The organism is Ruegeria sp. AM7, from assembly GCF_056535965.1.
In genome coordinates this window covers 3,539,586-3,581,279 of the sequence record NZ_JBQFJE010000003.1, presented here as the reverse complement: position 1 = coordinate 3,581,279, position 41,694 = coordinate 3,539,586, and the positions used below count along the sequence as shown (strand labels likewise).

Annotated in this window: 44 protein-coding genes and 7 pseudogenes (1 of these 51 cut by a window edge); 26 read left to right on the top strand and 25 right to left on the bottom strand. The window is 59.3% G+C overall.

Translation table 11 applies throughout. The features are described from left to right. On the top strand, positions 1-200 hold a 200-nt coding region (locus tag ACR3EG_RS21800), incomplete at its 5' end, for a Sua5 family C-terminal domain-containing protein (protein WP_480947615.1). Here the strand turns inward: ACR3EG_RS21800 and ACR3EG_RS21795 are convergent. Further along, positions 201-679: pseudogene (locus ACR3EG_RS21795) on the bottom strand (YqgE/AlgH family protein). 313 nt (positions 680-992) lie between these two features. On the opposite strand from ACR3EG_RS21795, the gene ACR3EG_RS21790 reads away from it, so the two are divergent. The 3 genes from ACR3EG_RS21790 to ACR3EG_RS21780 are packed head-to-tail and all read left to right on the top strand — an operon-like array spanning position 993 to position 2,133. Continuing rightward, entirely contained in the window at positions 993-1,274 is a 282-nt protein-coding gene (locus tag ACR3EG_RS21790; RefSeq protein ID WP_480947614.1) for a protein-disulfide reductase DsbD domain-containing protein, read from the top strand. Continuing rightward, positions 1,193-1,708: a protein-disulfide reductase DsbD domain-containing protein gene (locus tag ACR3EG_RS21785; RefSeq protein ID WP_480947644.1), complete on the top strand. Its 516-nt coding sequence runs from the start codon at positions 1,193-1,195 to the stop codon at positions 1,706-1,708. Before ACR3EG_RS21790 ends, ACR3EG_RS21785 begins: the two co-directional genes overlap by 82 nt. Before the next feature lie 5 nt (positions 1,709-1,713). Beyond that, positions 1,714-2,133 carry an NUDIX hydrolase gene (locus ACR3EG_RS21780; RefSeq protein WP_480496666.1) on the top strand — a complete coding sequence of 140 codons (420 nt, stop codon included), beginning with the start codon at positions 1,714-1,716 and terminating at the stop codon, positions 2,131-2,133. Here ACR3EG_RS21780 and ACR3EG_RS21775 read toward each other — a convergent pair. From ACR3EG_RS21775 to ACR3EG_RS21750, 6 genes and pseudogenes are all read right to left on the bottom strand, one after another. Beyond that, positions 2,130-5,528 (bottom strand): efflux RND transporter permease subunit, encoded by a 3,399-nt coding sequence (locus ACR3EG_RS21775; RefSeq protein WP_480496665.1) that lies wholly within the window; start codon positions 5,526-5,528, stop codon positions 2,130-2,132. The genes ACR3EG_RS21780 and ACR3EG_RS21775 overlap by 4 nt on opposite strands. A gap of 5 nt (positions 5,529-5,533) precedes the next feature. After that, entirely contained in the window at positions 5,534-6,988 is a 1,455-nt protein-coding gene (locus ACR3EG_RS21770) for an efflux RND transporter periplasmic adaptor subunit (protein ID WP_480496663.1), read from the bottom strand. Between the two features lie 105 nt (positions 6,989-7,093). Next, positions 7,094-7,636 (bottom strand): molybdenum cofactor biosynthesis protein B, encoded by a 543-nt coding sequence (moaB, locus tag ACR3EG_RS21765; RefSeq protein ID WP_209195381.1) that lies wholly within the window; start codon positions 7,634-7,636, stop codon positions 7,094-7,096. A gap of 6 nt (positions 7,637-7,642) precedes the next feature. Next, the gene (locus ACR3EG_RS21760) at positions 7,643-8,263 is read right to left on the bottom strand and encodes a LysE family translocator (protein ID WP_209195382.1); all 621 of its coding nucleotides are present in this window, start codon (positions 8,261-8,263) and stop codon (positions 7,643-7,645) included. Further along, positions 8,260-8,858, bottom strand: a pseudogene (locus ACR3EG_RS21755) (metallophosphoesterase family protein). Before ACR3EG_RS21755 ends, ACR3EG_RS21760 begins: the two are co-directional and overlap by 4 nt. Then, positions 8,858-9,615: pseudogene (locus tag ACR3EG_RS21750) on the bottom strand (uracil-DNA glycosylase). The pseudogenes ACR3EG_RS21755 and ACR3EG_RS21750 overlap by 1 nt, the downstream one beginning before the upstream one ends. A 46-nt stretch (positions 9,616-9,661) precedes the next feature. Here ACR3EG_RS21750 and ACR3EG_RS21745 point away from each other — a divergent pair. The 11 genes and pseudogenes from ACR3EG_RS21745 to ACR3EG_RS21695 all read left to right on the top strand — a co-directional run bounded on the left by ACR3EG_RS21745 (position 9,662) and on the right by ACR3EG_RS21695 (position 16,299). After that, a complete protein-coding gene (locus ACR3EG_RS21745) occupies positions 9,662-10,366 on the top strand; it encodes a scavenger receptor class F, member 2 (protein WP_480947611.1) in 705 nt (234 codons plus the stop codon). Between the two features lie 59 nt (positions 10,367-10,425). Further along, positions 10,426-11,357: pseudogene (locus tag ACR3EG_RS21740) on the top strand (aspartate carbamoyltransferase catalytic subunit). Further along, positions 11,354-11,872 carry a hypothetical protein gene (locus tag ACR3EG_RS21735; protein WP_480483016.1) on the top strand — a complete coding sequence of 173 codons (519 nt, stop codon included), beginning with the start codon at positions 11,354-11,356 and terminating at the stop codon, positions 11,870-11,872. Before ACR3EG_RS21740 ends, ACR3EG_RS21735 begins: the two are co-directional and overlap by 4 nt. Further along, positions 11,857-12,243: a hypothetical protein gene (locus ACR3EG_RS21730; protein ID WP_480496657.1), complete on the top strand. Its 387-nt coding sequence runs from the start codon at positions 11,857-11,859 to the stop codon at positions 12,241-12,243. Before ACR3EG_RS21735 ends, ACR3EG_RS21730 begins: the two co-directional genes overlap by 16 nt. Next, entirely contained in the window at positions 12,240-12,692 is a 453-nt protein-coding gene (locus tag ACR3EG_RS21725) for a hypothetical protein (protein ID WP_480483014.1), read from the top strand. The genes ACR3EG_RS21730 and ACR3EG_RS21725 overlap by 4 nt, the downstream gene beginning before the upstream one ends. After that, positions 12,689-13,967: pseudogene (gene pyrC / locus ACR3EG_RS21720) on the top strand (dihydroorotase). The gene ACR3EG_RS21725 and the pseudogene pyrC overlap by 4 nt, the downstream one beginning before the upstream one ends. Further along, positions 13,967-14,572: a glycerol-3-phosphate 1-O-acyltransferase PlsY gene (gene plsY, locus ACR3EG_RS21715; protein ID WP_480947609.1), complete on the top strand. Its 606-nt coding sequence runs from the start codon at positions 13,967-13,969 to the stop codon at positions 14,570-14,572. Before pyrC ends, plsY begins: the two are co-directional and overlap by 1 nt. Beyond that, positions 14,569-14,838: a hypothetical protein gene (locus ACR3EG_RS21710; protein ID WP_480483010.1), complete on the top strand. Its 270-nt coding sequence runs from the start codon at positions 14,569-14,571 to the stop codon at positions 14,836-14,838. The genes plsY and ACR3EG_RS21710 overlap by 4 nt, the downstream gene beginning before the upstream one ends. Positions 14,839-15,033: 195 nt before the next feature. Beyond that, a complete protein-coding gene (locus ACR3EG_RS21705) occupies positions 15,034-15,510 on the top strand; it encodes a YHS domain-containing (seleno)protein (protein WP_480483008.1) in 477 nt (158 codons plus the stop codon). A 256-nt stretch (positions 15,511-15,766) separates the two neighbouring features. Further along, positions 15,767-15,976 carry an outer membrane beta-barrel protein gene (locus tag ACR3EG_RS21700; protein ID WP_480947607.1) on the top strand — a complete coding sequence of 70 codons (210 nt, stop codon included), beginning with the start codon at positions 15,767-15,769 and terminating at the stop codon, positions 15,974-15,976. 35 nt (positions 15,977-16,011) lie between these two features. After that, positions 16,012-16,299, top strand: coding sequence for an outer membrane protein (locus tag ACR3EG_RS21695; RefSeq protein ID WP_480947642.1), 288 nt, complete (start codon positions 16,012-16,014; stop codon positions 16,297-16,299). 51 nt (positions 16,300-16,350) lie between these two features. Here the strand turns inward: ACR3EG_RS21695 and ACR3EG_RS21690 are convergent, their stop codons facing one another. Beyond that, complete coding sequence (locus ACR3EG_RS21690) at positions 16,351-17,334, bottom strand: quinone oxidoreductase family protein (protein ID WP_480947605.1); 984 nt, start codon at positions 17,332-17,334, stop codon at positions 16,351-16,353. A 193-nt stretch (positions 17,335-17,527) separates the two neighbouring features. On the opposite strand from ACR3EG_RS21690, the gene ACR3EG_RS21685 reads away from it, so the two are divergent. Next, positions 17,528-18,385 (top strand): DUF2189 domain-containing protein, encoded by an 858-nt coding sequence (locus ACR3EG_RS21685; RefSeq protein ID WP_480496653.1) that lies wholly within the window; start codon positions 17,528-17,530, stop codon positions 18,383-18,385. A gap of 15 nt (positions 18,386-18,400) precedes the next feature. On the opposite strand, the pseudogene ACR3EG_RS21680 reads toward ACR3EG_RS21685, so the two are convergent. Both ACR3EG_RS21680 and ACR3EG_RS21675 read right to left on the bottom strand, forming a co-directional pair. After that, positions 18,401-19,385: pseudogene (locus tag ACR3EG_RS21680) on the bottom strand (NAD(P)H-quinone oxidoreductase). Positions 19,386-19,440: 55 nt separating this feature from the next. Beyond that, complete coding sequence (locus ACR3EG_RS21675; protein ID WP_480483004.1) at positions 19,441-20,133, bottom strand: COQ9 family protein; 693 nt, start codon at positions 20,131-20,133, stop codon at positions 19,441-19,443. Between the two features lie 111 nt (positions 20,134-20,244). On the opposite strand from ACR3EG_RS21675, the gene rpsU reads away from it, so the two are divergent. From rpsU to ACR3EG_RS21660, 3 genes and pseudogenes are all read left to right on the top strand, one after another. Then, complete coding sequence (gene rpsU, locus ACR3EG_RS21670; protein ID WP_005614280.1) at positions 20,245-20,451, top strand: 30S ribosomal protein S21; 207 nt, start codon at positions 20,245-20,247, stop codon at positions 20,449-20,451. 291 nt (positions 20,452-20,742) lie between these two features. Continuing rightward, positions 20,743-20,886 (top strand): annotated as a pseudogene (locus tag ACR3EG_RS21665) (CAP domain-containing protein); the annotation flags it as partial. A 44-nt stretch (positions 20,887-20,930) separates the two neighbouring features. Next, a complete protein-coding gene (locus ACR3EG_RS21660) occupies positions 20,931-21,713 on the top strand; it encodes a CAP domain-containing protein (protein ID WP_480483001.1) in 783 nt (260 codons plus the stop codon). A 51-nt stretch (positions 21,714-21,764) separates the two neighbouring features. On the opposite strand, the gene ppk2 is transcribed toward ACR3EG_RS21660, so the two are convergent. Next, positions 21,765-22,682: a polyphosphate kinase 2 gene (ppk2, locus tag ACR3EG_RS21655; RefSeq protein ID WP_480483000.1), complete on the bottom strand. Its 918-nt coding sequence runs from the start codon at positions 22,680-22,682 to the stop codon at positions 21,765-21,767. A 122-nt stretch (positions 22,683-22,804) separates the two neighbouring features. Between ppk2 and ACR3EG_RS21650 the strand changes: the two genes are divergently transcribed. Next, positions 22,805-23,740 carry a CPBP family intramembrane glutamic endopeptidase gene (locus ACR3EG_RS21650; RefSeq protein WP_480482998.1) on the top strand — a complete coding sequence of 312 codons (936 nt, stop codon included), beginning with the start codon at positions 22,805-22,807 and terminating at the stop codon, positions 23,738-23,740. Here ACR3EG_RS21650 and ACR3EG_RS21645 read toward each other — a convergent pair whose 3' ends face one another. Beyond that, positions 23,741-24,199, bottom strand: coding sequence for an Lrp/AsnC family transcriptional regulator (locus tag ACR3EG_RS21645; protein WP_170353602.1), 459 nt, complete (start codon positions 24,197-24,199; stop codon positions 23,741-23,743). 136 nt (positions 24,200-24,335) lie between these two features. Between ACR3EG_RS21645 and ald the strand changes: the two genes are divergently transcribed. Beyond that, positions 24,336-25,454, top strand: a complete 1,119-nt coding sequence (gene ald, locus ACR3EG_RS21640; protein ID WP_480482996.1) for an alanine dehydrogenase — start codon at positions 24,336-24,338, stop codon at positions 25,452-25,454. Between the two features lie 190 nt (positions 25,455-25,644). Here the strand turns inward: ald and ACR3EG_RS21635 are convergent, their stop codons facing one another. Further along, positions 25,645-26,406, bottom strand: a complete 762-nt coding sequence (locus ACR3EG_RS21635; protein WP_480482994.1) for a mechanosensitive ion channel family protein — start codon at positions 26,404-26,406, stop codon at positions 25,645-25,647. A gap of 262 nt (positions 26,407-26,668) precedes the next feature. On the opposite strand from ACR3EG_RS21635, the gene ACR3EG_RS21630 reads away from it, so the two are divergent. Continuing rightward, on the top strand, positions 26,669-27,367 hold the full coding sequence (locus tag ACR3EG_RS21630; protein WP_480482992.1) for a glutathione S-transferase family protein: 699 nt from the start codon (positions 26,669-26,671) through the stop codon (positions 27,365-27,367). Between the two features lie 40 nt (positions 27,368-27,407). On the opposite strand, the gene ACR3EG_RS21625 is transcribed toward ACR3EG_RS21630, so the two are convergent. The 9 genes from ACR3EG_RS21625 to ACR3EG_RS21585 all read right to left on the bottom strand — a co-directional run bounded on the left by ACR3EG_RS21625 (position 27,408) and on the right by ACR3EG_RS21585 (position 36,591). Next, entirely contained in the window at positions 27,408-27,854 is a 447-nt protein-coding gene (locus ACR3EG_RS21625; RefSeq protein ID WP_170353606.1) for a YtoQ family protein, read from the bottom strand. A 69-nt stretch (positions 27,855-27,923) separates the two neighbouring features. Next, complete coding sequence (gene pheT / locus ACR3EG_RS21620) at positions 27,924-30,320, bottom strand: phenylalanine--tRNA ligase subunit beta (protein ID WP_480947602.1); 2,397 nt, start codon at positions 30,318-30,320, stop codon at positions 27,924-27,926. 77 nt (positions 30,321-30,397) lie between these two features. Further along, entirely contained in the window at positions 30,398-31,201 is an 804-nt protein-coding gene (locus ACR3EG_RS21615; protein ID WP_480496642.1) for a CE1 family esterase, read from the bottom strand. Between the two features lie 276 nt (positions 31,202-31,477). Beyond that, the gene (locus ACR3EG_RS21610; protein ID WP_480496640.1) at positions 31,478-31,921 is read right to left on the bottom strand and encodes a hypothetical protein; all 444 of its coding nucleotides are present in this window, start codon (positions 31,919-31,921) and stop codon (positions 31,478-31,480) included. Then, positions 31,918-32,991: a phenylalanine--tRNA ligase subunit alpha gene (gene pheS / locus ACR3EG_RS21605; protein WP_480496638.1), complete on the bottom strand. Its 1,074-nt coding sequence runs from the start codon at positions 32,989-32,991 to the stop codon at positions 31,918-31,920. The genes ACR3EG_RS21610 and pheS overlap by 4 nt, the downstream gene beginning before the upstream one ends. Before the next feature lie 70 nt (positions 32,992-33,061). Next, on the bottom strand, positions 33,062-34,432 hold the full coding sequence (locus ACR3EG_RS21600; protein ID WP_480496636.1) for a glutamate--cysteine ligase: 1,371 nt from the start codon (positions 34,430-34,432) through the stop codon (positions 33,062-33,064). Positions 34,433-34,496: 64 nt separating this feature from the next. Next, positions 34,497-35,024, bottom strand: coding sequence for a hypothetical protein (locus ACR3EG_RS21595; RefSeq protein ID WP_480496634.1), 528 nt, complete (start codon positions 35,022-35,024; stop codon positions 34,497-34,499). Beyond that, positions 35,021-35,869 carry a GNAT family N-acetyltransferase gene (locus ACR3EG_RS21590; protein ID WP_480496632.1) on the bottom strand — a complete coding sequence of 283 codons (849 nt, stop codon included), beginning with the start codon at positions 35,867-35,869 and terminating at the stop codon, positions 35,021-35,023. Before ACR3EG_RS21590 ends, ACR3EG_RS21595 begins: the two co-directional genes overlap by 4 nt. Beyond that, entirely contained in the window at positions 35,866-36,591 is a 726-nt protein-coding gene (locus ACR3EG_RS21585) for a 16S rRNA (uracil(1498)-N(3))-methyltransferase (protein ID WP_480496630.1), read from the bottom strand. The genes ACR3EG_RS21590 and ACR3EG_RS21585 overlap by 4 nt, the downstream gene beginning before the upstream one ends. Positions 36,592-36,602: 11 nt before the next feature. Between ACR3EG_RS21585 and ubiA the strand changes: the two genes are divergently transcribed. The 3 genes from ubiA to ACR3EG_RS21570 all read left to right on the top strand — a co-directional run bounded on the left by ubiA (position 36,603) and on the right by ACR3EG_RS21570 (position 39,863). Continuing rightward, positions 36,603-37,565: a 4-hydroxybenzoate octaprenyltransferase gene (gene ubiA / locus ACR3EG_RS21580; protein WP_480496628.1), complete on the top strand. Its 963-nt coding sequence runs from the start codon at positions 36,603-36,605 to the stop codon at positions 37,563-37,565. Between the two features lie 65 nt (positions 37,566-37,630). Further along, on the top strand, positions 37,631-39,541 hold the full coding sequence (locus ACR3EG_RS21575; RefSeq protein ID WP_480496626.1) for an OmpA family protein: 1,911 nt from the start codon (positions 37,631-37,633) through the stop codon (positions 39,539-39,541). A gap of 1 nt (position 39,542) precedes the next feature. Continuing rightward, the gene (locus ACR3EG_RS21570; protein WP_209195413.1) at positions 39,543-39,863 is read left to right on the top strand and encodes a hypothetical protein; all 321 of its coding nucleotides are present in this window, start codon (positions 39,543-39,545) and stop codon (positions 39,861-39,863) included. A gap of 1 nt (position 39,864) precedes the next feature. On the opposite strand, the gene ACR3EG_RS21565 is transcribed toward ACR3EG_RS21570, so the two are convergent. Genes ACR3EG_RS21565 through pgsA form a run of 3 tightly spaced genes read right to left on the bottom strand, consistent with a single transcriptional unit; the run spans position 39,865 to position 41,230 of the window. Next, on the bottom strand, positions 39,865-40,311 hold the full coding sequence (locus tag ACR3EG_RS21565) for a molybdenum cofactor biosynthesis protein MoaE (RefSeq protein ID WP_170751946.1): 447 nt from the start codon (positions 40,309-40,311) through the stop codon (positions 39,865-39,867). 1 nt (position 40,312) lies between these two features. Continuing rightward, complete coding sequence (gene moaD, locus ACR3EG_RS21560) at positions 40,313-40,558, bottom strand: molybdopterin converting factor subunit 1 (protein WP_170353620.1); 246 nt, start codon at positions 40,556-40,558, stop codon at positions 40,313-40,315. Between the two features lie 3 nt (positions 40,559-40,561). After that, entirely contained in the window at positions 40,562-41,230 is a 669-nt protein-coding gene (gene pgsA, locus ACR3EG_RS21555) for a CDP-diacylglycerol--glycerol-3-phosphate 3-phosphatidyltransferase (RefSeq protein ID WP_480496624.1), read from the bottom strand. Positions 41,231-41,401: 171 nt separating this feature from the next. Between pgsA and ACR3EG_RS21550 the strand changes: the two genes are divergently transcribed. Further along, positions 41,402-41,694: the start of a DMT family transporter gene (locus tag ACR3EG_RS21550; RefSeq protein ID WP_480496622.1), read on the top strand. It continues 592 nt past the right edge of the window; 293 of the gene's 885 nt are visible here — the first part of the coding sequence; the start codon lies at positions 41,402-41,404; the stop codon falls past the right edge of the window.

Genomic DNA, 41,694 nt, shown 5'->3' with positions numbered 1-41,694 from the left:
TGGGCTTTGGGTCTATTCCTTGCGACCTTAACCTGTCGGCTGAAGGCAATTTGGTCGAAGCCGCCGCTAACCTGTTTGCAGCGCTGCACCAGTTGAATACCACCGGTCGACCGATTGCAGTTTCGCCAATCCCGGACCACGGCCTTGGGGCAGCAATCAATGACCGTCTGCGCCGCGCCGCTGCACCGCGCGATCGCTGATCAGGCACGCCCGGCGCTGGCCGACAAAGTCAACGGATCAACACCCAAAGTGGCAAGCGCGGCCTCCCATTTCTCGTCATCGGGTACGTCGAACACCAGTTTCGAGGACGCATCCGTGGTCAGCCAGCCATTCATGGCGATCTCATCCTCAAGCTGGCCAGGCCCCAGCCGGAATAGCCCAGCGCCAATGTCGAATTGAGCGGACCACGGCCCGAGGCCAGATCTTCAAGGACGTCCAATGTCGCTGTCATGCTGAAATCATCCGAAATTTTCATCGAATGTAGATTCGCATCATAGTCTGAACTGTGCAGAACAAAGCCGCGCGACATCTCGACTGGCCCACCAAAATGCACAAGACGTTCGCCCACGACAGGGATTCGGCAGGCGATGTTGAGCTGCCCAAGCAAAGTCTTGATCCGCAGGTCTGACGGCTTGTTGATGATCAGACCCATCGCCCCATCATCTCCGTGGCTGCACATGTATACCACCGAATGATCGAAGCGCGGATCGCCCATACCCGGCATCGCAATCAACAGTTTTCCGGTCAGGTCCATAAGATGGCATCTCTTGCTTGGCCGCTTCAACAATGGCCCCGAGCGGCGGCGATTGGCAAGAGATCAGCGCAGATTTCCGCAGATTTCATTCGAGTGACCTGAACGTGACTTGGATCTGCGTCGGGACCGCGCATTTATAGCTTATGAACGTACATATGACAGTCTCAGCGGTCGCATTGACCTTCGCCCTTGGATTTGTTGCCCCGGCATCCGCGCAGGTGACCGGGACCGTGGCAGAATGGATATTCTCGACGGTGGTCGCACCACGCAGGGAACCTATATGACAGCGGTGCGGGTGACGTTGGATGATGGGTGGAAAACCTATTGGCGCGCGCCCGGTGATGCAGGCATTCCACCGCATTTCGACTGGAACAGTTCGGACAATGTTGGGAACGTGTCGATTACCTGGCCGACCCCTGATGTTTTGTCCAGAATGGACTGCAATCCATCGGGTACGAAGACCAGCTTGTTCTGCCGGTTGAGATTACACCGAAGAATCCCGGCCAACCGGTGCACCTGAAAGGCACGATGGATCTTGGCGTGTGCAAGGAAGTCTGCATCCCGGCACAACTGGACTTCGATCACAAGCTGAACGCCGATGCCGGGCGCAACCCGGCCATTGCCGCAGCACTCGCGCAGCGCCCCTATTCCGCAAAAGAGGCAAGGGTCGCTCAGGCCAGCTGCCGCCTGACACCGACATCGGACGGGATGCAGATCGAAGCTCGGGTGACCATGCCCTCGGCTGGCGGTCAGGAACTGGCAGTTATTGAGCCCGGCAATCCCACTCTTTGGGCATCACAGCCCGATACTGAGCGCCAGGGTGACACGCTTGTCGCTACGTCCGAAGTGATCAGCGCATCCGGGGCCCCCTTTGCGTTGGAGCGGTCCGAGATCAGGATCACCGTTCTGGGCGCAAATCACGCGGTTGACATCAAAGGGTGCAGCGCAGGCTGATCCCGATGGTTCAAACGCCAAAAATCGGAGCACTGGCTGTCGTCATACACGACGCGCAGGTTCTGCTTGTGCAACGCAGCAAACAGCCAGACGCAGGGTTGTGGGGGTTTCCCGGCGGTCATGTGGAATGGGGCGAAACGGTTCTGCAAGCCGCAAAACGCGAATTGCATGAGGAAACCTCGGTCACGGCGAAGCCTCTGCATTATCTGGACAATCTGGATCTGTTGCGACGGGACTCGCACGGGGCTGTAGTATCGCATTATCTTTTGGTTGGTGTGATGTGCGCATACCAGTCCGGGCAGCCTGTTGCAGGCGACGATGCGTTGGATGCGCGTTGGTTTCCCTTGGAACAGATACGGCGCGGTGACCTGCCCATGAGCAATCGGGTCAATGATCTATTAGAGACGGCCCTGCGCCGAAACTAGGCCGAGCGGGCCTTGAGACGTGCGAAAAACAGGCCAGACGCGGCGATGCTGAGCACAAGAATGACAACCGCCCCCGCAACAAATGCGCCCAGCCCCATTTGCAGAGCTACAAGACCGTCCGCAGACCCATAAAGCCCAGATAATATACCCAAAGGCGCACCCGTAATGACCGGGAGCACCATGGTCATGCCGAACCAGACCAGCAACGCTGTACCGGTGGCGGCAAGAGCGCCCTGCACCACCCGGTCAGGCGCGCGCACCGCGCGCCGCATAGCCGTGATCGGACGCGACAGGTCGTTCAGAATTCCCAACAGCGCCGGCACCAGAACCAGTACCAAAATCATCCCGAAGGCCAGGCCATAGACCAGAGTGATCACCGTCGGCTTGAGGAATTGCGCTTGTTGCGACCCCTCATACAGCAACGGGGTCAGGCCAAGAACAGTCGTCAGCGTTGTCAGCATAACTGGACGCAATCGGTCTGCGGTTCCTTCGATGATAGACGGCACCAGCCCGCGATCCTGCTGATAAGCATCTATCGTCGTCACCAAAACGATCGAGTCGTTGATAATTATCCCGGTCATCCCCAGCAGCCCTACAACGGTGAACATGCTCAGCGGCACCTCCCAGATGTAGTGGCCCCAGATCGTTCCAACCAACCCAAACGGAATAATCGCCATAACGACCAGAGGTCGCGTCCAACTGGCAAAGACCCAGGCCAGAACAAGATAGATGCCGGTCAGACACAGGATCAGACCGGTGCGGGCCTCGGACAAAAACTCATCCTCCTGCTCGCTCAAACCCGCCATGGTCCATTCGACCTGACGTTTGGCGGCGATGTCGGGTAGAATTTCCTCGCTCATAGCGCGGTTTATCTCTTCGGCGCGGGTGGGGTCGTCTTCCGCGATGTCGCCATTGACCGAGATGACCCGCAGGCCGTTTTCACGGCGGACAGTAGAAAACCCTGACTTGCGCTGAACTGATACGATATCGGCCAGCGGCACATACACGCCATCCGGAGTCCGCATCAGTGTGCGTTCCAGGAAATCGGCAGTCAGCTCGTCCTCGGGCAATTCGACCCGGATTTCAGCGCTGCGGGGACCGTCGGGGAAGGTCGCGGCCTCAATCCCGTTCAGACGGTCTCGCAGGACACGGCCAAGTGTTTCAATCCGGAAGCCCAGTGCTTGTCCCTGCGCCGTCAGATCCAGAATGAACTCTTCCTTGTCATAGGCAAGATTATCCTCCAGCGCCGAGACTTCGGGGTATTTCGAAAGCTCGGCCTGAAGGTCTTCGGATGCGGCCTTAAGCGTGTCTACGTCTGCGCCATAAAATTGCACGTCAATCGCATCACCACCCGGCCCCGACCGCCAGCCACGGAAGCTGAGCAATTCGACCTTGGGATGGCGCGGGACGAAATCCTGCAATTCGCCAACGAATTCAAAACTGGAATAGGGGCGCAGATCGGCATCGATCAACTCGATCGAGATGCCGCCGAGAAGATCTTCGTCCTTGCCATCCGCCGCAGACAGTCCGCGGCCCGCCGATCCGCCAATCTCGGACAAGACATAGTCAATGGGATTGCGCCCATGGCGTTCTTCGTAAATTTGCCCCAATTCGTCCACGGCGATCTGCAGCTGGCGCATCATGGCCAGCGTGTCCTGACGCGTCGCGCCTTCTGCCATGATGAAATTGCCGGTGACCGAACCACGCTCGGGCGCATTGAAGAATCGCCAGTTCACGTCACCTTTGATGAACAGCGCCGCCTGACTTGCCAGGATCAGGATCATCAGCGCAACAACGACATAACGCGCCCAGATGACCCAAGCGATGAATGGGCGGAACAACTGATCGCGCACCCAGCGGAACCCGCGATTGACGACCCGGTTGGGCCAATCATACCAGTGTTCTTTCGCGGAATGTGCAATGGCGTGGGCCATATGGTTCGGCAGGATCAAAAAACACTCGATCAACGAGGCGATCAGAACCGCGATCACAGTAAAGGGAATGTCCCGGATCAACTCACCGAACCGGCCGCCAATCGCGGTCAGACCGAAAAAGGCAATGACCGTTGTCAGGGTCGCGGCAAAAACCGGCATCGCCATGCGCCGCGCTGCGCTTTCAGCTGCCACCATCGGGGCCTCGCCCAAGCGACGAGCACGGAAATCGGCATGTTCACCGACAACAATGGCGTCGTCCACAACGATACCCAGCGTGATGATCAGACCAAACAGCGACACCATGTTGATCGACAACCCGCCGATATACATGAAAGCAATCGCCGCAGACATCGCCACCGGGATCCCCGCCGCCACCCAGAACGCGATACGCGCATTCAGGAACAGAAACAGCAGACACACAACCAGCCCCAGGCCCATGAGGCCATTGTCGATCAGGATGTCCAGCCTGTCGGTGATTGCCTGCGCGCGGGTTCGGATCAACTCGACCGACACGCCTGCAGGCAGGCTGGCCTGCATCTCGGCTACGACCTCCTCGACAGTGCCCTGAATCTCGATCGCGTCCCCTAGGTTCGAGCGATCCACCCGCACTGACATCGCCGGGTTTTCACCTACGAAATAGCTGCGAATTCGGTCAACGCCCTCAACGCGGATCTGCGCCACGTCGCCGATCAGCAACTTGGATCCGTCCGGGAAATTGCGCAGCGGGATGCCTTCAATTTCCTCAGGCGTTCGCTTCTCGGTGCCGGTGCGAATGCGGGCATTGGCGCCCGTAACATCCCCGGCGGGGTTAGCCGTGACTTCGGCCGCAACGGCAGTCGCGATCTCGGACAGAGTGATATCGTTGGCAATCAACTGCGCGGTCGGAACCTCGATCACCACGCGCGGTGCAGCCAGCCCCCGGATGGTCGTCCGTGTAACACCCACGGCAAACAGGCGGTTGATCAGTTCATCGGTGAATTTGGCAAGCTGATCCGGGGCAACAGGCCCGGTTACCACCACATCCGTTACACGGTCCCGCCACGCACCGCGCCGGATCGTAGGCTCTTCGGCATCTTCTGGCAGGTTGGTCACGCCATCAACGGCTGTTCTGACTTCTTCTACTGCGCGGGACATGTCCCAATTCGGCTCGAACTCCAGCCGAATGCTGGTCCGCCCCTCGCGCGAGGTCGCCTCGGTACTGGAAACGCCCTCAACCGCCAGCAGCGCAGGTTCAAGCGCCTGAACGATTCCATTGTCCACATCCTCGGGACCCGCCCCTTCCCACACGACGTCGACGTCAACACGTTCAAGGATGACGTCTGGAAAGAACTGCGCTCGCATGTTGGGCAAAGCCGCCACACCCAGCACCAGCAAAACCAGCAGCAACAGGTTCGCCACCGTGCGATGCCGGGTGAAATAGCTGAGGATACCACTTGCCGCGCCGGGGATCTCGCGCATCATAGCGGTTAACCTCCGGCCCGGTTTTCAATGCGGCGCACCAGAGATGCGGGAACTTTCGCCTCGCTGAGCTGTCCCAGGACGCGGTCTTTCATATCCTTCGGCATCTTGTCGCTGGCCTCGACCTGCGCGACAAGCTGCGCGCGCTGCTCGTCCGACAGCTCGACCAAATCGGGTTCAGCCCCGGCATTGGCTTCAATCCGCAAAGGGCGGACACGAACACCAGCACCCAGCAACGGCGTGCGGCCGATGACAACCTCGCGGCCGTCCAGACCTTTGCCCCGCAACAAAACCTCGTCTCCCTGACGACGGATCAGTTCGACCGGCAAAGCTTCGAGCCGGTCACCCGTGCCCAGCACCAGAACCGTGCCAACCGCATCCAGAACCGAAGACGGCAGCCGCACTACATTGTCCAATGGCTGTTCCTGCACGGTCACTGTTACGAAGTCACCGGGTTTGAAACCCGACGCGTTATCCATCCGCGCATAAAGCAAGCGCCCCGTTTGCCCCTCACCGGCTGACCCACTATCGCGGCTGATGCGACCAGTCGCGGACAGATCTGTGCCCGTGACCTCAAGCGAGACCGTGACGGGCGCGTTGATAAGATTGCCCTCGGCATCCAGCAAACGCACGAATTGCGCGGTCGAAACGCGGAACGCGACCTCAAGCGCATTCGGATCGACCAGTTCTGCCAGTTTTTCATTGGCGGATACCAAACGGCCTTCGACCAGAGTTACATCCGTAAGCGTTCCACCGAACCTCGCGTGGATGGTCATGTCGCCCAAATCACGCTCGGCGGCCTCAAGTGCGATGCGTGCACGTGACAACAGCGTCGTCGCCTGATCCACCCGCGATTCCGCCTGTGCCAACGCGATGCGCCGGGCCAAAACCGCTTGCTCTGCCGCTGCCGCAGCAAGTTCGGCATCATCAGCCGTCGCCACCGAACCAACGCCCCGAGCAAGAAGATCCTGCTGACGTTTCATCGCGCGGTTTCGCAATTCGACCTGCGTTTCCGATGATTTCAACTCATCCTGAGCAAGCAGCAAAGACCGCTCGGCGTCGCGTTCTTCGAATTGGGCATCCAGCAGATCTGACTTGGCCCGATCCAGCGCCGATTGCGCATCGGCAGGGTCCAGTTCGACCAAAACCTCGCCGGCACTAACGGAACCGCCATCCTCGAAGTCATCCGACAGAGACACTACGCGCCCGCCCAGTGCCGCGCGCAGTTCCAAGCGTCTGCGGCTTTGTACTTCACCAAATGCCTCGAGATAGGGTGTCACGGTTTCCAGTTCCGCCGGACGGACAGTGACCGCGAAAACACGTTCCCGCGCCTGCGGCGCCGCGTCCTCGCGTGTCAGCAAATCCTGCACCGCGCCCGCAATAATCTGGGCGGCCGCAAACAAGAGAGCCAGCGTCAAAGACGCCAGAAACACTCCGACAAGGCTTTGCCTCAGAAATCGCATATTGCACTTACCCCGGTTGCATCAGGCTACCTGCCGCAAAGGTAGCTGGGCGGCCAAAAATGCCAAGCCACAAAGCGGTTACGAACAGTTGAACGTGCGACCAGTCTACTTCCGTCGCAGATGTTCGTCCAATCTTGGCATTATTTCCACGAAATTGCAGGGACGGTGGCGGTAGTCGAACTGCTTTTCCAGGATCGCGTCCCAAGCATCCTTGCAGGCGCCGGGGCTGCCGGGCAATGCGAACAGATAGGTGCCGCCGGCCACGCCCCCAGTGGCGCGGGACTGAACGGCCGAGGTGCCGATCTTCTCCATCGACACGATCGTGAACACTGTTCCGAAGGCTTCGATCTCTTTCTCATAGACGTCCCGATGCGCCTCGACCGATACATCGCGCCCGGTCAGACCAGTGCCACCGGTCGAGATCACAACGTCGATATCGGGATTGGCGACCCAGTCGCGCAACTGATCAGCAATCTGAGCGCGCTCATCACGGATGATCTTGCGGTCCGCCACCAAATGGCCAGCCTTTTCGATGCGGTCTACCAGTGTCTGCCCCGAGCGGTCCTCGTCCAGCGAGCGGGTGTCCGAGACGGTCAGAACAGCGATCCGTACCGGAATGAAGTCTTTGGTTTCGTCAATGCGTGACATCTTGCGTCAGGCCCTTTCCATGATGGCAAGCCGGATGGCGAGGGCGGTGAAAATCCCTCCTGTCACCCAGCCCATGATACGCGAGGCGCGCGGGTTCGAGATCAGAACCTTGCCCGCGCCACCGGCAAACACCCCGACCAGGCCGTTCACCACGAACCCGCCCAGCGCGATCACCACGCCAAAGATCAGAAATTGCGGCAGGATCGGACCAAGGGCCGGGTTTACGAATTGGGGGATAAAGGCAAGCACGAACAGGATCACCTTGGGATTGGTCAGGTTCACCACCATGCCATCCCTGAACGCGTGATGTGCGGGTCTGGTGGGGGCGTCTGCAGAAATGGCTCCGTTTCGGATCGCGCCCCAGGCCAGATACAGCAGATAGGCCACGCCCATCCAGCGGATCACATCAAACAGCCACGGCAGCGCTGCCACCGCAGCGCCCAGCCCCAGCCCGGCCAGAAGGACATGCACCATCAGCCCGACCGAGACGCCAGCGCTGGCCACCAAGGCCGGTTTAGACCCCGATTTCAGACCCTGCCCGAAACAGAACATCATATCCGCGCCCGGTGTGAAGTTCAGCGCCAAAGCCGCAGGGATAAAGGCAAGCAGAGTGACTGTTTCGATCATGCTTCAACCTCGAACCAATTCACCCGCGGCCCTAGATTGGCAACCTGAGTGCGTCCCAGCGTGCCACGATAGCCCCAGCTGTCGTGAATGTGCCCGTGCAATGACATCTGCGGTTGCAACCGTTCGATCGCGTTTCGCACCGCAGTCGACCCCACCGCATCATCGGTCGAGGTCACATCGCCATAGCCTTTCGGCGGGGAATGCGTGATCAGAACATCCGCCCCTTCGCACCGGTCCAGCAACTCGGCGGCCTCGCCCTCGGACAGGTCGCAGGACCAGTCGCCGAATGGCGTCGGCGGCACGCCATAGCCCAAACCGAACAGGCGCAACCCATCTACACTCATGCCTGTCCCGTGCAGGACGTGCACGCCATGCGGCGCGGCCTGTGTCAATTCCTCGGCGCTTTCGGCATTGCCGGCGCCAGAACCAAGGGCGCGGCGATGCCAGACAGCATCTGCATCGCCTCGTCCAAACCCTGTCGCATGTTACAGAAGTCTCCGGCCCCGATCACCAGAGCGGCCGTGTCGCTGGCCGCGACCAGTTCGGCGGCGCGGTTGCGGGCCATATGCAGGTCGGAAAAGGCCAGAATGCGCATCACTTGCCCTCCAACCGGGTTTTCAGCTCCAGCAAATCTGCCCAGGCTTGCCGTTTGGCTTGTGGCTGGCGCAGCAGATAGGCGGGGTGGAACATAGGGATCACCGGTAGGTTCATCGCCTGATCCCAGTGACCGCGCAGTCGGGTGATGCCGCGTTTGCCCAGCACAGCCTGACAGCTGATATTGCCCATGACCACCAGAACCTCGGGCTTGGCCAAGGCCACGTGCCGTTCCAAAACGGTTTCATCATCCCGATCTCCTCGGGCTTGGGATCCCGGTTTTGCGGAGGCCGCCATGGCAGCACATTGGTAATGTAGACGTTCTTGTGACGATTCAGATCAATCGCGGCTAACATCCGGTCCAATAACTGACCCGCGCGACCGACAAAGGGTTTACCTTCGCGATCTTCCTCGCGACCCGGAGCCTCGCCGATGATCATCACTCGCGCCCCGGCGTGCCATCGGCAAACACCAACTGCCGCGCACCGCGCTTCAGCTCGCAATGGTCAAACGCCTCCATGGTTGCGCGCAATTGATCCAGCGATCCCGCGCCTTGAGCCGCAGCTTTGGCCACCGCAACCGGATCGACCTGTTTGGGTTTTTCCGGCGCCGCCTGCGCCACAGGTTTCTTGACCTTGGGCGCGGTGTCAGGCAACGCGTAGCGGTCTATCGGCACATCCCCGATAGACTCGGTCGCGCCCAGTTCGATCTGCCAGTCCAAAAGGCCGCGCCGTGTGATAATCCAAAGCCGATTCCATGCCTCACAATCTAACCAGCTTTTGACCGAGGGAAAGCGAATAGCACTTGATCGACCCGGCAACCGGGCAGACCATGGCCCTATTCATGCCGAGCCTTATTCGATTCTTTCTGGTCATCTTCCTGCTGATCCCCATCGGCACCCCTAGCTTTGCGCAGGTAAACGACCGTTTCGGCGTTCAGAACCGAGGTATCCAAGATCGCAACGGCTTCCAACAGCGCAACCGTGTCCAGAACCAATGCCGCGCGGGGCAACTCAGATGTGGGCGGAATTGCTGCCCCGTTGGACAACGCTGCAGTTTTGACGGAAACTGCATCCCGCCCGGTGGCACCTATTGCGGCGGCGGCTTTTCCTGCGGTCCATTTGAACGCTGCGTCGGCAATCGCAGATGTCCAAAGGGCGAAAACAAGTGCCGGTCCAGTCTGGACTGCCCCAGCGGCACCTCTTGCAACGGGCGTGGCGAATGCGAGGCAATCCAGCTGGAATTCACTCTGCCCCGGCCAAAATGCGACGATGGCCGCACCTGCGCCAGCGGCACAAGCTGCCTGCCCGGCGGTGGATGCACCCGCCCCGGCTGGTTCCTGTGCGAAGAAACCGGATCGCAATGCCGGCAGGGGTTCAAATGCTCGGCCAATCAGGGCTGTGTCCCGGTCAAGGCCGTCGATTGCGGCAACGCCAAATGGTGCAAACCCGGCGAGCAATGCCTGCCCGAAGGCGGATGTGAGAAACTGCCCGAAGGGTCCGATCCTTAGGTTGCCTTGGCCCGCGCGGCTTCTTATAAGCGGCTCGATTGTCAGACCGGAGCCCGCCCATGCGTTTTGCCCATCGTCACCTTCTTGGCATCGAGCATCTGTCACAATCCGATATCACTGCGGTTCTTGACCTAGCCGAGACCTATGTCGACATGAACCGCCAGTCGACCAAGCATTCCGACGTGCTGTCAGGGCTGACGCAGATCAACATGTTTTTTGAGAACTCGACCCGCACGCAGGCCAGTTTCGAACTGGCGGGCAAGCGGCTGGGCGCGGATGTGATGAACATGGCGATGCAGGCCAGCTCGATCAAAAGGAAACCCTGATCGACACGGCGATGACGCTGAATGCGATGCATCCCGATCTTCTTGTGGTGCGGCACCCGCATTCCGGCGCGGTGGACCTGCTGGCGCAAAAGGTGAATTGCGCCGTGCTGAATGCGGGCGACGGCAAGCACGAACACCCCACGCAGGCGCTGCTGGACGCGTTGACCATCCGCCGCGCCAAGGGTCGTTTGCACCGTCTGAACATCGCGATTTGCGGGGACGTAGCGCATTCGCGTGTGGCACGGTCGAACCTGATCCTGCTGGGTAAGATGGAAAACCGTATCCGCCTGATCGGCCCGCCGACGTTGGTGCCTTCGACCTTTGCCGAGTTCGGGGCCGAGATTTACGACGACATGAACGAAGGTCTGAGGGACGTCGACGTCGTGATGATGCTGCGCCTTCAGAAAGAGCGGATGGATGGCGGCTTTATCCCCTCGGAGCGCGAATATTACCACCGCTACGGGCTGGATGCGGCAAAACTGGCGCTGGCCAAACCCGACGCCATCGTCATGCATCCCGGCCCGATGAATCGCGGCGTGGAAATCGACGGCACGCTGGCCGATGACATCAACCGGTCCGTCATTCAGGAACAGGTCGAGATGGGCGTCGCCGTCCGCATGGCGGCGATGGAACTACTAGCCCGCAACCTGCGCGAGGCCGCATGAGCGACCTGACCGTTGCCCCTCATGAACGCGGTGTGATCCGCCTGTTCACGCTGGACATGCGCCCCGAAGAGGCAAAGTTCCTGCGCGAACCCGGTGCCGCCGATCAGGTTCTGGGGGTCGATAGTCTGGATGCCGAACAGATCGACATCTTTCCGGTCTCAGACCTCGAAGACCTTGGGCTCTATGGATATTTGCATGAAGGCGGCGGTGTGTCTGAGGATCAGCTAAACCGCACAATGCTGGATGCTATCGAAGGCTGGGTCATGGCCGTCCGCAGCGCCGCCTTTCACGGCCCAGCCACGACACTGAACCCCGACCCACGGGTTCGCCTGCTGGGGCTATACACTGAAGAGGCAACAAACTGGACCGGCAGCGTGATCGAGACCGAAAGCGCCAAGACCTTCTCGGCGCCCCAGAACCCCGTAGAAAACAACGCACCGCGCCGCATCGGGTCCGCGATCCTGGCGGTGATCGCCCTGCTTATTGTCGGAGGTGCCCTATGGCTGATCCTGTAGTCTTCACGCCGCATCGAAGTGCCTATATCCAGACCAACCTGACCCTTGCTGCTATCGCGATGGCCGGGGCGATGATCGTGTTGTGGCTGGTCGGAAACCCTTATGTCTGGACCGGCGCGCCCGCCGGTCTGGCCGCCATCGGGTTTCGCGCGTGGTATCTGGCCTCGGAAGAGCTGACAAACACGTGGGAGATGTCGGACACCACCCTCACCGGCCCCGGCCCACGCACCATCGCCCTGAACCAGGTCGACGCCGTCAACACGATGGGCAGTTTCGTGCAGGTTGTCACCAAAAGCGGCGACAAGCACCTGATCAAGTACCAAGCCGACCCCGCCGCCACCAAAGCCGCCATCGAAAGGGCCATGGGATGAGCGACGACTGGTGGCGCAAGAAAATACCCGACACTGAACAGGTGCTGTGGCATGGGCGGCCTTATCAGGGGTACTTTCCTCCGCGCCTGAGATGGGCATATGGCATTTTAATTGCCTGTCTTGCGCTCGGTTGGATTGCCAGCCCTTGGTTTGCGGAGACTATGCGCGACTATTGGAAGCTAATCGGATGCACGCTGTTACTGGCGTTTTTCATGTGGTGGGAACGGTTAATCCGCACGCGGCGCGTCTATGTTGTGACCAATCGCAACGTCTGGTGGATCAGCGGGATTTTTAAAGCAAAATCTCTCTCCATTCATCCCGACCTGAAATTCTATCGCAACGGACACAACATCGTGTTTTCGCAACTGCGTTTCCTGGTATTCGAATACCTCCCCGACCCGGACGCCGCCATGGAAGCCCTGACCAAAGCCCGAGAGGCCCAGACATGACCGCCCAGATTTTCACCAATGCCCGACTGATCGACCCAGAGGCGGGAACGGACACCCTCGGTTGGCTACTGATTACAAACGGTCAGATAAAGGACCACGGCAAAGGCGCAGCCCCGACAACGGACGCGCAGATGATCGATTGCGGCGGGCATTGCCTCGCCCCTGGCATCGTGGATATCGGCGTCAAGGTTTGCGAGCCAGGCGAACGGCATAAGGAAAGCTATAAATCTGCAGGTCTGGCCGCCGCCGCCGGGGCGTGACCACTATCGTCACCCGACCTGACACCAGCCCAGCGATCGACACGCCGGAAACGCTGGAGTTCGTTACCCGCCGCGCACAAGCAGATGCGCCGGTGCATGTTCTGCCTATGGCCGCCCTGACCAAAGCCCGCGAAGGTCGCGAGATGACCGAGATCGGCTTTCTGCAAGACGCAGGTGCCGTGGCCTTTACCGATTGCGACCACGTGATCGCCAACACCAAGGTATTTTCCCGCGCGCTGACCTATGCGAAATCCTGCGGGCGCTGGTAATTGCGCATCCGCAGGAGCCCGGCCTCAGCGCCGGAGCGGCCGCTACCAGCGGCAAGTTCGCCGCGCTGCGTGGTTTACCTGCCGTTTCGCCCATGGCTGAGCGCATGGGGTTGGACCGTGATATCGCCCTGCTGGAAATGACTCGGGCCAAATACCACGCCGATCAGATCACCACCGCCCGCGCCCTGCCCGCGCTGGAACGCGCCAAACGCAACGGGCTGGACATCACCGCAGGCACATCGATCCACCACCTGACGCTGAATGAGTTGGACGTGGCCGACTATCGCACCTTCTTCAAGGTAAAGCCGCCGCTGCGGTCCGAGGATGACCGGCAAGCTGTGATCGAAGCGGTGCGCACTGGGCTGATCGACATCATCAGTTCGATGCACACGCCACAGGACGAAGAAAGTAAACGCCTGCCCTTTGAAGAAGCGGCATCGGGCGCAGTGGCGCTTGAGACGTTGTTGCCTGCCGCACTGCGCCTTTACCATGCCGAACAGCTTGATCTTCCGACCCTGTTCCGGGCGATGGCTTTGAACCCTGCAAAACGGCTGGGTCTGGATAGTGGTCGATTGACCGAGGGCGCACCCGCCGATCTGGTCCTGTTCGACCCGGATATGCCTTTTGTGCTGGATCGTTTCAGCTTGAAATCGAAATCGCAGAACACTCCGTTTGACGGCCAGCGGATGCAAGGTAAGGTCACGGCAACCTATGTCGCAGGCCAAGAAGTATACCGGAGACCCTGATGCCCCCCATTGACAGTTCCACGGCCCAACTGATCCTTTGGGCCGCGCTTGGTTATTTGATGGGGTCGATCCCCTTTGGCATGATCATCGCCAAGGTGATGGGGCTGGGAAATCTGCGCAATATCGGCTCGGGCAATATCGGCGCGACCAATGTTTTGCGCACCGGGAACAAGCGCGCCGCTGCGCTGACCTTGATCTTTGACGCGGCCAAAGGCGCGGTCGCCGTCCTGCTGGCGCGTGCACTGGCCGGAGAAGACGCCGCTCAAATCGCCGCCCTGGCCGCTTTTCTGGGTCACTGTTTCCCTGTCTGGTTGGGGTTCAAAGGCGGCAAAGGGGTCGCAACCTTCCTTGGGCTGTGGCTGGCACTGGATTGGCGCGTCGGTATCGCCTGTTGCCTGACATGGTTGTTTGCCGCAGCAGTCTGGCAGATCTCGTCTTTGGCAGCTCTCAGTGCTGCCGCGATGTCGACGATTTGGGTGATGTTCCTGACCAATGGCACGGCGTTTGGGTTGGGTGTGGCCCTGACTTTGCTGGTCTACTGGCGTCACGGGGCAAATATCGCCCGCATCCGGGCCGGAACGGAACCCAAAATCGGAAAATCTTGACCGCGCTGGCGCCGTTCCTGACGGCGGTTTTCCGCATCCCGCTTGGAACGTCAACTGGGCGCAGCCACGGGCGTCGCTATGTCGTGAGCCGAACCGCGCTGGCAGGCGGAAAATCCATAAAGCTGGTAGCACACGAGCTTGGTGGGACCGATTACATCAGCCTGAACCTGTACATGACGGCAAATAGTGGTGCATTGCTGCGCCCGTGTGAGATGCCGGCTGATAAAGTGATTGAATTCGTTGTTGGTTTTGCGCCCGATCCTTAGGCTCTACTCTGCATATTTGCACAAAACCTATTCTATTACGCACAATCACAATTGATTGTTTTGAACGTGATCACAGCATTACCCACTTCGGTGTCGTGACGGCCAATTACCGACCGCACGGAACAAAATCGACAGGGTCACTCAGGCACAATTCAGGGTGTCGTCCGGTGGCTCAATTCACGAAAGGTGAAAACCATGAACAAGATCAAATCCCTCATCGGCGGCGTTGCGCTGTCTGTAGCAGTTGCAAGCACGGCGATGGCCGCAGGCGTTGACCTGAACGCAAGCTCGACCGGTCTGGCGCTGCAGGGTTATGACCCGGTTGCCTACTTCACCGTTGGCGAAGCCACCAAAGGCGACTACCGCATCACCACGCTGCACAACGACGCTTTGTATCGCTTTGCAAACGAAGAAAACAAAGTCGCGTTTGAAGAAAACCCCGAAGCGTACCTGCCCGCATATGGCGGCTACTGCGCATTCGGCACCGCGATGGGCTTCAAGTTTGACGGCGACCCGAACTACTGGAAAATCGTTGATAACAAGCTGTACCTGAACCTGTCGGCCGACATTCAGGAACGCTGGGAAGGCGACATCCCGGGCTTTAACGAGCGTGCGGACACCAACTGGAAAGACATTGCCGACAAAACTCCGGCAGAACTGCAGGCGCAATAATCCGCCTACGCACTCCAACACAACGGCGGCAGAGCATTCTGCCGCCGTTTTTCTTTTGTTTTTAATTCACTCGCATACTTTCCCTAACCGCCTCTGCTTCGGATTGTCCGGAATGCCCGCGCTGCAGATGACCGCGTCGACTTTCCACTTTCATCCGTGAATGATCCAGCCTCTCGCTCAAACGTATTCAGTTATGTGAGCGCACGATCATCCGTAGGTCGGCACAAAAAACCAATTTGAGGGAAAGGAACACAATATGAATAAACGTCTTTTAGCAGCGGCAGGCATTGCATTTCTGGCCGCAGGATCCGCTGCTGCGCAGTCTTCTGGCAACTGGACGGGCTTCTACGGCGGTCTGCAGGTTGGTTATGCCGATATCGACACCAACGTCTCTGGCATCGACGGAGACGGCGCGATCGGCGGTATCATTCTGGGTTATGATTACGATCTGGGGATTGGGTCGTAGGTGGCGGCTTCGACTATGACTGGACCGATGTTGATCTGGGTGGCGCAGCCACGGTCGAGGATGTGTGGCGCATCAAGGCCCGTGCGGGCTACAAGGTCACGTCAGTGGGTTTGCTTTATGGCATCGGCGGATATGCCGAGGCTGGTACCGACAATCTGAGCAGCGATAATGGTTGGTTTATCGGTGCTGGTTACGAACATATCGTGGCACCAAACGTCAGCATTGGTGGAGAAATCCTGTATCACGAGTTCAACGATTTCAATTCATCCGGCGTTGATGTCGACGCCACGACATTTCAGGCCCGTGCGGCCTATCGGTTTTGATTTAACGCCCCCAGAAACGGTCCCGACACACGTCGGGACCTTACTACCAGACTACAGCTCCAAAACCGTACTTCCTGTCGTCTGACGGGCTTCAAGCGCGCGATGGGCGTCGGCGACCTGCTCAAGCGGAAAACGCTGGTCGATGTGGATTTTCACCTCATTCCCCTGCACCTTGTTGAACAGGCGCCGCGCCATGGCCTGACAGACAGCGTGATCGGCGGTGTGAGTAAACAAAGTCGGTCGCGTAATCTTGAGCGAGCCTTTCTTGGCCAGAATGGCGATATCCATCAACGGCACCGGCCCCGAAGCATTGCCAAAGGAAATCATCATACCCAGAGGTTTCAGGCATTCCAGAGAGCCGGCAAATGTCTGCGCACCAATCAGATCCATCACCGCATCGACGCCCTTGCCACCTGTGATGTCGGCGACCCGCTCGGCAAAATTCTCGGTCCGGTAATTGATGCAGTGTGTCGCCCCGTTGAACTGAGCCAGACTGCATTTTTCATCTGTTCCAGCCGTACCGATCAGCTTGATCCCCTCGGATTTGGCCCATTGGCACGCAATCAGCCCGACACCACCGGCGGCGGCGTGGAACAGAACGGTGTCACCCCGTTTCAGCGGGGTCGTGCGGTGAAACAGATACTCGACCGTCATCCCCTTAAGCATCATGGCCGCAGCCGCATCAAACGAAATATCATCAGGCAAAGGGCAAACCTGTGCGGCCGGCATCACGCGCGCCTCGCAATAAGCACCAGAGGGGTTAGCCGCATAGGCTGCGCGTTGGCCCGGTTGCAGATGGGTGACGCCTTCGCCCACCGCTTCGATCACACCAGACGCCTCCATTCCCAATGCGTGCGGCAAGTCCATCGGATAGAGACCGGTCCGCTGATAGACATCAATGAAGTTCAATCCACAGGCTTGATGACGAATGCGAACTTCGCCCGGTCCAGGATCGCCTATCGGACGGTCTTCGATCTTCAGAACCTCGGGGCCGCCGTGTTCGTGAATGACGACGGTACGTGCCGTTTTCTGCATACTCACCTCCTGTAACCTGGGGCCAAGCTAACACGCCTGCGATCCAGAGCAATCGGCACAAGCAGGTCCAAGGCAACCCAAACGCAAAAAATTATGCTATACTGGCGCTTGAGCGTTGCCGGCTGGTCCGGCCAAAGGCAACTCGTACCGGATCATCTTTGCGGCGCTGATAGGCAAACGCGAGGGGATGACGATGGTCAGGACGATAGGAAATCCGATCAGCTGGGCGGCCCAAACGCTGGGAGCCACCGGTGATCATGTTGCAGAGAACGTCACCGGAATTGGTGGCGCTGGGACACCCAAAATGCCCAAGGTTCAGACGCTGAGCTTTAGTGACCTCTGGGCGTGTCTGCGAGCGGGCTCGGAAGACTTTATGGAAACCCGCGCAGATGCGGTCTTCGTGGTATTGATCTACCCTCTGGCGGGCTTGCTGATGTTCGGGTTAGGCCTGAACCGGAATATGATACCTTTACTGGCCCCCCTGATCGCAGGTTTCGCATTGATCGGGCCTGTGGCGGCCGTGGGTCTTTATGAAATCAGCCGAAAACGCGAGCAAGGGGCCGAAGCCCATTGGCTGGATGCACTTGGCGTATTCCGGTCACCCTCGTTCGGGGCCATTCTGACACTGGGCTTCTATCTGGTGGTGCTTTTGCTGATCTGGTTGATGGTCGCGCAGAGCATTTATGTTCAGACATTGGGTCCTGATCTACCGACCTCGTTCAGCACCTTCTTAACCCAAGTCTTCACAACAAAGGCAGGCTGGGTCATGATCCTGTCTGGCATCTTGGTCGGGTTCTTCTTCGCCCTCGTCGCACTGGCCACAAGCGTGATCAGCTTCCCCCTGCTTCTTGACCGCAAAGTCGGGGTGCCGCTTGCCGTAGTAACATCAGTTCGCGTTCTGCGGCACAACCCATCGGTCATCCTGACCTGGGGTCTGGTTGTGTCCAGTGCGTTGATACTGGGCGCGATCCCGATGTTACTGGGGTTGATTGTTGTCATTCCGGTTCTGGGCCACGCCACATGGCACCTGTATCGCTGCGCCGTGACCTGAACCGGAAGACGGTGCCTAGCCGCCGATCTTAAGAACGATCTTGCCGATATGACCCGAGCTTTCCATCCGCGCGTGGGCCGCTGAGGCCTCGGCCATGTCAAACTCGCTGTCCATCACCGGGGCAATCTTGCCCGAATCCAGTAGCGGCCAGACCGCCTCGCGCAGGTCTTGGGCGATTTTGGCCTTGGCCAGATCGGATTGCGGACGCAAGGTGCTACCGGTCAGGGTCAAGCGTTTCACCATCATCATGGCAAAGTTCAGCTCGACCTTGGGGCCCTGCAGGAAGGCGATTTGAACCAGCCGCCCATCCTCGGCCAGAGCTTTGACGTTGCGCGGGATATAGTCACCGCCCACCATATCGAGGATCAGGTTCGCCCCGCCCTCGGCCCGCATGACTGCCACGAAATCCTCTTCCCGGTAATTGATCGCCTTCTCGGCCCCCAGTTTCTCGCAAGCGGCGCATTTCTCGGCCGATCCGGCAGTGGCAAAGACCCGTGCGCCAAAGGCATTTGCAAGCTGGATCGCCGTTGTTCCGATCCCGCTGGAGCCGCCGTGAACCAAAAACCGCTCGCCTGCTTTCAGACCGCCGCGTGTGAAGACATTGGACCAGACGGTAAAGAAGGTCTCGGGCAGACACGCGGCCTCTTCCAGGCCCATACCCTCTGGCACCGGCAAGCAATGGGCAGCGGGCGTAGCAACGTATTCGGCATAGCCGCCGCCGGGCAACAAGGCGCAAACCTGGTCACCAACTGAAAGCCCTTGAACGCCAGAACCTAGGGCTACGACCTCACCCGATGCCTCAAGCCCCGGCAGATCGCTGGCACCCGGAGGAGGATCATACGCACCCGCCCGCTGCAGCGCATCCGGACGGTTTACCCCGGCATAGGCCACCTTTAGCACCACCTGACCCGCAGCAGGCTCAGGCACCGGTCGGTCCGTTATCTGCAGAACCTCGGCCGCCGGGTTTGGTGATTTCTACAGCGCGCATTGTCTGGGTCATGGGCAATTCTCCTTTGCCCAATGCCTAACAGGCGAAATCAGAAAGGCCCAGACGCTTACTTGCGCGGGTTCAGCATTCCCGGCAGATCAGCCCGCATCTTCATCGGAGCTTTAACCTGACCTGCCAACCAATTCGGCACCGCAAGAAAGGGCTTGAACAGTGGGTTGCCATTCACCTGCGCCTTGAGCTTTTCGAACTGCATGACGTTGTCGATGCGGCGGTCCAGAAACTCCCACGTTCTCTGCTGGTCAGACGAATCATCCCCCAGCCAAAACAGCACGGTCGAGGAATAGACCCCCGACAACGTCGCCCGCTTGGTGTACCAGTTCACATCGTCCGATGTATCGCCAAGCGTGTCCCAGATCAGATCGCAGGTCTGCCACATCGCCTTGGCCCCATCAGCCGCGTGCATCGGCAAAGAAAACAGCGTCATCCCACGACGCACGAGTTCCTTGTCCTCTACCGCCTGAAGACGGAACCGGACAGCAGCGGCGATCCGGTCACGGAATTTCAGATCGCTCAGATCTTCGGTTTTCAGACGCTCTGCCATCGCCGCGTCCCCGCGGGCATGAAAAGCCAGGGCCATATCAACCGCACCACGAGGACAGATCGACCGTGCCAGCGTTTCATCAATACCGCAGTCACTGATGGCCATGCGAAAGCTGGTTTCCGACCAGCCATCAAACGGCACATGGGCCAGCATAGCGTCCAAAAGCTGGGTTTTGGCATCTTCGTAGGATATGGTCATGGCGGTTCTCCGGGTTCTGGCACCAGTACTAGACAAGTTAGAGCGGCTTTGCTATACGGCCACCTCCTGCAATTTCCTTGCAACTCTATCTAGAAAGGTGGTGACAACCACATGCAGGTTAGTGTTCGCGACAATAACGTCGATCAGGCGCTTCGTGCCCTGAAGAAAAAGCTGCAGCGCGAAGGCGTGTTCCGTGAAATGAAGCTTAAGCAACATTTCGAGAAACCGTCCGAGAAAAAAGCGCGCGAGAAAGCTGAAGCGATCCGCCGTGCCCGTAAACTGGCACGTAAGAAAGCACAGCGCGAAGGTTTGCTCTAAGCACCTGAAGCTCGTCCAGCTTTGGATGACACTATTTGACGACCCCCGAGGCCCCGCCCGGGGGTTTGTCGTTTTTAAGAGGGATTTCGCCGGTCCCGCCGCTTGACGATCGCAACAACTCGCCGAGACATTGATTTGCCATTTTCTCGGCGTTATCAAGCGCGGCGAATCTCTGTTTCGGTGCGCCCTCCCGCCGAAATGCGCCGATCTTTCCGACCTCACTGTTCATGTCTTTTGCCGGTTCTTTAAGTGGGTCTGTCCATTCGGACACAACACCTTAAGGAGGCAAAAATGTCTGCAGCAAGTCAAGTAGAACGGGAAATGCTGGCGTTGATCAACCAAGAGCGTACGTCCCGTGGCTTGGACCCATTACAGCTTGAAACGCAGCTCAACGATTCGTCGGAAGATCACAGCAGCTGGATGCTGGATACGGACACGTTCAGCCACACCGGGTCAGGGGATCAAGCGCCACCCAGCGGATGCAGGCGGCCGGGTTCGATCTTGAAGGCAGTTGGCGAACTGGCGAGAATATCGCCTGGCAATCAGAGCGCGGCGCGCCGGGGATCAGCGACGACGTGGCGCAACTGCACCAGGGCCTGATGAATAGCCCCGGTCATCGCGCGAATATTCTGAATCCTGATTTCAAATATATCGGCATCGGTATCGAGACCGGCGATATGCAGGGTTCTGACGCCGTGATCGTCACGCAGAACTTTGCCACAACTGATGCGGCAGTCATGCTGGACAGCGGCGGCACTGCCATGACGCCTACCCCACCTGCAGAGCCAGACCCCGCACAGCCCGATACTGATGTGACCGAGACCGAAGACCCGGTCACCGAACAGCCGGACACTGACGTCACAGAAACGGACACTCCTTCTCCGGAGCAGCCGGATACTGACCTTACCGAAACCGACGACCCAGCCCCAGAACAGCCGGGTACTGACGTCACCGACAACGACGATCCGGCCCCTGAACAGCCAGACACCGAAGACGCTGATGCAGATTGCTTCGATGTTGCGGCCTTTCTTACTGAACTAGACGCATTCATTCAGCAGCTAAAAGAAGATTTCGATCAATTCGCGTGGAATGATGACGACATGACCCCGCCTGAGACCCAGGACGACATGGATTTCGTAATAGCAGATGATTCAGTCTTGGTTGCAGACGAACTAATCTGTCCCGAGATGACGTCTGGCGGAGCCGAAGACTTCTTTTCGCTCACCTTCTTCAACGTCGATTGCATGATGGACGCGGTCTGACGCCCCAACCTGATGCGAAGCAGATCGCTGCTTCGCATCCTTTCGGACCGATCAGTATATTTTTGGCACGTGCAATTCGTCCGGCAGAACACGGCGTTCGTATTCCGGGTTGTACTTGCGATCCGGCAGGTTGACCTTTTCCTGCGGTACATCCGTGTAGGGGATCTTGGTCAACAGGTGTTCGATACAGTTCAGACGCTCACGCTTTTTGTCATTGCCTTCGACGATATACCATGGCGCTTCCGAGATATTGGTGCGGAATAGCATGTCTTCTTTGGCCTTAGTGTAGGCCTCCCACCGGATACGAGATTCCAGATCCATCGGCGACAGCTTCCACTGCTTCATCGGATCGTGGATGCGCATGAGGAACCGCAACTGCTGCTCTTCATCGGTGATCGAGAACCAGTATTTCAGCAAAATAATGCCCGAACGCACCAGCATCCGTTCAAATTCGGGAACGTCCTGAAAGAACTGTTCAACCTGATCTTCGGTCGCAAAGCCCATGACCCGTTCGACACCCGCGCGATTGTACCATGACCGGTCGAACAGCACGATTTCGCCCGCTGCAGGCAGGTGCGGAACGTATCGCTGGAAATACCACTGGCTTTGTTCCCGACGGCTTGGCGCGGGCAGAGCAACGACACGCGCAACCCGCGGGTTCAGGCGCTGCGTGATCCGCTTGATCACGCCCCCCTTGCCCGCGCTGTCGCGGCCTTCGAACAGGATACAAACCTTGGCACCCGTGTGCTGCACCCAATCCTGCACTTTGATCAACTCGGCCTGAAGACGCAGCAGGTTCCGGAAATAGACCTTGCGGTCCAGCATTTCGGGGTGCTGATCCTTGTAGATCTTGCGGATTTCCATCGACAACATGGGCTCGCTGAACTCGATCTCGAAATCTTCGTCCAGCGTGTCTTCCAGCTCGGCCTCAAGCCAGTCTTTCGAGGCGTCGTTATATTCGTCAGCCAAGGTCTGCTCCTTACAAATTCCCGGGTTCGGACCGTATCGGGCGCATGTAACCGCCTGATGTCATCGGATGAATTGATGAAGGTCTTTTCCTAAGCCTAACAGCTTACGGCGACAAGATCACTGTGACGCAAATCCGCAGCCCGTTCACTGTTGAACTGTCTTGCCAGAACGCGCCCAACCACGGCATCAAGGCGCAAACCGAACTGCAAAGGCGCGACTTTGACCCATTTTTTCGCATTTCTGCCCACGATCTGGCCGTGGCTTTTGCTGATCGCCGCCATGGTCAGCACCGTATCAGGCAAACCAGCATTGGGTATGGGACTGTTGGGGGTTTTAGAGCGGTCTCGCTGACACTGGGGCTGGTTACGCCGATCGCCGCAGGGGTGGTCACTGTCGGTTTTGCAGGCGCGTTGATACTGCGCAACCTGTCCGGGATGTGGGCCGCGCTTGGCCATATTGCACTCGTCATATGGTGCATCGCGCTCGGAGCGCATCTGGTCCCGGGATTTCACAACCTTCTGGTCCTTGATCAGGTTCAATCTGGCCCTTTAAGTCGCGATTTCACGATGTACTTGAACCTGGACAAGCCCATGGTGCTGTTCACCGTCGCTTTGGCGTGGCCCGGCATGATTGGTGGGGCTGTGGCACTGCGCAAAATCCCGTTGGCAGTTGGTTTCGCCTTACTGCCTGCGCTGTTGGCAGTGGGTTCGGCCGTCAATGCCATCCGCCCCGAGATCAGCCTGCCCCATTGGTGGGTGATCTTCGCGCTGTCCAATCTCTTCCTGACTTGCCTGACGGAAGAGGTGTTTTTTCGCGGCTATTTCCAATCGTTGATCTCTTCCCGTTTTGGCGCGGGTCTGGGGATAGCTGCTGCAAGCCTTCTGTTTGGTTTGGTTCACGCCGGCGGAGGACCGGCATTGGCAGGTTTCGCGGCTATTCTGGGCGCGGCTTGCGGGCTGGGTTACTATGCAACCGGACGTCTGTGGGTTCCTGTCCTCATGCATTTCGGCTTCAACGCCGCGCACCTGGTACTGTTCACCTATCCCGGACCGGCCTGATCAAACCGGTAATGCCGTGGTTTTGAACACGGTTCGAAGCGCAAACGAACTTTGCATCTGCGCCACACCGGGTAGTCGCGACAAGTATTGCCGATGGATGCGGGCAAAGTCCTCGGTGTTTTCAGCGACGACTTTCAGTATGTAGTCCGCCGTTCCCGCCATAAGGTGACACTCCAAAACATCCGGAATACGGGCAACGGCCTTTTCGAAGGCATCCAGAACCTCTTCGGCCTGTCCTTGCAGAGTGATCTCGACAAAGACGGTCGTCGGCACATTCATCTTGCGCGCATCCAACAAGGCAACGTAGTTGCGAATAAAGCCCTCGGATTCCAACCGTTGCACCCGTCTGTGGCAGGCCGAAGGCGACAAATTGGCCTGTTCGGACAGTTCTGCATTCGACATCCGACCGTTTCGTTGCAATGCCGCCAGAATCTTTCGATCTGTCGTATCAATGGCCATCTGCGCAATCCTTTTGCAAGTTATGGCCAAAATACCGAAAATTTTTCGGAATTAAAGCGTTCACACGGGCAGAGTTTCACAGAAATTGCGCGCAAAGTTGCCCATTATTTAAGCAGTTTACAAACGGAGAGACCAAATGAAGATCGGTTGCCCCAAAGAAATCAAACCGCAGGAGTTCCGCGTCGGAATGACCCCGAACGCTGCGCAAGAAGCGGTCGCGCGCGGCCACGAGGTGATCATTGAAACCGGAGCCGGTCAGGGTTCGGGTTTTGACAATGCCGACTACGTCGCAGCCGGAGCGCGCATTGTCGACACCGCAGCCGAAGTTTTCGCCACTGCCGACATGATCGTCAAAGTCAAAGAACCGCAGGCAGGCGAACGCAAGATGCTGCGCGAGGGACAACTGCTGTTTACCTATCTGCACCTTGCACCGGACCCTGACCAGACCCATGACCTGCTTGCTTCGGGTTGTACGGCTATCGCGTACGAGACTGTTACGGACGCCAATGGGGGGCTGCCTTTGCTTGCACCCATGTCCGAGGTTGCAGGTCGCCTCGCCCCGCAGGTCGGGTCGTGGACCCTGCAGAAGGCCAATGGCGGACGCGGTGTTCTGATGGGCGGCGTTCCCGGAGTTGGTCCAGCGAAAGTTGTTGTGATTGGCGGTGGTGTCGTGGGAACACATGCCGCCAAGATCGCCGCGGGGATGGGGGCAGACGTGACGGTTCTTGACCGGTCGCTGCCGCGCCTGCGCTATTTGGATGACGTGTTTGGCGGGACGTTCAAGAACCAATACTCGACAGCCGGCGCAACGGCCGAGCTGATCCAATCCGCCGACATGGTGATCGGCGCGGTGCTGATCCCCGGTGCGGCTGCGCCAAAGCTGGTGACCCGCGCGCAACTTTCTACCATGAAACCCGGAGCAGTCCTTGTCGACGTTGCGATTGATCAGGGTGGGTGTTTTGAGACGTCGAAAGCGACGACCCATGCCGAACCGATCTATGATGTTGATGGCATCATGCACTATTGCGTCGCCAACATGCCCGGAGCTGTCGCCCGCACATCGACCATCGCGCTTGGCAACGCCACCATGCCCTTCATGCTGGCGTTGGCCGACAAAGGCTGGAAACAGGCCTGTCAGGACGACCCTCATCTGATGGCCGGACTGAACATACATGCAGGTAAGCTGACCTACTACGCCGTCGGCAAAGCACTCGGGATCGACGTGGTGTCCCCCAACGTCGTCATCAAGGCTTAAGATACTCCCGCCCCTGAAAGCGCCCTCTGACGAGTGCGTTTACAGCGTTGGGCGTAGCGCCGCGCTGATCGCGCGGCGCGGTCGAACCTCTGACCAACGTTGCAACAAACGAAAAAGCGCCGCGCGATCAGCGCGGCGCTGGGCCCAACCGGAAAAAGGCATTCCAATGCCCGTATGACGGGCGGGAGCGTTATGCCTGTTTTTGAATCTCGACCGAATGCGGATAGGGAATCGATACACCCTTGGCATCGAACGCTTCTTTAACGGCCTTCGTGATTTCAAACTTCACGTCCCAGTAATCTGCAGCGGCACACCACAGCCGCGCCGTCAGATCAACCGAGCTGTCGCCCAGATTGGTCACACGCACCCACGGTTCAGGATCGTTGTGAATACGATCATCGGCCTTGGCCACATCCAGAATGATCTGCATCGCCTCATCAGCGCTGTCGCCGTAATCAATCCCGAAAACCAGGTCCACGCGTCGCGTGTCATGGGCCGAATAGTTGGTGATCACCGTTCCCCAAGCCTGCCCGTTGGGAACAATGATCTGCACGTTATCCGGCGTCACCAATTCGGTCGTAAACAGGTTCAGGTCCTGTACCGTCCCAGCAGTACCGCCGATATCCACATATTGACCCAGCTTGTAAGGCCGGAACACCACCAGCATCACGCCCGCCGCCAGATCGCTGAGCGTCCCTTGCAGCGCCAGACCGATAGCCAGCGATGCCGCACCCAAAATGGCGACAATACTTGTGGCCTCAATCCCGAAAATCCCCAGAACGGCGACCAGAACCATCGCCAGGATAGCCCATTTCACAAGGCTGGCCATAAAGTTGCCGAGAGTCGGGTCAATCTGCGGGGTCGCGTTGATGCGCCGGCGCACCATACCGCCTATCGCACCGGCCACGATCCAGCCCAAAATCAGAACAATCAGTGCCTTGACTGCATTCATAATAAGCGGAGCAAACGCTCCAACTTGCGTTACAACCTCGTCCACACGTCTCTCCTTATGCGAGCTATGCAAAACCCGCGACACGCGCGCGGGATACACAAGATTGTGAGCGAGAATGCGCCTCTGGTCTAGGTGCGGAATGACCTGGTTTTCCCCTCTGTTGCGAAATGCACAAGAACTGACCGGGAATGCACAGGTGCTCTACTGGTAACACATTTAGTCAGTGCTTACCTCAACTCGGAACCTTTTACAGGAGCGCACCATGCTTGACACCGCAACTCATCCAATTACCGGCCGCTGGCCTGCCCAGACACCCGACAGGTTGCAGCTTTATTCCTATCCAACGCCAAACGGTGTCAAAGTTTCGATCATGCTGGAAGAGATTGGCCTTCCTTACGAGGCACATCTGGTCACACTCGCAGATTCAGATGTCAAAAGCCCCGAGTTCCTGTCGCTGAATCCAAACAACAAAATTCCTGCGATTATTGACCCCAACGGCCCGGATGGCGAGGCTGTATCCCTGTTCGAGAGCGGCGCAATCCTGCTATATCTGGCAGAGAAAAGCGATCAGTTGATGGGCGCGACCGCAGCGGACAAAGCCCGCGTGACGCAATGGCTGATGTTCCAGATGGGTGGCCTTGGCCCGATGTTCGGTCAGCTTGGCTATTTCCACAAATTCGCCGGTAGCGAGATCGAAGACCCTCGCCCCCGCGAACGTTACATCAACGAAGCCAAGCGCTTGCTCAATGTGCTAAACACACAGCTTGAAGGGCAGGAATGGATCGCGGGCAGCTATTCAATTGCCGATATCGCCATTGTGCCGTGGCTGCGAGGCTTGGACTATTACGGTGTGAAAGAGCTGCTTGGATGGTCTGATTTCGCCAACCTTCAGCCATATTTGGACCGCTTTCTGGACCGCCCAGCGGTCCAGCGCGGATTGGTTATCCCTGCGGCTAGCTAAGGCAGATCGGGGGCGAGGCATTGCCCCGCCCCATCGACCGCTATCCGGGCAGTTGCCCGGTCAGAACATAGCGCAGAACCTCGACCACCTGCGCGGGGTGCTCGGCCACGGCCAAAGCTGCGGCGTCGACCTCTTTCAGCGCGTGCTGATGGTCGGGGCCGTGCAGCACGATCAGGGATTTGCCCAGAGCGGCAGCGTACCCTGCGTCGAAGGCCGCATTCCACTGCTTGTACTTCTCGCCAAAGCGGACCACGACCACATCCGCATCCGCGATCCCCTTACGGGTGCGGATCGCGTTGACCATCGCGCCCTTGTGATCGTGCCAGTATTTGTTCGGCTCAGCCCCCAGAATGGCCACGCCGCAATCGTCGCTGGCCGCGTGGTCGGTCACAGGGCTGTTAAAGGTGATTTCCAGCCCCTGCGCGCCTTCGATGATCTGGTCGCGCCAATCGGTGTGAATCTCGCCCGAGAGGTAAACGTTCAGCATGTCTTGCTCCTCCTGAAATGAAAAAGGGGCGCGTCCGGCCCCTTTTGTCTTGTTATCGTGCCCCACCGATCAGCCGCGCAGAACACCGCCCGTGGCCTTGGACACTTTGGCGATGATCTTCTGACCAACCGCCTCGATATCCTCTTCCTTGAGGGTCTTGTCCGTCGGTTGCAGACGTACGGTGATGGCCAGCGATTTCTTGCCCTCACCCAGGCTGCCACCGATGAATTCATCGAACACGCGTACATCGTCGATCAGCGCCTTATCCGCGCCTGCCGCCGCGTTCACCAAGGTCAGAGCTTCGACATCCGCATCAACCACAAAGGCAAAGTCACGTTCCACCGCCTGCAGATCGCGCAGTTCAAGCGCCGCGCGGGTGGCCCCGGATTTGCGCGGCAGAGGCACTTCGTCCGGCCAGATGGTAAAGGCCATCGCCGGACCCTTGATATCCAGCGCTTGCAGGATGCGCGGGTGCAGTTCACCAAACACGCCCAGCACCTTTTTCGGACCCAGGCAGATTTTGCCATGACGGCCCGGATGCCACCACGCATCACCATCGCGCAGGACCTGCACCTTCGCGGGCGCTCCGATCGCGGCCAGTACGGCCTCGGCATCGGCTTTGACGTCAAACACATCTACCGCGCGCGCGGCCCCGTGCACATCTTTGGGACCATCGCGGCCCACCAGCAGACCAGTGATCTGGGTTTTCTGGTTGCCGGGCTCACCGCCGTGGAAAACAGGGCCAACCTCGAACACGGCAACATCGGCAAAGCCGCGCGCCTGATTGCGGGCGGCCGCCTGCAGCAGGCCGGGCAGCAGATCGGGGCGCATATGGCTCATTTCCGAGGAAATCGGGTTTTCTAGCTGAGTCGCTGCATCGCCACCGCCGAACAGCGCAGCGGACGCCTGATCAATGAAGGTATAGGACACACATTCATTGTAGCCCAGCGCCGCGCAGGTCCGGCGGGCCATCGACTGACGGCGCTGCGTCGGTGTCATCACCGCCTTGGGGATGCCATCGGTCACTCGCGGCAGCGGTTTGCCCTGCAGCTTGGTCAGCGAGGCAATCCGCGCAACCTCTTCCACCAGATCGGCCTCGCCCATGACATCGGGGCGCCAGCTGGGCACATGGGCCATCTCGCCTTCAAGGCGGAAACCCAGACGGGTCAGGGTCTGGCGCTGTTCGCTTTCGGGTATCTCCATCCCGACCAGCGACTGCACCCGCGCCGCATCCAGCTTGTAGGCGCGCGCGTGGTTCGGGGCCTTCCCGGCCTCAACAACCGAGGATACCTCACCGCCGCAGATATCCAGAATCATCTGGGTCGCCTGCTCCAGCCCCTCACGGGTGAATTGCGGGTCAACGCCGCGTTCAAAGCGGTAACGCGCGTCCGAGTTAATCTTCAGCGCACGGCCTGTCAGGGCGATCTGCACGTGATCCCAGAAGGCGCTTTCAAGGAAGACATTGACCGTCTCATCGGTACAGCCGGTTTCCTCGCCGCCCATGATACCCGCGATAGATTCTGCACCCTTGTCGTCCGAGATCACCATCATACCGCGCTGCAGGGTGTATTCCTTCTCATCCAGCGCCACCAGCGTTTCACCACCCTTGGCGCGGTGGACCCGCAGGTTACCCTGCACTTTGTCGGCATCAAACACGTGCAGCGGGCGGTTCTGGTCGAATGTCATGTAGTTGGTGATATCCACCAACGCCGAAATGGGACGCAGACCGATGGCTTTCAACTGATCCTGCAGCCATTGCGGGCTGGGGCCGTTCTTGACGCCCCGGATTACACGACCGGTGAAATGCGGCGCGCCGTCCAAGGTGTCGTCGTCAATCGTCACCTTGATCGGGCATTCGAAATCGCCGGCGACTGGCGCGTGGATATGCTCTTTCAGCGTGCCAACCCCACGCGCTGCCAGATCACGAGCGATGCCAGCCACACCCAACGCATCGGGGCGGTTCGGCGTGATCGCAATCTCGATCATCGGATCGACCTTGGACGGGTCATTCTCGGCCAACCAGTCGACGAAGCGATCACCGACCTCGCCCGAGGGCAGTTCGATAATGCCATCATGCTCGTCCGACAACTCCAGCTCACGCTCGGAGGCCATCATGCCAAAGCTTTCGACGCCCCGGATCTTGCCGACGCTGATCGTTATATCCAGACCGGGGATATACATGCCCGGTTTGCAAACCACGACAGTGATGCCTTCGCGCGCGTTGGGCGCGCCGCAAATGATCTGCAGATCGCCCTCATCGGTTTCCACCGTGCAAACGCGCAGCTTGTCGGCGTCGGGGTGCTTTTCTGCGTGCTTCACATGGCCCAACGTAAAGCCCGCCAGCCGGTCCGCCGGGTTCACGATCTCTTCGACCTCTAGCCCGAGGTCGGTCAGCGCCTCGGCCATCTCATCAACCGACGCGTCCGTGTCGAGGTGGTCTTTCAGCCAGGACAGAGTGAATTTCATTGCTCGGGGCCTTTTTGGCAGATATCCAGTCGGCACAGGCAATGACAAAGAATGCGCCAAGGTGCAAGCGCTGCGCGTCACGGATAGGTGGGGGTGCGGCCCAAAAGCTCGTCCAATTGCCGCCCGATCCAGCCATGGGGGATAAAATGCCCGCCCGGATGCGTGTCCAGCGTCACCTGCCCGCGTGCGCAATCGGTCCACTCCACCCGGCTGAGGGTCAGGATCGGCACCACGCTCCAATCGCCGCGCGGGGTGGCATCGTGGCACTCATACGCCGCCCGCCACAGCGCCACCGGATAGGTCGTGTCGCCATTGGTGCCATAAGGGAAATCCATCACCGTATCGCTAAGGCCGTGCACATGGCGCGCCTCGCGCGGGGCTTCGGGGCAGTCCTCGGTCTGGCGGATGCTGCCCGCAACGGCCAGCAGGGCGGCAACGTCATTGCCCGACTGGCACACATAGCGCCACGCCATCGCGCCGCCGAAGGAATAGCCCGAAACGTAGATACGTTCAGGATCAACTGGATAGCGCTTAGCCACATCCTCCAGCACCGCATCGGCAAAGGGCACGTCGCGCGTATCCGAGGTCCAGAAATCCCAGCTTTTACCCAACCCGTTCGGGGCCACCAGCAACACGCCGCGCAGCTTGGTCGCGCCTGCGATGCGCTGATGGTTCACCACGACAGTGCCCTGCCGCGCCCAGCCATGGAAATGCAACAACACGGGCAGAGGGGTTTTCCCGTCCCAACTCTCGGGCTCCAGCACATGATATGAGCGATCGCCGAGATCGCAGGCGGTGTCGCCATGGCAATCGGATTTCCATGGACCCATGGCAAACGCAGGGGTTGCGGTCAGCAGCAGGAAAAGCAGTCGGTAAATCATAGGCCGGAGCCTAGCTGCCTGACGCGGACTGTCACGTCACAACCCTGTGGGAACCTGTAACACGCGCGGATTTCGGCCTTCCGTACAGAGCGCAAGCCGCGCTGTCGCCAGACCGCGGGGTGGCGATCTTCGGCTGTGCTGCGCACTTTATGCCCGCCAAATCCGCGTACTGTACGAGCGTTGCGCTTACGGAGACAAATCGCCAGCCCGTGCGGGCGGTCTGGCGATAGCGCGGCGGCCTATCGGCCTTTGCTCCGCGCTGTACTTTCCCGACAACTAGTTTTGAATTGGCAGAGTTTTTTGGATGTCTTCCACAGACAAAGAAGTAGTGTCGAAAACATCTCGACGCATGTCCGTTAAGGCAGAAGCAAGAAGATATTTAAACTTAGCCATGTCACGCTGAACCATAGGCCCGGATGTATCCGCAGCATATTCCGCGAATTCATTCACACTCTTCAGAACCTGGTCAGAGGCGAGCAAAGACAACTCCATACGGAGAGTATTGTAGTGATCCAATCCGCCTTCATTATCTATCCGCATAAATGAGCGCATGAAGTTTAGGTAAACCTCGCGCTTTTTGGAAACCAGATCAGCCTCTCGATCCAGCCTTTTTTGAACTTTGTAGGTGAGTGTAGCCCCAACGATGGTCACAACGGCCACCATCAGAGTCACAAAACTCGGGAGGTTGTCCGAAATCAAGAGTTTCAGAGTTTCATTCACCGCGACAAACCACTATGCAAGTTCGGCATATCCAATGCCGCAAACCCATAGTGCCGCAACCACCGCAGGTCGGAATCAAAGAACGCCCGCAAATCCGGGATGCCGTATTTCAGCATCGCCAGACGGTCGATCCCGATGCCAAATGCAAAGCCCTGATAGACCTCAGGATCAATGCCACCGGCGGCGATCACCTTGGGGTGGACCATGCCGGAGCCGAGAATCTCCATCCAGTCGTCGCCTTCGCCGATCTTCAGCTGGCCGTTATCCCAGGAACAGCGGATATCGACCTCGGCCGAGGGCTCGGTGAAGGGGAAGTGCGAGGCACGGAAGCGCAGCTCGACGTCGTCGACCTCGAAGAAGGCCTTCACGAACTCTTCCAGAACCCATTTCAGGTTCGCCATCGAGATGTCTTTGTCGATAGCCAGCCCCTCGACCTGATGGAACATCGGCGTGTGGGTCTGGTCATAATCGGCGCGGTACACGCCGCCCGGACAGATGACGCGGATCGGCGCGCCCTGTTTCTCCATCGAGCGGATCTGCACCGGAGACGTATGGGTGCGCAGCACGTGTGGCGGGCGGTCATCGCCTTCGGCGCGGTGCATGTAGAACGTGTCCATCTCGGCCCGCGCAGGGTGGTGGCCGGGAATGTTCAGGGCGTCAAAATTATACCAGTCGTCTTCAATGCGCGGCCCTTCGGCCACCGAGAAGCCCAGTTCGGCAAAGATCGCGGTCAGTTCCTCGGTCGCCTGGCTGATCGGGTGGATCGAGCCCTGACGGCGCGGACGGGTCGGCAGGGTGACGTCCAGCCATTCGGTGCGCAGACGCTCATCCAGCGCGGCATCGGCCAGCGCGGATTTTTTGGCGGAGAGAGCCGAGTTGATCTCATCCTTCAGGGCGTTCAGCGCGGGGCCTGCGATCTGGCGTTCCTCGGGCGTCATTTTGCCCAGCTCGCGCATCTTCAGCGCGACCTCGCCTTTTTTGCCCACGGCGGCGACGCGGATCGCCTCAAGCGCGTTTTCGTCGCCCGCCTCGGCGATTTGGCCCAGATATTTTGCCTTAAGATCGTCCATGACGCCCTCTGAATTTGGTCGCCAACCTGCTATCGGGCCAGCCCTGCGAATGCAAGCGGGACGGTGCGGATCAATAGCTGTATTCGGGATAAATCCGGGTCAGATCGCCGTTCCAGTCGCCATTGTAGTGATCCAGCAACTCATCGGCGGGGACTTTCCCTGTATCGATGCTTTCCTTCAGGGCGTTCAGGAAATGCGTCTCATCCGGCACCAGACCGCCTGCGCCGGGGAAGGCGCGGGATTTCAGGCCAGCCTCGGAAATCGCCACGACCTCGCGTGCCAGATCGTGCATTTTGATGCCGCCAACCTGCGCCTGAAGGCCCTGAACGGCAGCCTGAACGCGTAGTTCCTCGCGGGTTTCCGCGTCCCAGCCCTTGACCAGATCCCACGCCGCATCCAGCGCGCCTTGGTCATATGTCAGACCCACCCAGAAGGCAGGCAGCGCGCACAGGCGGCGCCACGGGCCGCCATCCGCGCCGCGCATCTCCATATATTTCTTGATGCGAGCCTCGGGGAAGGCGGTTGTCAGGTGGTCGGCCCAATCAGACAGCGTCGGGGTTTCACCGGGCAGCGCAGGCAGTTTGCCTTGCAGGAAATCGCGGAAAGACATGCCCAGCGCGTTAATATATTGACCGTCGCGGTAGACGAAATACATCGGCACATCGAGCGCGTATTGGACATAGCGTTCGAACCCGAACCCGTCCTCGAACACAAACGGCAGCATCCCGGTCCGCGCATCATCCAGATGCCGCCAGATATGGCTGCGCCAGCTTTTCTGGCCGTTGGGTTTGCCCTCAAAGAACGGCGAATTGGCGAACAGCGCCGTCGCCACCGGCTGCAAGGCCAGCGCCACGCGCAGTTTCTGGACCATGTCGGCCTCGGAGCCGAAGTCGATATTGACCTGAACGGTGCAGGTGCGCCGCATCATGGCGCGACCCATGGTGCCGACCTTTTCCATATAGTCGTTCATCAGCCGATAGCGGCCCTTGGGCATCAACGGCATCTCGTCATGGGTCCAGATCGGAGCCGCACCTAGACCGATAAAGCCCACGCCGATCTCATCCGCGATATCCTTCACCTCGCGCAGGTGAGTGTTCACCTCATCGCAGGTCTCGTGGATCGTCTCAAGCGGAGCACCCGACAGTTCCAGCGCGCCACCCGGTTCCAGACTAACATTCGCGCCGTCCTTTTCCAGACCGATCAGGTTGTCGCCCTCGCGCACCTCGGCCCAGCCATGGCGGTCGCGCAGACCTTCCAGCACGGCGACGATCGAGCGTTTACCCTCGAACGGCAGCGGTTTCAGCGTGTCCTTGCAATAGCCGAACTTCTCATGCTCGGTCCCGATGCGCCAATCGGCTTTGGGCTTGCAGCCCGATTCCAGATATTCCGCAAGCTGTTCGTGACGTTCGATCGGCCCGCCGCCGGACTGGGGGATGGACATGAACCGCTCTCCGATCCTGATGTGTCTGTCTTTGGGTCAGTCGTGGGGGGAAATGCCGCCCGTGTCAATGCAGCCGCAGATGCGCCGGGCGCATCGGGCGCTTTTCCCAGATCACCACGGGATGCACCGCACCGCCGTTCAGTTCGGCCAGCATTTGCTCGGTTTTCAGCCCCGGCAGGTTCGAGAACACATCAAAAAGCGCCTCAGCCCCTTCGGCATTCACGGGAATGTGAAGCGTCGGCTGGCCTTGTTGCGACAGCACCCAATGCGCCGGGTTCGAGGTCGGGTCCAGCGCCAGCCGTTCGATCTCGCGCGTGGCGACCATTCCGCCGTCCAGCGGACCGAGATAGGTAATCTGCCCTTCGTCGATGGTGACTACACCGGGGCCACCCGCGCCAGTGCGAAACCGTGCGCGTTGTACACCGATCACGGTCAAAGCCACAGAGACAACCACCAATACCCAGCCCATCCAGCCCAGCAATCCGCCGGGGCCACTGATCCAGCTAAGACCAACTAGCAGGACGGCCACGGCAACCAACACTTCGCGCCAGCGCCACAGGGTCAGTTTGGCTTCGGGTCGGATAAAGCTCATGCCGGGTCCTTTGGGTCTTTGAACAGGATCAGTGAAAACTGCCCTGCCGGTTTGAATCCAATAGCCATATAGGCACGCGCTGCGGAATCTGAAGCTGCAAACAGAACGGCACGGGACACGCCACTGGCGTTTGCCTCAAGCAAATGCAACCCAACCGCCAAGCGGGCATACCCCCGCCCACGCAGTTCGGGCGGGGTATAGACCCCTCCGATCTGGACAACGTCAGGCAAGCGCGCGTTGAACCCGGTCATGGCCACGGGCTGCCCGTCGATCAGCAATATTCGATGTGAGTTGCGCTGAGTATAAGCGACAAAGTCCTTACGCGCCTGTTTGCGTGCGCGGGCGGGATCGAAATCCATCGCCTCGGTCAAATAGTCGGTCCGCCAGCCTTCGGCAATGTCCCCGTAAAACCCGCTTAAAGGTTCCAGCATAGCGCCCGTTGTGTCCGGCACGACAAGCTGTGTCAGGTCCAGCGTAAAGCCCGGTTCATCACTGTTGAGCGTCGCGGGTCTGCCGGCCCATCCCGCCATCTGCATGATACGCCGCGCCTGAGCCGCCTCGGCGGCGATGCCGAACAAGGGGCGCCCCCGGATCAGGTCAATCGCGGCCACAAGCTCGTCATCGGAACAGTCCGGGCACTGGGTCAGGACCATGCCCTCATTCGTGATCGCGAAGACCGCGCGCGGGCCGTCACCCAAAGTCCAGACGTTCAAAGCACGAGGGTCCGTGCCTCTCAAACCAAAATCCCGCAGATTGGCCAGAGGAAACATCGAGGTCTGAATGTGATCGGACAAAAACCGGGTGATGCGTGGCACGTCCTCTTGTTGGGCCTGCTGCCAGCTCATGACCAATCCCCAAGTGCCAGCTGCCACATGGTCAGCGCCGCCACCGCTGCTGTATCCGCGCGCAGAATACGTGGCCCAAGGCTGACCACATGTGCGTAAGGAAGACCAGACAAGCGGGCCCGTTCCCGATCCGAAAACCCGCCCTCGGGCCCGATGAGAATGGCCCAGGGCTGGCCCGTTTCATTGGCTGCCAATCGCAGGGCCGACCCAACCTCTGCCTCGTCGCAGAACATCAGTTGTCGGTCTTCTGGCCACGCATCCAGCACGCGATCAAGCCGCTGCAGATCGGAAACCTCGGGCACGTAAGTTCCGCCGCATTGCTCTGCCGCCTCAACGGCATGCGCCTGAAGGCGGTCTTGGCGTATACGCTCGGAATTGGTGAACTCAGTCTGCACCGGCAGGATACGCGCGGCCCCCATCTCGGCTGCTTTTTCGACAATAAAATCGGTGCGCGCCTTTTTGATCGGCGCAAACAAGAACCACAGATCGGGCGGCATTTGCAGTGGTTTGGTCTGGCGGGCGCAGGACAGCACGCCGCCACGCTTGCCCGCCTCGGCCACGTTGGTAAGCCACTCGCCATCCTGGCCGTTAAACAGAGCCACCTGCCCGCCCACGGCCAGCCGCATGACGCCAAACAGGTAGTGGGCCTGATCACGCGTCAAAGGAACCGATTGCCCCGGACCCAAAGGGTGCTCTACATACAGTCTGATCTTTGCACTCATGAGACCTTAATATGCAAGGCAATGCCCCAACACCAGACGGTCAGGTCGCTGATGCCGTAAGCGGCAACTGGGTCGACACCCATGCGCCCGCCTTCACCCGCCCCTATCTGCGCCTAAGCCGCGCAGACCGGCCCATCGGCACATGGCTGTTGCTGATTCCCTGCTGGTGGGGTCTTGCGCTGGCCATCCTCAGCGATGGCACCCCGCGATGGGAAGACCTTTGGATCGCCATTGGCTGCGCAGTCGGCGCTTTTCTGATGCGCGGCGCCGGCTGCACGTGGAACGACATCACCGATCGCGAGTTCGACGCTCAGGTCGAGCGTACTCGGTCGCGTCCGATCCCATCAGGTCAGGTCACGGTACGACAAGCGGTTGTCTGGATGGGGCTGCAATGCCTGTTGGCGTTGGGTATTTTGCTGACCTTCAATCAAGCTGCGATCGCGATGGGCGTCCTGTCACTGTTGCCGGTGACAATCTATCCGTTCGCAAAACGCTTTACATGGTGGCCCCAGGTGTTTTTGGGACTGGCGTTCAACTGGGGCATTCTGCTGGCCTGGGCAGCGCATACCGGAACGGTCGGGGTGCCCGCGATCACGCTCTACCTGGCCGGAATCGCCTGGACGCTGTTCTACGACACGATCTATGCCCATCAGGACGCCGAAGATGACGAGTTGATCGGTATCAAATCCACTGCACGCCTGTTTGGTTCGGATACAGCCAGATGGCTGAAATACTTCCTCGTTGCGACCGTGTCGTTGATGGGGCTGGCGATCATCGACGCAGCAACGACTCAGGCCTCGATCATGGCGCTTTTTGTTGCGCTGGCCGGGCCGTGGGCGATGGGGTGGCACATGGCGTGGCAATTGCGCGGACTGGACACCGAAGACAACGCCAAGCTGCTGCAACTGTTCCGCGCAAATCGCGACACCGGCCTTATTCCGCTGATCTTCCTTTGTGTGGCCTTGCTGGTCTGATTGCACCTCGGGCCGGGCCTCTGTAAGAGTCCGGCTCAATCACCCGAGGAGTCTCCTGTCTGCACATGCGCCTGCCTTATCTCCTAGCTGTTGCCTTTATCTTCCTGGTTTCTGCCGGGCTGTCTCTGCTGGCCGCCAGTTACTCGGTCACCAAGGTCGAAGAGGCATCGGAATTCGCGGTGCGCCGCGCGCTCGATCTGAAAGGCCATGACTGGGCCGAGGTCGAATCCGACGGCTTGCGCGTCATACTGACTGGCACCGCTGCTGACGAAGCCGCGCGCTTCAGCGCCCTGACCGCTGCCGGCACCGAAGTCGACACCTCGCGCGTTATTGACGAGATGGAAGTCGCACCCACGACCCAATTGGCACCACCCAAGTTCTCGGCCGAAATTCTGCGCAATGACAGCGGTATTTCGGTGATTGGTCTGGTCCCGCTCAGCCAGGACCGCGAGGCATTGATGGAGCGTTTGCATCGGCTGGACGGGGACAATGTATCGGACCTTCTTGAGACCGCCGACTATCCCAAGCCCAAAGGCTGGGATGAGGCACTAACCTACGCGATCGAAGCCCTTGTTCGGCTTCCGCGCGCCAAGATTTCGGCCAGTCCGGGGTTGGTGAGGATTACTGCTATCGCCGACAGCCAGCAGGAAAAGGAACGGCTTGAACAGGATTTGACGCGTGCTGCGCCACCCAGCCTTAGGATCGGATTGTCGATCACGGCCCCGCGGCCGGTGATCACGCCGTTTACGCTGCGCTACATTGTCGATGCCGAAGGCGGTCATTTCGACGCGTGTTCGGCGCCTGATCAGGATTCCCGAAACGCCATCATTGCCACCGCCGAAGCGGCAGGGCTGACCGGACCTTACACCTGTACGATCGGTTTGGGCGTTCCATCACCCCGCTGGTCCGAGGCCGCAACGCTCAGCATCAAGGCGCTGGCTCAGATCGGTTTGGGATCCGTGACCATGTCTGACGCCGATATCACGCTGGTCGCCGAGATGGGTACGAACGCCGCCACTTTCGACCGCGTGGTCGGCGAGCTTGAGAATGCCCTGCCCGAGGTCTTCGCCCTTCACGCCGTCCTGCCCGAGCCTGATACCGACGAACCCACAGGCCCGCCCGAGTTTTCCGCCACGCGCAGCCCCGAAGGGCTGGTCCAAATGCGCGGACGCTTGGGTGATGAAACCCTTCGGGACATGGTCGACAGCTATGCCCGCGCGGCGTTTGGCTCGGAACAGGTTTATACTGCAACTCGCGTTGTACCTGACCTGCCCACCGACTGGGCCGTGCGCGTCCTGGCCGGGCTAGAGGCGCTATCCTTACTGCACAATGGCGCTCTGACTGTGACGCCGGACGATGTCATGCTGAACGGCGTCAGCCATGAACCCGACACCAGAGCGCGCATCGCTGGCCTTTTGTCCGACAAGCTGGGCGAAGCGCAGGAATACACACTTTCGATCACCTACCAAAAACCTCCGGAACCCGAAGACGCCCTGCCAGACCCCGAGCAATGCGAAGACCGCATTGCCGAAGTTCAGACGTCCAGCAAGATTGCCTTCGAACCTGGCTCGGCCACGGTGGCGGCGGATTCGCGTGATACTGTGAACCAGATCGCCGACATTCTGCGCGAATGCGGCCCAATCCGGATGGAGATCCAGGGCCACACCGACAGTCAGGGCCGGGAAGAGATGAATCAGCAGCTCAGCCAGGCTCGGGCACAGTCCATCCTAAACGAGCTGCGCGGACGGCGCGTTCCCACCGCAAGCTACACGGCAGTGGGATACGGCGAAACGCAACCTATCGCCGACAACGGCTCCGAGGAAGGTCGCGAAGAAAACCGTCGGATTGAATTCCGCCTGATCCGCCCTGAACCCGTCGCCAATTCCGAGACGGGTCTGGAAGCGCTGGAACAGGACACACAGCCGTCAGAAGACGCACAAACAGACGCCGAAGAAACCGGCGCAGAGGACCAGTAAGTTGAACAGACTAGAATTCATCATCGCCACCGCCGTCATTTTGTTTGCAGCGTTTTGCATGGGGTGGTTCGCCAACTGGCTGGCCCATCGCCTGTCCCGCGTGCGCCAAAGCGACGTAGCCGATCTGGACCGCATGAGCCAGGAGCTGCATGAGGCCGAGGAAACCCGCGATCAGGCCATCACCTATCTGCAGCAGCGCGAGGCTGAACTGACCAACCAGCTGACGCAAGCCGAGGCCGAACTGTCCGCAGCCATGGATGGGCTGCGTGCCGCACGGCAAGAGGCCGAAGAGCTGCGCGGGCGCATCAACAACGCGGATTAAATCACCAGCGCGTCAGCGCGTCCTCGTCCTCGTCCTTGGCAGCGACCCAGTCAGCACCGGAATTGGTGATCTCTTTCTTCCAGAATGGCGCGCGGGATTTCAGGTAGTCCATCAGGTATTCTGCCGCCTCGAACGCGTCCTTGCGATGAGGCGAGGCCGTGGCCACCATCATGATCCGATCCCCCGGAGCCAGCCGCCCGTGGCGGTGAATCACCAGCACATCGCCCAGCGACCAGCGCGATTGTGCTTCTTCGGCGATCTTGGTCAGGGCGCGCTCGGTCATGCCGGGATAGTGCTCGATCTCCATCACGTCCAGATCGCCTGTGGCCAGATCGCGCACAACGCCGGTGAAGGTTACGATGGCCCCGTTCGCTGCCTCGTCCCCGGCGGCAAAGGCGTTGGCCTCGGCCCCCATGTCGAAAGGGGCTTCTTGTACGACGATCCGCATCTTAGCCACCTGTCATCGGCGGAAAGAACGCAACTTCGCGCACGCCCGACAAAGGGGCGTCAAAGTCCGACAGTTCCTGATCCAGCGCCACGCGCAGCGCCGACAGGTCGGCAAAAGCGGCGGCGTAGCGATCTTCGCGCGCGGTCAGTTCCGCGACCAGCTCGGATACGGTTGCGGCCTGTGTCTCGACCTTTTCCTTGGGCAGACCGATGCGTTCGCGCACCCATGCGAAATACAGCACATCCATCGCTTAGCTCTCCTTCAGATGGGGCATGGCTTTAAGTAGGTAGTCATAGCCGGTGATCAACGTCAGCGTCGCCGCGATCCACAGCAGCCACAGACCGATCCGGCCGGACCAGAACATACCTTCCAGATGCCAGCGGATGTGGTTTACGTCCTCAAGCTGTCCAATGAGAACCTGATCAATGGTCGCAGGGTCCATGCCAAACGTGGCCATGACAAAGTAATGTTCAAAAATTCCCTGTGAAAACAACACCGCAATGGCAAACATCTGCGCTGTGGTCTTCCATTTGGCCAGCTTGGTCACTTTCAAAGTTCCCGCCACATCGCCCAGATATTCCCGCAACCCCGAAACAAACACCTCGCGGAACAGAATCACGGTGGCGGGCAGCACCAGCCAAGGCGTCCAATGCTCGGTCGAATAGCCCACAAGGATCATCAGCGCGATCACCACCATCGCCTTGTCGGCAATTGGGTCCAGCATCGCTCCGATCTTGGTTTCCTGTTTCCAAGCACGGGCCAGATACCCGTCGAACCAGTCGGTGATCGCCGCTGACATGAACAGGATCAGGGCAAACCAGTCGGCATAGGGCCGGGTGAAATACAAAAACATCACGGCCAGACCGGGGGCAGCCATAAGGCGCAGCACGGTCAGGATATTGGGCAAATTCCACTTCATGAAGAAAACTCTACATCGCCGGTTCAGGACATAAAAGATGGACCATTGAAAATCTGACCCGATCACAGGCAGTTGTGGCCTTCGAGGTCAAAGGGTCGCAACCCCGATCACACGGCTTGGCGCGCGCGGGCTTTGCGGTCAGATTGGCGGCTGGCCAAGACAGAGCGATACATGACCCGTCACATTCGAACCGACCCCCGATCGAACCTGATCGGCAGCGCATGGATGATCGCCGCAATGGCCCTGTTCGCGCTTGAGGATGCGCAGATCAAAGCGGCCTCGGCGGCGATTCCGATCTGGCAGGTGCTGGTTCTATTCGGCGCAGGCGGCGCGGTGATCTATGCGGCAGTGGCCCTGCTGCGCGGCACACGGCTGTTTCAAGCCGATGTACTGTCGCGCCCGATGAAGGTGCGTGCGGTATTCGAAATCCTGGGGCGGTTGTTCTATGTGCTGGCCATCGCGCT

Bases quoted from the DNA above. Each gene is read 5' to 3' on its own strand.
- ACR3EG_RS21690 (WP_480947605.1), bottom strand. From the start codon at position 17,334: ATGCAGAAAACGGCACGTACCGTCGTCATTCACGAACACGGCGGCCCC.
- ACR3EG_RS21635 (WP_480482994.1), bottom strand. From the start codon at position 26,406: ATGAATGCAGTCAAGGCACTGATTGTTCTGATTTTGGGCTGGATCGTG.
- ald (WP_480482996.1), top strand. From the start codon at position 24,336: ATGAAGATCGGTTGCCCCAAAGAAATCAAACCGCAGGAGTTCCGCGTC.
- ubiA (WP_480496628.1), top strand. From the start codon at position 36,603: ATGCAAGGCAATGCCCCAACACCAGACGGTCAGGTCGCTGATGCCGTA.
- moaD (WP_170353620.1), bottom strand. From the start codon at position 40,558: ATGGATGTGCTGTATTTCGCATGGGTGCGCGAACGCATCGGTCTGCCC.
- ACR3EG_RS21725 (WP_480483014.1), top strand. From the start codon at position 12,240: ATGAGCGACGACTGGTGGCGCAAGAAAATACCCGACACTGAACAGGTG.
- ACR3EG_RS21595 (WP_480496634.1), bottom strand. From the start codon at position 35,024: ATGAGCTTTATCCGACCCGAAGCCAAACTGACCCTGTGGCGCTGGCGC.
- ACR3EG_RS21790 (WP_480947614.1), top strand. From the start codon at position 993: ATGGATATTCTCGACGGTGGTCGCACCACGCAGGGAACCTATATGACA.
- ACR3EG_RS21660 (WP_480483001.1), top strand. From the start codon at position 20,931: ATGCAGGCGGCCGGGTTCGATCTTGAAGGCAGTTGGCGAACTGGCGAG.
- ACR3EG_RS21760 (WP_209195382.1), bottom strand. From the start codon at position 8,263: ATGATCGAAACAGTCACTCTGCTTGCCTTTATCCCTGCGGCTTTGGCG.
- pgsA (WP_480496624.1), bottom strand. From the start codon at position 41,230: ATGAAGTGGAATTTGCCCAATATCCTGACCGTGCTGCGCCTTATGGCT.
- ACR3EG_RS21730 (WP_480496657.1), top strand. From the start codon at position 11,857: ATGGCTGATCCTGTAGTCTTCACGCCGCATCGAAGTGCCTATATCCAG.
- pheT (WP_480947602.1), bottom strand. From the start codon at position 30,320: ATGAAATTCACTCTGTCCTGGCTGAAAGACCACCTCGACACGGACGCG.
- plsY (WP_480947609.1), top strand. From the start codon at position 13,967: ATGCCCCCCATTGACAGTTCCACGGCCCAACTGATCCTTTGGGCCGCG.
- ACR3EG_RS21615 (WP_480496642.1), bottom strand. From the start codon at position 31,201: ATGATTTACCGACTGCTTTTCCTGCTGCTGACCGCAACCCCTGCGTTT.
- ACR3EG_RS21565 (WP_170751946.1), bottom strand. From the start codon at position 40,311: ATGCGGATCGTCGTACAAGAAGCCCCTTTCGACATGGGGGCCGAGGCC.
- rpsU (WP_005614280.1), top strand. From the start codon at position 20,245: ATGCAGGTTAGTGTTCGCGACAATAACGTCGATCAGGCGCTTCGTGCC.
- moaB (WP_209195381.1), bottom strand. From the start codon at position 7,636: ATGTCACGCATTGACGAAACCAAAGACTTCATTCCGGTACGGATCGCT.
- pheS (WP_480496638.1), bottom strand. From the start codon at position 32,991: ATGGACGATCTTAAGGCAAAATATCTGGGCCAAATCGCCGAGGCGGGC.
- ACR3EG_RS21770 (WP_480496663.1), bottom strand. From the start codon at position 6,988: ATGCGATTTCTGAGGCAAAGCCTTGTCGGAGTGTTTCTGGCGTCTTTG.
- ACR3EG_RS21780 (WP_480496666.1), top strand. From the start codon at position 1,714: ATGGTTCAAACGCCAAAAATCGGAGCACTGGCTGTCGTCATACACGAC.
- ACR3EG_RS21630 (WP_480482992.1), top strand. From the start codon at position 26,669: ATGCTTGACACCGCAACTCATCCAATTACCGGCCGCTGGCCTGCCCAG.
- ACR3EG_RS21685 (WP_480496653.1), top strand. From the start codon at position 17,528: ATGGTCAGGACGATAGGAAATCCGATCAGCTGGGCGGCCCAAACGCTG.
- ACR3EG_RS21735 (WP_480483016.1), top strand. From the start codon at position 11,354: ATGAGCGACCTGACCGTTGCCCCTCATGAACGCGGTGTGATCCGCCTG.
- ACR3EG_RS21590 (WP_480496632.1), bottom strand. From the start codon at position 35,869: ATGAGCTGGCAGCAGGCCCAACAAGAGGACGTGCCACGCATCACCCGG.
- ACR3EG_RS21700 (WP_480947607.1), top strand. From the start codon at position 15,767: ATGAATAAACGTCTTTTAGCAGCGGCAGGCATTGCATTTCTGGCCGCA.
- ACR3EG_RS21585 (WP_480496630.1), bottom strand. From the start codon at position 36,591: ATGAGTGCAAAGATCAGACTGTATGTAGAGCACCCTTTGGGTCCGGGG.
- ACR3EG_RS21600 (WP_480496636.1), bottom strand. From the start codon at position 34,432: ATGTCCATCCCCCAGTCCGGCGGCGGGCCGATCGAACGTCACGAACAG.
- ACR3EG_RS21575 (WP_480496626.1), top strand. From the start codon at position 37,631: ATGCGCCTGCCTTATCTCCTAGCTGTTGCCTTTATCTTCCTGGTTTCT.
- ACR3EG_RS21705 (WP_480483008.1), top strand. From the start codon at position 15,034: ATGAACAAGATCAAATCCCTCATCGGCGGCGTTGCGCTGTCTGTAGCA.
- ACR3EG_RS21625 (WP_170353606.1), bottom strand. From the start codon at position 27,854: ATGCTGAACGTTTACCTCTCGGGCGAGATTCACACCGATTGGCGCGAC.
- ACR3EG_RS21675 (WP_480483004.1), bottom strand. From the start codon at position 20,133: ATGACCATATCCTACGAAGATGCCAAAACCCAGCTTTTGGACGCTATG.
- ACR3EG_RS21645 (WP_170353602.1), bottom strand. From the start codon at position 24,199: ATGGCCATTGATACGACAGATCGAAAGATTCTGGCGGCATTGCAACGA.
- ACR3EG_RS21775 (WP_480496665.1), bottom strand. From the start codon at position 5,528: ATGATGCGCGAGATCCCCGGCGCGGCAAGTGGTATCCTCAGCTATTTC.